Source organism: Nesterenkonia alba DSM 19423, assembly GCF_000421745.1.
Taxonomy (GTDB): domain Bacteria; phylum Actinomycetota; class Actinomycetes; order Actinomycetales; family Micrococcaceae; genus Nesterenkonia; species Nesterenkonia alba.
Genome location: NZ_ATXP01000010.1, coordinates 1 through 56,687, shown reverse-complemented (window position 1 = coordinate 56,687; position 56,687 = coordinate 1). Strand labels below are relative to the sequence as shown.

Sequence of the window (56,687 nt, the reverse complement as noted above, 5' to 3'; positions counted from 1 at the left end):
GCGTCGAGTACCCCGAGCTCAGCGTTGGCCTTGGCCGCAGCTTTCTTCACCCGGGCCAGCGCCTCAATGTGAGCCCGTTCCAGGGTCCGGCCGGAGATCGGGAAGTTCTCCACCGCACGCTGGGTTTGGGCACGGTAGAGGGCATGGGCAGGCACCTTTACCTCACCCATGGTGTCGCGCTCGATACGGTATTCGGTCTCAGCTGAAGTCTCAGTCATAGCCCTCATTCTATGAACAGGGTCACGTAGATGACAGACACGTGACGACGACGCCGATCCGGGACAGATCAGGGACGTTTCAGGGTTCGGTGCTCCCCTGAGGCCGATACCCTGGTGTCATGTCCGCCTTCCTGCAGCCGCCCGAGAGTCCCAACGACGACTGGCGCTCCATCAGCGGGGACTTGAAACGCACGTTTTGGCGGACATTCCTACCGGTGGTGATCCCGCTGGCGGCGATGTGGCTGGTGTTCATCCTCAACGGCCTGACCGGCAACTGGCTCAACGTGAACTTCGGGTTGCGTCCGCGCAGCCTCGATGGGCTCAGTGGGGTCCTCTTCATGCCGTTGCTGCACGGCGGGCTGGTGCACACACTGAGCTTCAGCCACATTGTGGGGAACACCTTCTCCTGGCTGGTCCTCGGGGGGATGGTTTCCCTGTTGACCCGGCGGTTCCCCTCCATCATGGTGATGATTTGGCTGCTCTCCGGGCTGATCCTGTGGATCATCGGCACCCCGTGGACCCTGCGACCGGACGGCACTGCCGGTGGGTTACACATCGGCGCCTCCGGGGTGATCTACGGTTTCGCCGCGTTCCTGGTGGTCTACGGCATCCTCTCGCGCCGGCTGCTGGCGATCGTCTTCGCCGTGTTCGTCACCTTCTTCTACGGGCTGTCCATGCTCTTTGGCATGCTGCCGGTGGGCAACAGTGGGGTCTCCTGGACCGGGCACCTCTCAGGGGCGGTGGCCGGCGTCGTCGTCGCCCTGTTTCATACCGGCCGGCTGGGCCGGCGCCGTCGCACCGACCCAGCCAACACCTAAACCGTCCTGTCCCGTGGCCTGTGGAGCTGTTCAGCCTTCTTCGAGCAGTTCGGTCACCAGGGCGGCGATCCGGCTGCGCTCCGAGCGGGTCAAGGTGATGTGCCCAAAGAGCGGGTTGCCCTTGAGGATCTCCACCACTGCGCCGACGCCGTCGTGCCGACCCACTCGTAGGTTGTCGCGTTGGGCCACATCGTGGGTGAGCACGATCTTCGAGTTCTGCCCCATCCGGGACATCACCGTCAGCAGCACGTTCTTCTCCAGGGATTGGGCTTCATCGACGATGACCCAGGCGTCATGCAGGGAACGGCCACGAATGTGGGTCAGTGGCAGCACCTCCAGCAGCCCGCGGGCCATGATCTCCTCGAGCACGTTCTCACTGACCAGTGCCCCGAGGGTGTCATAGACGGCCTGACCCCAGGGGTTCATCTTCTCCGCCTCCGTGCCAGGCAGATACCCCAAGTCCTGGCCGCCGACGGCGTAGAGGGGCCTAAAGACAATGATCTTCTTATGCTCGCGGCGCTCCAGGACTGCTTCCAGTCCGGCACACAGGGCCAGAGCGGACTTTCCGGTGCCGGCACGGCCTCCCATGGAGACAATGCCGATCTCCCGGTCCATGAGCATGTCGATGGCCAGGCGCTGTTCGGCCGAACGTCCGTGGAGACCGAAGACTTCCCGGTCACCGCGGACCACCTGAACGTATTTAGTACTCGTGGCGTCGATCTTCACCCGTCCGAGGGCCGAACCATGCCCGGAGGAGATCACCAGCCCGGTATTGGTGGGCAACGCCGCCACACTGGCCGGGGACAACAGTGAGGTCACTGGGCCAGCAGTGTGCCGGTCGTGATCGGCGGCGTCGAGCTCGATCCGTTCGCCGTCGTAGAGCTCGGCCACCTGCTCTTCAGTGGCGGCAACTTCAGCCATACCGGTCCACCCGGAGTCGGTGACCCACTCATTGCGGTACTCATCAGCGGCAAGCCCCATGGCGGAGGCTTTGACCCGCATCGGCAGGTCCTTCGAGACCACGGTCACTGCCCGGCCCTCATCGGCGAAACTTTTGGCCACGGCGAGAATCCGCGCGTCGTTGTCCTGGCCGCGGAACCCAGCGGGCAGGACCTGCTGGTCGATGTGGTTCAGTTCCACCAGCAGGTGCCCACCGTCGTCGTTCAACGGGATGGGCTGGTTCAGTGCACCGTAGCGGGTACGTAGTTCGTCGAGCAGACGCAGCGCGGATCGGGCGTAGTAGCCCAGTTCCGAGTCGTGGCGTTTCTTCTCCAGCTCGGAGATCACCACGATGGGGATGATGACCTCATGCTCAGCGAACCGCAGCACGGCTTTGGGATCAGACAACAGCACGGAGGTGTCGAGCACATAGGATTTCTGGTTGACCTCGGCGGCCAGAGTGGTGTCAAGGTCAGTGGTAACAGCGGGTGCGGAGTTGATGGCGGCCACAGTTTCTCCAGACCGGGGACTCAAAAGGCCCCGCAGCGCAGTAGTCCAGTGCGGCGTCGGCTTCGACATCTTCCCCAATATCGAAGTCGTCGACGTCGTCGGACTCCTCGGCTGCAGGACCCGGTGTGTTCCCGCATCGATGATCGGACGGTGGTCGGTTGGCCCTGTAGCTACGTGCCCAGGGACCGAACCGGCCCCTATAGCGGTGTGGCATGCGCTGGCTGGGCCTTCCGGTCAGTGAACTGACACTCCCAATGTAGGCCTCGGCGGGCAGCGGGCAGGCGTGACACACGGAACACAAGGTGACATCTGTGTGAACTTCATGTGACACGCAGCCTCACAGCGTGGCACCGGCGAGCCGGCTACGTGGTGCGGGTGCCTGTTGAGGCGGGGCTGGCCCCTGGGGGTCAGCTTCCGAATCGTCGTTGTCGGTTCGCGTAGTCCCGCAGTGCGCGTAAGAAGTCCACGCGCCGGAAGTCGGGCCACAGTGCCTCGGCGAAGTAGAACTCGGAGTAAGCCGACTGCCACATGAGGAACCCGGAGAGTCGCTGCTCCCCGGAGGTACGGGTGATGAGGTCCGGGTCGGGCTGCCCCCGGGTGTAGAGCCAACGGGAGATCGACCCGGGAGTCAGTTCCTCGGCCACATCGCTGAGACTGCGTCCGGCGGCTTCAGCATCACGCAGGAGCGCTTTGACTGCGTCAACGATCTCCTGGCGCCCCCCGTAACCGACGGCGACATTGACGTGGACACCCGGGGTCTCTGCCGGGGTACGGCCACTGACTTTCGCAGCGATGCGCCGGATCGAACCGGTAGCTGTGGACACGACGCCGTCAGAGGGGTCCTCGGCAGCCGATTCCGTCGACTCAGTGCCGGCATCGAGCGCCCGGAGTCGGGAGGCGAGGGACTCCGGGAGGAGCTCGGGCTGACCAACCGGGTGCACTCTCACGGGCCGGCCACCGGGGCGAGATTCAGCGAGGCGGTCGAGCGTATCGCCGATGATCTCCATGAGGGCATCAAGCTCCTCATCGGAACGGTTCATATTGTCGGTGGAGAGCATGTAAAGCGTCACCGTGGGGATCCCCAGGTCGGCACACCATCCGATGAATTCGACGATCTTGTGTGCGCCGGCGAGATGCCCATCGGCGGTTTGGGCACCGGCAAGTTTGGCCCAGCGGCGGTTTCCGTCCACGACGACGCCGATGTGTTCAGGGATCCGATCCGGTGGCAGGGCGCGCTGCAGCCGCCGCTGGTAAGCGGTGTAGGCGAGATCCTTCAGATTCACCTGACCTCCGTGTGCTGCCGGTGCGCGGGCCCGGGTGATGACCCGGCCCAACCCTACACAAGCCCTCCTGAAGGCTGCGGCACCCTCCGCAGGTTACCGACCGGTCACTTAAACTGGAGGGCATGAACGAGCACCACGATCAGCCAGTGCAGCAGCCGGTGACAGGTGTGGCTCCTGCGGAGCGGCTCGCCGATCCGGACCTGCCGTGGAAACCGAAGCTGCGGGGGTGGCTGCATGCCGGCATGGTTCCGGCCGCGCTCATCGCCGGTGTCGTGGTGATCCTCCTGGCTCCCACCGCCACCCTCCGAGTGGCCAGTGCGATCTACGCGGTGACCGGGGTGTTACTGTTCAGCGTCTCAGCGGTGTACCACCTGGGCCGCTGGTCCCCGGCGCGCAAGATGCTGCTCAAACGAGTCGACCACACCAACATCATGCTGTTGATCGCCGGCACCTATACCCCATTGACTCTGGCGCTGCTGCCAGATCCCCAGGCGACGATCCTGCTCTCCGGGGTCTGGGCCGGCGCACTGGGCGGGGTGATCTTCCGGCTGGTGTGGACCACCGCCCCACGGTGGCTTTCCACACTGGTGTATGTGGTCCTGGGGCTCTCCGCACTGGTGTTCATCGGGGACTTCTTCACCGCCGATGTGCTGGCAGCCGTGCTGATCTGCGCCGGCGGTGCCGCCTATGTCACCGGCGCGGTGTTCTACGCGTTGAAACGCCCCAACGTTTCGGTGGAATGGTTCGGTTTCCACGAACTCTTCCATGCCTGCACCCTGGTGGGTTTCGGACTGCACTATGCGGCGATCGTGCTCGGACTCCTGGCCCAGTGAACCGCCTGGGTTTTCAGGTCCGCGGACGGATGCTCTCCAAGGCCTCATCCGCGCTGCCCACCGGTGGCAGGCAGACCATGGCACCGACGCCGTTGAGGCACACTGAGACTCGCAGCGGCCGCAGGGCAGTCCCCTCCTCACCGTTGCCCTGCGGGCCGGGGCGGTGCTGCTCGGGACGGTGCTGCTCGGGTCGATGCTGATCGAGTCGGTGCTGGTCGGTGAGGTGCTGGTCGGTGAGGTGCTGGTCGGTGAGGTCGTCACCGGTTCGGTGCGGACTGGTCTCTTCGGTGAATGGTTCCACCGGGACCCCATGCAGCGCGGCAGCACGGCGGATCTGGGCGAGGTCTTCGGCTGAGGCGGTGAACACCCGCAATGCCGGGGATTTCCGGGCGATGCGGGCTGCGGCCACCAGGGAGGCTCCCGCAGCCTGGGGTGCTTTGGGAGCGACGACGGGCACATGCTTCAGCACAGCGGCAGCCCGCAAGGGTTCCCGCAGTGCGGTGTTCCCCTTCTGGCCGCTCTTGTGCGGCTCGGCACTGACCGGCTCTTCTTCCCCCCTGGGCACAGGCACCACCGGCGGGAGTGTCTCAGCGAGCTCGTAGGCTTCTGCGGTCTGCAGGGCCACGGCGAAAGCTGCGATCCCACTGGGTTCCGGACCGTCGAAGGGGCTGGCATGGGCGGGTCCGGCCTGGGCCGTGGTGAGTACCGGCGAATCCTCCAAACTGTCTTTGAGGGTCCAGGATCCCGCTGCAGAGCTGTGTCCAGTACCGTAGTCCACCGCCCGGTGGCAGGCGAAGCTGAGCACAGCACGACCCCGCTGCAGCCACCGCTGGTCCGCGCCGGCGGACACCAGGGCGAAGCAAGCGGAGGCGACCTCGGCGTGGTCGGCCAGGGTCCCGAGCCCCGCCCCGCGCTGCCCGTCATAGGAGGTTCGGTACACCCTGGCACCGAGGTCGTCGCTGACCACATGCACCTCCCAGAGGCGTTCGGCCAGCTGGAGAGCAAAATCGAGTGCCTCCGACTCGCTGCAGAGCATAGAGACCTCGGCCAGAGACCGGATGGCCTGGGCGTTCCAGGCGGCGACGACTTTCTCATCACGGGCCGGCTGGGGCCGGTGGGCACGACGACGCCGCAACTGAGGCACCACACGTTCCCACAGCTGACGCTCCTCTGGGCTGAAGAGGGCATCAAAGTGCAGGGTGCGCGGGGTAGCGGCGGTGATGTTCAGCGGGGCTCCGGAGGCGACGGCGTGTTCATCGGCCGGGACTCCTCGGTTGAGCCGGAGTAGCTGCTCGGCTTGGGCGCTGTCCAGGCCGGCGTCTCCGGCCGCGTGGAGCATCTCCTCATCGCTGAAGAGGTAGGTCCCGCCTTCGACGTGGGTGCCGTCGGGGTAGACGGTATCGGCGTCCAAGCTGGAGGCCAGCAGACCGGAGTCCAGCACCATGCGGCGCTGTAGCCAGTCGATCGTTGCGGTGGTCACCGCTGCCGCCTGGTCCCGTTGGGCCTGGTTGGCCGCCGGGTGCACGCAGAGGCGGGCGTAATGGCCCAGCAGTTGGGCGTTGTCATAGAGCATCTTCTCGAAGTGCGGCAGGCGCCAGTTGCGGTCCGTGGCGTACCGGGCGAAGCCGCCTTCGACGTGGTCGAACAGGGCCGAACGCGCCATGGTTTCCATGGTGCGTACGGCCAGTCCGCCTGCCGGGGAGTCTGGATTCCAGGCGGATTCTTCCAGCAGCCAGCCCAACAGCGGTGAGGGCGGAAATTTCGGGGCGGTGCCGAACCCGCCGCCGGCGGTGTCTTCTTGCTCCGCCAGGGTGGCCAATGTCTGCTCGGTGAGCTCGGCGTAGCTGGCGGCTGTGATCCCGACCTCGGCGGTGGCGTCGGTGGTGACCACAGTGGCCAGCTGGGACTGTTGGCGCCGTTGGGAGCCCAGGGCCTCGGCGACGCGCCCCGCCTGGTCTTCCACCTGGTCGCGGCGCTGCTGCCACGCCTCAGTCACCGCCTGCAATACCTCCGTGAAGGAGGGAACCTGCCCGGTGCGGCGCGGCGGGTAGTAGGTGCCGGCGTGGAAAACCCGCCCGTCAGGCAGAGTGAAGATACTCATCGGCCAGCCGCCGTGCCCGGTCATCGCTTGGACGGCGGCCATGTAGGTGTCATCGACGTCAGGGTGTTCCTCCCGGTCGACTTTCACGCTGACGAACTGCTCATTGAGCAACTCAGCGGTGGCGGCGTCGTCGAAGGACTCCCCGGCCATGACGTGACACCAGTGGCAGGCGGCGTAGCCAATGGAGATGAACACCGGCACATCGCGTCGACGGGCTTCCTCGAAGGGTTCTGGGCCCCAGGGCCACCAGTCCACAGGGTTATCAGCGTGCTGACGGAGGTAGGCCGACTGTGCGGAACGGAGACGTTCACCCATGTCACCACGGTAACGGCCCGGGCTGGGTACGCGCTCGGCTTAGGCTGGCCTTGTGAGCAATACCGCACAGCCGTGGCAGGGGTGGCCGCAGGCCCGCAACCGGTGGGAGGCCTCGCTACAGCAGACCGGGTCCACCCTGTTGCCCGGGTCCCCGGCACGCAAGGCCGCGGCCTCCTGTGTGCTGTGCGGCGGGCTCTTCGGTGGATTCCTCACCGTGGCGAGTTGGAGTGCGGCTCTGGTGGTGCAGTTCGGCTACCTGGTAGCCGCCGCTGCGCTTTTCGGAGTCGTAATGTTCTTGCTGTGGGCCCGCCCGCGGGCCGGGGTCCGCGTGAGCTGGCAGGGTGTGGAAGTCCCTTACGGTAGCGCCCGGAAACCACCGGTGCACCTGCCCTGGCCGGAGATCCACTGGGTGGAGTTGGCCACTGAAGAAGACTCCTCCACCAGTATTCGGTTGCATCTACAGCCGGGAGCCGCCCCACGGTTAGGCCTGCCACGCGGCACCGTGAAGGGCGCATCCGCCCAACACTCCGGCTGGGTGGAGCTACCGCAGGCGCTGCAGGGAGATCGCCGGCAGTTTGCCGCCTGGCTGCAGTCGGTACACCAGCGCAGCGCTTTACCGCCACCATTCGACTCACACCCCATACAAAGGTGACGCCGGATTCGGCTCAGGGCGTCTCAGGGGCGTTAAGGGTTAAGGGCGGGGTTCTGGCTCGTGATCGAGTGACTCGCCGGCGTCGTGGGTTTCCTCAGCGGGTCCGAAACGCGACTGGTAGGCGGCATCCCGGGCACGCTGCTGGGCCTCGGAGATACCGGCCGGGGTAATTTCCCCGGGGAACTCAGGCTCTTCGCCATTGAGCTCGGCTTCCACCTGGCTGCGGTACTTCATGCGCCGCACACGTTTGGCCAAATCCCGGACCACCAGAATAAGCAGCCCGACCATCAGCGCGGTGAAGAGGAACCCGGCAATACCGGGGGTGATGTCCGACTCGTCAAGGCCGGGCATGAGGTCGGGGGTTTCGCCGCCGCCTCCCCCGGGCCACCACTGGGTCATCACCGTGCTGAAAAAGTCCATGATGCGCCTATTCTACGCGGTCGTAGCATCGGATGCGGCATCGTCGACCTGCTCACGCACCCCGGCGAAAAGGTCGTACTCCGGCAGGCGGGTTTCCACCCTGGAGTGGGCGAGGACAAAGTCGTCATACGGCCAAATCTCCCGGAGGAAATCATTGGGTGTGGCGAAGAAGAACCCATCGGGTTCAACCTGGGTGCGGTGGGCGCGCAGGGCGGCATCCCGGGCTTCGAGGTACTCACCGATCGGCACCTGGGTGGTCACCTCATGGTCAGTCACCCAACTGGGGCGCTCGCCCTCGTCGTAGCGGGCCAGACGGTCGGCATAAGGGGACTCGAGCCCGCGGGCCACCAGTGCTTCGTGCAGAGCACGGAAACGGGCGGGGTTGAAGGCGCGATCATAGTAGAGCTTCTGCGGCTGCCACGGTTCACCGATGTCCGGGTAGCGGGCGGGATCGCCCGCGGCATGGTAGGCCTCCACGGTGATGCGGTGGGTCTGAATATGGTCGGGATGGGGATAACCCCCGGATTCGTCATAGCAGGTAACCACATGCGGGCGAAACCGCCGGATGAGCCTCACCAGCGGTGCAGCCGCATGATCGACCTCCAGGGTCGCGAAACTCCCAAAAGGCAGCGGCGGGGCGGGATCCCCTTCAGGCAGTCCGGAGTCAACGAACCCCAACCAGACGTGCTCGATCCCCAGCAGCTGCGCGGCCGTGGCCATCTCCATCCGACGCACTCCGGGCAGGTCCCGGTGACACTGGTGGATCTCTCCTGCTGCAGGGTTGAGCAGGTCCCCGGACTCGCCCCCGGTGGCCGTAGCCACCAGCACCTCAGCCCCGGCATCAGCATAGGCGGCCATCATCGCCGCACCTTTGGAGGATTCATCATCCGGGTGGGCGTGGACCGCCAACAACCGCAACCCGCGCGAGTCCGGCACCGAGGTGGGTACTGTGCGGGTGAGCATGGGGGCACCGAGTTGCCCGGATCCTGAGGCCGCCGGGGCTGAGGGAGCCTGCAGGGCAGGCCTGCCCTCAGAGGCAGGCTGGTGGGCGCGGGCCTGGGTATCCGCCGGGGCGGTATCGCCGGTGGAGTGCTGATCCTGGGAGGTCATAGAGCGGCGCATAGACATCTACAATAGTCGTGTGTCCGTGACAGAAACCCCACAGCTGACCGAGCGCTACGGTGCCCCGCCGCGCCGGATTCCCCGCCACCTCCAGCGGTGGGGTGTTGTGGGATTTCTCGCGGCTTCCTTCGCCGCGGCCGTGTGGTTCACCATCGGCATGGCACCCGGGCAATTGGAGTACCAGGACGTCGGATACACCATCCACTCTGACACCCGCGCCACTGTGGACTTCGAAGTCACCAAGGACTTCGACGCCACCGCCGAGTGCATGTTGCACGTGCTGGATGATTCCTACGCCATCGTGGGGGCGAAAATCGTCACCGTCGGTCCGCACGAAGGCTCCACCGCAGGTGAACGTAACCAATATCTGCGCTCGGACTTACTCACCGAATACCGGGGAGTCTCCGGCGTGGTGGACTCCTGCTGGTTGGTGGACTGAGTGGACATCGCCCTGTTCACGAGGAGCGGAACCCCGCGGCGTCATTGAGTTCTGGGGATTGTTGCCCCTAGCATGTATTTCAATGTTCGTACGCCCCGTCGGGAGCACCCGGCGGGGTCTTTAAGTTCCAAGGAGCACGCAGTGTCGACGAATACCCCCGAGATGGATGAGAACACCCAGTGGCTGAGCCAGGAGGCCTACGACCGCCTGTCCGCGGAGCTGGATCACCTCAAGGGCCCGGGGCGCCAGGAGATCGTTGACCGGATCGCCTCTGCCCGGGACGAGGGCGACCTCAAGGAGAACGGCGGCTACCACGCGGCCAAGGAGGAACAGGGCAAAGCCGAGGCGCGCATCCGCTACCTGGAGCAGTTGCTGGAGAACGCCTACGTCGGCGAAGCACCCAAGGGCGATGGCACCGTGCAGCCGGGCCAGTTGGTCAAGGCCAAAGTGGCCGGCCGCGAGCTGGAATTCCTCTTCGGAAACCGGGAGATCGCCGGGGATTCAGACCTCACTGTCTACTCCCCCACCTCGCCCATGGGTGAGGCGATCAGCGGGGCCAAACCGGGGGATAAGGTCAGCTACACCGCCCCGAACGGCCGCGACCTGGAGGTCGAGATCCTCTCCACCGAGCCCTACACCGGCTAGCTCCGCACCCGGCCCGGAGCTCCGCACAAAGGCTCAGTCTCCACTCGGCTAGTTCTCCCCTCCGCTAGTTCTCCACAATGGGTTCGTAGCCTTCGGCCCGCAGAGAGTTCAGCACCAGTGCGGAGTGCTCCTGGCCCTTGGTCTCCATGTTGATGACAATGGAGACATCCCCCATGGACAGCGACCCGCCGATGCGGGAGTGGTCCACACCGATGACATTGGCGTCGGTGTCGGCGATGATCTTGGAGATGATCGCCAACTCCCCGGGCCGGTCGGTGAGCATCAGCCGTACCGTGAGGAACCGGTCTGCGGCGGAGAGCCCGTGTTGGATGACCCGCAGCATAAGCATCGGGTCGATATTGCCGCCGCTGAGCACCGCAACGACGTTCTGACTCTTGATACCGAGTTCAGCGAGCTTGCCCTCCATCAGCGCGGCCACACCAACCGCACCGGCGGGTTCGACCACCAGCTTGGACCGTTCCAGGAGGAAAATGATGGCCCGTGCGATGGCGTCTTCACTGACGGTGACGACGTCGTCGACAAGTTCCTTGATGATCTCGAAAGGGATCTCCCCGGGACGCCCCACGGCGATACCATCAGCGATCGTCCGCGCTTCGGCTAAGGGCACGACGGCGTCAGCAGCCAGTGAGGGCGGATAAGCTGCGGCATTCTCCGCCTGGACCCCAATCAGCCGGATGCTGCGACCAGCCTCGGCAGCGCGCTGCTTCAACGCCACAGCGGCACCGGCGAGGAGGCCTCCCCCGCCGATGCCCATGATGACGGTGTCGACGTCGGGCTCCTGGTCGAAAATCTCCAGGCCGATGGTCCCCTGGCCGGCGACCACGTCGGTGTGGTTAAACGGGTGGATCAACACCGCCCCGGTCTCATCGGCGTAGCGCTGGGCTTCAGCCAGGGCCTCATCGACATTGGAGCCGTGGAGGATGACCTCGGCCCCGTGGTCCCGGGTTGCAGCAAGTTTGGGCAGGGCCGCCCCGCGGGGCATATAGATACGCGCGGTGATGCCGAGTTTCTTCGCCGCCAGCGCCACGCCCTGGGCATGGTTGCCGGCAGAGGCGGCCACGACCCCCCGAGCCTTCTCATCCTCAGAAAGCCGGGCCATACGGGTATAAGCACCGCGGACTTTGAAGGAACCGGCGCGTTGGAGGTTCTCCGCCTTCAGATGCACGGTGGCAGAGAGCATGCGCCCCAGGGCACGGGAGTGCTCCAAGGGGGTGGGGACGATCACGCCTTCGAGCAGCTGGGCGGCTTCCCGGATATCGCTCAGCTGGACGCTCAGCGCCTCACCGGGGATGGGCTGGGCACTCACGGGCGCGTTCGGCCTCCTGTCTCATCGGCGTCGTCGTTATCAGTGGTGGCCGGCTTGGGGGCCGGCACCTGTGGTCGCTCTGCGGAGTTTTCAGCTGCGCTGTCTGCGGGTTCGGAACTCTTCGGGGACTCCGCACTCTGCACAGACTCGGTCTGCGGTTCCGCTGCCTCATTTTTCGCCCCGGCGGAGGTCGCCTTGTCAGGGTTGAGCCCGGGCACCGTTTCCATGATCCGGCGTTTCAGCGTAGCCAGTGTGGCCTGTTCCTCGGCTTCGATGACTTCACGTTGCGCAGCCCGCCGCACGGCTTCCTCCTTCTGGAGCCGCTCCATCTCCAAGGCTTCCGGGTCGCCGCGCCACTCTTCCTTGCCCAGATACTGGGTCGCACGTTTGGCGAAGGCCAGCACCGGCACGGCGAACAGCGCCCCGATAATGCCCAGCAGAGAGGTACCGGCAGTCACGGCAATCACCACGGCCAGCGGGTGCAGTTTGACCGCCTTGCCCATGACGATGGGCTGGAGCACATTGGATTCGATCTGCTGGACCAGGATGACCACCCCGAGCATGATGAGCGCGGTGATGAACCCTTCGGCTACCAGGGCCAGCAGTACCGCCACCGCCCCGGTGACCACAGCCCCGACGACGGGAACGAACCCACCGAAGAAGACCAGCACGGCAATGGGCAGCGCCAGGGGTACGTTGAGCAGCCAGGCCCCGATCCCGATCCCGACGGCGTCAACGAACGCAACGAAGACCTGTACCCGCATGTAGGTGCCCACTGCGGTCCAGCCGCGGCGCCCGGCACCGTGAATGGCTGGGCGGTGCTTACCGGGGGTGAACATGACCATGAAGTCCCAGATCTTCCGCCCGTCGGCTAAGAAGAAGATGAGAGTGAACAGCACCAGGATCGCCCCGATGCTGAAGTTCGTGGCCGCCGATCCGACGCCGACCGCCCCGGACATAATGGCGTCCTGGTTTTCCTCCAACCAACTCTGGACCTCAGTGAGCATCTGGTTGAACTCATCGGCGGAGATCTCAAAGCCCAACTGTTGGGCGGTCTCATCGGCCCAGTTGATGAGCTCATAAATACCGGCCTCAACCTGCTCGGCCATCTCGGCGAACCCGGTGACGATCTCACTGCCCACCAGAAACAGGATCCCGAAGACGAAGGCGAGAAAAGTCAGGATCGTGGTCATCGCCGCCAGCACCCGGGGGAACTTCAGCTTGACGAAGACGTTGTGCAGCGGCCGCAGCAGTGTGGAGAGCAGGGCCGCCACCATCAGCGGGATGAGAATGAGCATCACGTGGCCCAAAAGCCAGATCCCCACCCCGGCGGCAGCCAGGATCAGCAGCACCCGCCAGGACCAGGCGGCGGCAATGCGCACCCCCCAGGGGATGTCTTCCTGGATGCGGTGTTCTTCGGCGGTGCGCGGAGTGGCGTACTCAGGTTCCGGGGGCTGCACCCCGGAGGTGTCACCGCTCGGCTGACCGGAAGCATAGGTGGTCGCTGAGCTGTGCGTGGCCTCCGCGGGCGCATTCTCCGGGGTCTGGGAGGAGCTCATGGGGTCTATCCTGCCACGTCGAAGCTGGGCAGCAGCGGAAAACGGCAGAGGGCCCGCCGGATGATCCGGCGAGCCCTCTTACCTGGAGGTTCGTGCAGTGCGTGTTCTGGGCAGCTGCCTTACTCGCTCATCGCGCGGAAGATCGCGATCAGCCGCAGAATCTCGATGTAGAGCCACACCAGGGAGACGGTCAGCCCGAAGGCAGCCGACCAGCCGTACTTCTGGGCCACACCGGCCTCAACACCCTCCTGCACGTTGGTGAAATCCAGCACCAGGGCGTAGCTAGCCAGGGCGATGGCGAACAGGCCGATCGCAGCACCCAGCAGCGGGCTGAACTCGGTGCGCAGCCCGAACATGGAGTCGGTCACACCGAAGAGCATCAGCCCCAGGTTCAGCAGGGAGAAGACGAAGTAGGCGGCAATGCCCACCAGGAACATCTTGTTCAGCTTGGGAGTGGCACGGACCCTGCCGGATTTAAACAGCACCAGGATCGTGGCGAAGACCGCGACGGTCCCCAGCACTGCCTGGATAACGATGCCGTCGAACTGACGCTCCAGCACCATGGAGATCCCGCCGAGGAAGAGCCCCTGCAGTGCACTGTAGGCCAGGATGAGACCGGGAACGGGTTCCCGCTTGAACGCGTTGACCAAGCCCAGCGCCAGACCGCCGAAGACACCCACGAGCATCAGCAGCGAGGCGACGCCCAGGTTGTTCCACCCGAGGGTCACCGTGGTTCCGGCACCCAGGAGCACAAAGGCGAAGCTGATGACCGTCTTGCGAATGACGTCGTCGTAGGTCATCGGGGCACCCTCGGCGCCAGCGGCATCGGGCAGGTTGTAGGCCTGCTCCAGCGGGTCGGCCCCGCGGGTACCAGCCTGCTGACCCGGCACGCCATACTGTTCGGCGTAGGTGCGCTGCTGGGCGGCCTGCCGGTCCTCGGTGACAGTGCCGGCGTCGGAGTTCATGTAGAAGCGGCGGCGTTCGCGCTTCTGCTCACTGAACTGGTCGGGGAACGCCCCGGTGTTGAAGATCGGGTTGGACATCGCGGTTCCGCTCTCCTTCTGACAAGGACTCGTCTAGGTATACGACTCCAGCGTTGGTTGCCACCTATCTTAACGGCTGACGGACCTGTTCTATGCCCCATGACGTCCCGAGACCACCGACGACGCCGCACCAGCACCTTTTAGAGGTTTTCTCCAATCGTCACGGCGGCACCTGGGGCATAAGCTCACCGCCATGGTGGAAACCCAACAAAAATCCAGTGTGTCGACTCCTCCGTCACGCCGCAGGCGCCGCCCGATGGGTACCTCGGCAGCCGCGGCGATTTCCCAGATGGCGGTCTTCGCTGCCCTGGTGGCCGTGCTCGGGCAGGTCGCTGCGATCCCCGTAGGGCCGGTCCCCATCACGCTGCAGACTCTCGGGGTGACGTTGGCCGGTGCGGTGCTGGGTCCCTGGCGGGGAGCCGGGGCCATGGTGCTGCTGAACCTGTTGGCGGCGGCGGGGCTGCCGCTGCTGTCCCAGGGCACCGGCGGTCTGGGCGTCTATGCCGGTCCCACCGCCGGTTTCGCCCTGGGGTGGATCCCAGCTGCCTTCGTCGTGGGGCTCATCGTGCAGTACCGGTGGCCGCTGCGCTGGTGGCGGACCACCCTGGGCACGGTCCTGGGCGGGATCGTGGTGCTCTACGCCTGCGGAGTGCCGTGGATGGCACTGAACCTGGGCCTGTCTCTGCATGAGGCGGCTGCGGCGAACCTCGTCTTCATTCCCGGGGACTTGGCCAAGACTGTCTTCGCGATCCTCATCACCCATTCGCTGGCTCGGGCATATCCGTCTCCCTTCAGCTACGCCCAGCGACGCCGCCGGTGATTCCCCTCTACCGCCCGGGACGCTCCCCCCTGCACCGAATCCCCGCTGGGGTCAAGCTGCTCGGCCTGTTGCTGCTGGGCATCATCGCAGCAGTCTTCGGGGCCACGGTCTGGGTTACCGCCGGGGCGTGGGTGGTCGTAGTGGCCGGATTCCTGTTGGCCCACCCGGGCACCACGGGATTATGTGCTCTGGCGGCCCGGCTGTGGACCCTGAAATGGCTGCTGGTCCTCATCGCCGTACCGCAGTTGGTTTTCCTGACCGTGGAGGAAGCAGTCGTCACCACAGCCCGGGTGGTGGCGATCATCCTGCTGGCCGGACTGGTCACCCTCACGACCCGGGTCTCCGATGTCATGGAGCTGATCCGGCGCGGTGTCACTCCCCTTGAACAGCTGGGACTGGCACGGCTGGGCGTCACCGCCGAACGCCTCTCCCTGGCGATGTCACTGACCATGCGCTCTGTGCCCGTGGTGTTCTCCTTCTACGATCAGATCCGTGAGGCCCGCCGCGCCCGCGGGGTGAAACCCGGTCTGGGCAGCACGGTGGGGGCCACCACCCCCTTGTTGGTGATGACACTGAAGCATGCCGATGAAACCTCAGAGGCACTGGTAGCCCGGGGGATGCGCTGATGACAGCCCACGACGACGCCCCCGCACCGCAAAGTGCGCACCCTCCTGTGGTGCGCGGCCGCACCGTGGACCATCAGACCCGGTGTGTGCACTACGCCACCGCCGCCGACGTCGTCGCTATCCTCTTCCACTGCTGCCGCCGCTGGTACCCCTGCCTGCGCTGCCACGATGAGGCCGAATCTCATCGGCGATCTGTCTGGCCCGGTGAGCACCACCATGTGCGCGCACTACTGTGCGGGGTGTGTGGGCATCAACTGAGTATCACCGAGTACCGTACGGCCTCTTGCTGTCCCGAGTGCGCAGCCGTGTTCAACCCCGGGTGCGCGGCTCACTGGGGAGAATACTTCGCTTAAGAGTGCCGCTCACCGGCGTCGTCATCGTGATCTTTGGAGGGGCGGACCAGCAGGTACATCACCGCCATGATGACCACACCCACACCGATCGCGGCGATGACGGCCCCCTCTTCGCCTACCAGATCGTCGAGGAAGGTTCGGGCCGGGGATTCCGGATCGGCAAGGGCGACGACGACGAAAGCGGCCACCACCACAGTGGCCAGGATGCGGCCTAGATGCTCCCACAGCCGAGAGGAGCCGATTTTCTCCAGGGACTCCCCCGCCTTGGCGACTTGCTTGGCCCGCAGAACCCGCAGGGCCCCCACACTGCGCAGCAGGCGGAGAATCTGCATGGGCCCAATGCTGAAGACCACGGCGATGATCGTCAGCACGGTCAGCCCGATGAGCCACCAATTCCGGCGCACCCATTCGACCTTCTTCGGGGAGACCAGAAACAGCACTGTGGTTTCGAAAACGAGAACCACACTGGTCGCCCACAGCCCGATGTGCCCGATCATCTCGAACGGTTCATCGAGCAGGGTGAGGAACACCGCAGGAACCGAGACGAACGCGGCGATGAGAACCGGCCAGGCCAGCCGGTTTTCCCACCGCTGTTCCAGTTCACTGGCGCGTTCCTCGGAGGCACGCCCCAGGGCGGTGTCCTGTAGCTGACGCGCATCGGAGCCGGCCTGCTTCATTTGCTGGCCGGTGTGGCTTTCGTCAGCACCGGATGGCCGTTGACTCATCATCACCCCAGGTTAAAACGATGCAGTGCCCCTGCCGGGATTCGAACCCGGACTGAGCGGATTTTAAGTCCGATGCCTCTACCGGTTGGGCTACAGGGGCGCCGAAGGGGTCGTCTGCACGCGACGACCCCTTCGCGCAGTGGACCGGCCAGCGGGCCGATCCACCACAGTGCTACGAGGAAGCTTCTTTCTTCTTTCCGCCTCCGGCAGCCTCCACGAAGGCGCCGCGGGGGTTCTCCAGGTCGCGGAGACCGGTGATGTCCCGGCCGAAGATGAGTTCGCCGACCCATCCACCGGCCACCCGGGCAGTGCGCTCCACGGTGGGGATCGCCATGCCGTGGTAGCCCCGGTGGGCCAGCCAGGCCAGCGGCCCAGCGAGCTTGAGGCCCATGGGGTTACCCACGCCCTTGTACAGCCCGAGCCCGGCGACTGCGCCGAGGGACTCATGCTTGTACTCAGCGATCTCGCCGCTGCCATAGCGGGTGGAGAACAGGTTCTTGGCCAGGACTTTGGCCTGGCGGGAGGCGTGCTGCGCGTTCGGTACGCAGAACCCGCCCGGGCCGGCACCGGTGAGGTCCGGAACGGCGGCGATATCACCGGCGGCCCAGGCACCCTCGATGACGTCGCCGTCTTCGTTGATGATCTGCAGGGTCGCAGAGCTGGTGATGCGTCCGCGTTCGTCCACGGGGAAGCTGGAAGACCGGGCGACGGCATTGGCGGCCACACCGGCGGTCCACACCAGAGTGTCGGCAGCGAACTTATCGACCTCGGATTTGTCCTGCATGGAGATCAGCGTCAGTTCACCGTCGACCGCAGAACCCAGGGAGGTGTTCAGCAGCACCTCGATCCCACGGCCGCGCAGGTGCTCCACAACCCCTTCCGCCTGGTCTTCGGACACCTCCGGCATGATCCGTCCCATGGCCTCGACCAGCACGATGCGGACATCGGACTGGGCCAGCCGCGGGTTAGCGTCAACTGCCGCGCGGATGATGTCTTCCATCTCCGCGATGCACTCAATACCGGCGAACCCGCCACCGACCACGGCGAAGCTCAATGCCCGGGACTTGGCCGCTTCATCCGTCATGGTGGAGGCCGCTTCCAGGCGTTCCAGAATGTGATTGCGCAGGCTGGCGGCCTCTTCGATGGTTTTCAGACCAATGCCGTTCTCGGCTAAGCCCTCGATGGGGAAAGTCCGTGTGGTGGCACCGGCGGCCATCACGATGTCCTGGTACGGCACCTCGATGCTCTCACCTTCATCGAGCCCAACCACAGCGGTTTTGGCCTCGTGGTCCACGCTGGTGACCTTGCCGTTGATGATCTCGGTCTGCCGCAGGTGCTTGCGGTGGGGCACCACGGCGTGACGGGGCTCGATGTGGCCACCGACCACCTCGGGCAGGAACGGCTGGTACGTCATATACGGCAGCGGGTCAACGAGGGTGACGACGCCGCCAGCGGCCTTGACCTTCTTCTGCAGCTGCTGCGCGACCGTCAGTCCGACGTAGCCACCGCCGACGATGAGGATGCGAGGTTTCTCCGAGAGCTTGATATGTGCCATGGGTTTCATCCTATAGCCATGACGGCTCCCGCCGTCAGCTGTTGCCGCGCCCGGACCGGGTGATGAGATGCACGGCGGCCACAGTCATCAGCAGCACCAGTAACAGTCCCCCGCCACCGAGGACGGCCGGGCCCGCCCAGTCCTGCACGGTGCGGGCCGCAGCGGCCTGGGGTGCCTCACGCGGCTCTCCTTCGGGCCCGGCCACCACCCCGGAGTCCTCAGGGATGTCTTCGTGGCCGTTGTCCTCGCTTTCGGCGCGGCGGTAGACCCGGATCCATTCGGCGAGAGTGTCGTAAGCGTCGGCGTCGAACTCGGGAACATCTCCGTCGACGGCCTCGGCCACGTTGAGCACTCCGTGCCCGTACTCGGGGTCGATGCCCTCAGAGCCGGCGGAGTCGGCACTGGTGAGCAGCCGGTGTTTGACCTCGACCGCGCTGAGGTCCGGATGGGCGGCCATCACCAGCGCTGCCGCTCCGGCGACGATCGGTGCAGCACCGGAGGTCCCATTCCACATTGCGTATTCCCCACCGGGCATGGCTCCGACCAGCGGTTCAGAGGCCGCGGCGATATCGATGGCGATGCCCTGGGACGAGGCATCCCGGCTGATATTGCGTTCCTCGTCCACTCCGGCCACGGTCAGCACGCCGGGGATCGTCGCCGGAGCGCCGACGCTGAAGTGCCCGGCGGCCCGGTTGCCGGCCGCGGCGATGACGAGCACATCGTTCTCTTCAGCGTGGAGGAAGGCATCGTCCCAGGATTCGGGCCATTCCTGTTGCCCGGAGCCGATGGAGAGATTGATGATGTCCGCACCTTCATCCACCGCCCAGACGACCGCCTCAGCGATCTGCTCCTCAGTACCCGGGCCGTAGGGGTTGGGATCCTCCAGCACCAGGGAGGCTGAGAGCAGGTCAGCCTCGGGGGCAACCCCGATGACCCCGGCGGTCTCCCCACCCTCGGGGGCCGGGGGGTCGACGTCGTCGTCCTCTTGAGCATCGTCAACGGGGAAGCGGCGGGTCTCGTAGAACTCTTCGATGAGGTCCATATCGACCTCTTCTTCCCAGTCCTCCCCGTAGGTCTCCTCGAGGTCGGCGATGATGTTCTCCTCGAACCACGCGTCCCACTCTTCATCGGTCATCTCATCGAAGATTTCCTCGTCGAATGGGTCCTCGATTTCTTCAGGTTCGGTGCCGCGCCCGGCGATGAGACTGGCCACCAGGGTGCCGTGCTCGGTGGCGGTCTGTTCCACCGGTCCCCCGGAGCCGTCGCCACCGCCGGAGAAGTCCTCCCCGCCGACCACGGCCCCGTTGAAGGTGGGGTGATCGGCGTCGATCCCGGTGTCGATGACCGCGATGGTGACCCCTTCACCCTGTGTGGTCTCCCAGGCTTCGGTCACCCCGTAGTCCTCAAGCCAGAACTGGGCGTTGCGCCAGGTTTCGGCCTGGGCCTGGGGTGCGGTAGTCACCGTGGAGGCGGTGAACACCGGGGCGAGGAGGGCCGCACCGGTCAGCAGGCCCAGTCCGCGGCGGATGGTGAAGCTCATGAGTCGTTCTCCTCGGTGTGCTGGCGCGCCACGGACATCGCGATCCCGTCGAGGATGTCGTGTTCGCTGGCGATGGCAGTGGTCACCTTGCCATCAGTGATCTTGTTCAAGTAGTCGAGGATGGTTCCCCAGATCAGCGCCCCGGCGCCGATGACGTCCACCCGGCCGGGGTGCATAAACGGCATAGCGGCCCGTTCGGCGCGGGTGGCGTGGACCAGTTGGTCCACTGAGTCGTGGATGGCAGAGAGGGGAAGTTCGGCACCGTGGATGAGTTCGGCGTCGTAGTCTTCAAGCTTCAGCGCATGGGCGGTCACTGTGGTGACGCTGCCGGCCACCCCGATGACCGTATCCGCCTCGTGCAGCGGCATGACCTGGGCGACGTCCTCCAAGAAGGAGAGCGTCTCGAACGTGGCCATGGAAGTCTCGGTCTCCGCCGGGGGGTCGGTACGCATGTGACGTTCGGTGAAACGCACGCACCCCATATCGGTGCTGATGGCGTGCTCGGCGCCGTCGCAGGTGCCCAGGACGAATTCAGTGGAGCCGCCGCCGACGTCGACCACCAACACCGTGCGGTCGGGATCCCGGTCCAGCAGACTGGCGGCCCCGGAAAAGGACAGCCCTGCCTCCTCGCTGCCGCGGATCACTTCGGGTTCGACACCTAAACGATCCACGACGCCGGCGACGAACTCCTCCCGGTTCTGCACGTCTCGAGAGGCGCTGGTCGCCACGAACCGTACCGCTTCGGCCTTATGCCGGCGGATGTCCTCAGCGTAGGCGTCCACGGCAGCGAAGGTGCGTTCCAGGGCCTCAGGGGCGAAGCTGCCGGTTTCATCCACGCCTTCACCGAGGCGGACCACGGTCATCTTGCGCACCACATCGGTGACCGCACCGGAACCGGGCAGCTCGACATCGGCGATGAGCAGTCGGATGGAGTTGGTCCCACAGTCAATGGCCGCTACGCGCATGCGCACACCTCCGGGGTCCACTCGTGCTGAATGAGGCGGAGGGTCTCATCCCCTAGTGGGTTGATGCCCGGGCCCACGGCCAGCGCGTGACCGACCAGGGCGTGCAGGCATTTGACCCGCTCCGGCATGCCACCGGCAGAGATTCCCTCGATCTCCTCAACCGGTTCCAGTCCGGCGGCCTGGCGAATCCGCTCGCGTTCGGTGAGGTAGTTCGCATGGGCTCGACGGTACTGCTGCGCCAGGTCGGCATCTTCGGTGAGACGCTCGTTCATCTGCTTCATCACCCCGTTGGCTTCCAGCCGGGAGACCGCCGTGGTGAGTGCCGGGTGAGTGAGATAGAAGGTAGTAGGGAACGGCGTTCCATTGGACAGCCGCGGTGCAGTGGTGGCGACCAATGGGCTACCGCAGCGGCACCGGGCGGGAATTTCGACGACGTCGCGCACCTCACGGCCCAGTTGTTGACTGAGCATGGTGAGGTCTTCTGCACTGGGCGCGGTCGTCGTCGGGTTCACAGCGTCCAAGCGTACCGGTAGCGGCGGGCGGGCCCCTATTCTTCCCCGGCGTTCCCTTCATCGGCGGATTCGCCCTCGGCGGCATCAACCACCGAGTCCCACAGCTGGCCGGTCCAGCCCTCCTCGGGCTCTTCCTGCTGCTCGGCTTCGACCTCGGCGGCTTCCTCGTGGAGATCACCGACCAGGTGGTAGCGGCTCTCGCCGGGCTGGACCAACTGCAGGCGCTGGCGGGCCTGCTGCTGAATGTACTCCGGATCCTCCCACCGGTTGAGTTCGCTGTAGAGCTCAGCCTGGCGCTGTTCCTCCTGCCGGATGTCGGCGGACAGCTCGGTGATCTCCGCTTGCTGCTGGATATACGAGCGCACCGTGGGGACCACAAAGGACAGCACCACCAGGGCCACAATCGTCAGCAGAATCGTCCGGCCGGAGAAGGTCCGCTCCGGCACCAGCGCCGAGGCTGAGACCGGGGCCTTCGCCGAGGCGGGGTGCCGCGGCTGGTTGGGACGGTCTGCCCGGCGGGCTCGCTTGGCGGTGATATCCGCTGGGGTGTGGATCTCCCCGGAGATGCGGTCACGTTCGGCGAGCCGGCGGGCCCGCTCTTCGGCCGCACGGGCCTCACTGCGACGAGCCCGCGAGGTGGAGGGTTTGCTGCGCAGCGAGCCGAGGTCCTCGTCTCGGCGTGCGTGTCGCGCCACGGCGCACCCCCTTGCTGGACGGCGATGGGAAGGAATCCGACCAGCCTTAAGCGTAAGGGTGGCGGAGTATAGACCGACCCTCTGACACGCCGCCTGTCCTCACCCCGGCGACTTTTCATCACCTGATGCACGGTCACCATGCGGTCACCGGGGGAAATTCACATCAGGTGATGAAAAGTCAGGGCGGTGCTGCCACCTGAGTTAGGCGGTGAAGCGCGGGAACGCCGATGCCCCGGCGTAGCGGGCGGCGTCGCCGAGTTCCTCCTCGATGCGCAGCAACTGGTTGTACTTCGCCACACGCTCGGAGCGGGCTGGGGCGCCGGTCTTGATCTGACCGGCATTGGAGGCCACCGCGATATCGGCGATGGTGACGTCCTCGGTCTCCCCGGAGCGGTGGGAGATCATCGTGGTGTAAGTGGAACGCTGGGCCAGGGAGATCGCCTCGAGGGTCTCGGTCAGCGAACCGATCTGGTTGACCTTGACCAGCAGCGAGTTGGCCGCACCGGTGCTGATGCCCTTCTGCAACCGGTCGGGGTTGGTGACGAAGAGGTCGTCACCGACCAACTGGACAGTGGCGCCGATGTTCTCGGTGAGGGTCTTCCACCCCTCCCAGTCGTCTTCGTCGAGTGGGTCCTCGATGGAGACCAGCGGGTAGTCGGCGACGAGTTCACCGTAGTAGGCACTCATCTGCTCTGGGGTCTTCTTCTCCCCTTCGAAGGTGTAAGCACCGTCGGCGTAGAACTCCGTGGCGGCCACATCCAGCGCCAGGGCAATGTCGGTACCGGGGGTGTAACCGGCGTTGCTGATCGCCTCGGTAATGAGGTCCAGGGCGGCTCGGTTGCTCGGCAGGTCTGGGGCGAATCCGCCTTCGTCTCCGAGTCCGGTGGAGAGCCCCTTGGACTTCAGCAGGGCCTTGAGCGCGTGGTAAACCTCCACCCCGGCGCGCAGTGCCTCGGAGAACGTCGCCTGCCCGATGGGCGCGATCATGAACTCCTGGATGTCCACATTGGAGTCCGCGTGGGAACCGCCGTTGAGGATATTCATCATCGGCACCGGCAGCAGGTGGGCGTTGGGGCCGCCGAGGTACTTGTACAGCGGCAGGTCGGAGGCGTCGGCGGCAGCTTTGGCCACAGCCAGGGAGACCCCGAGGATGGCATTGGCCCCCAGGGAGCCTTTGTTCTCGGTGCCGTCGAGATCCAGCAGCACCTGGTCGATAACCCGTTGTTCAGTGGCGTCGAGGCTTTCCAGCGCAGGGGCGATGACCTCGTTGACGGCTTTGACGGCTTCTCGAACCCCTTTGCCGAGGTAACGGGATTTCTCCCCGTCGCGCCGTTCGACGGCTTCGAAGGCGCCGGTGGAAGCACCGGAGGGCACTGCTGCCTGGCCGAAGCTGCCGTCGTCGAGCAGGACGTCGACTTCCACAGTGGGGTTACCGCGGGAGTCGAGGATTTCACGGCCGTAGACACTGGCGATGAGGGACATGGATTGCTGCTCCTTCATAAGGGTGATGGGGTCAGATGAGCAGTCGACGGTGACTTCATCCACACTCTATCGACTTCAGGCACCGGGGGCTTATGCTCCGGTGTTTTTCTCCTCGGCTTTGACTCGCTGCCAGGCCGCTTCGATCTCCGGGATCGACGCCGCCTTCGGGTCCAGGGTGCCATCGGGTGCGTAGACGTGGGGGTTGCGTCGGATGAGTTTGGCACTGATCGCCTCGGCTACGCCGTCCAGATCGAACTCGCCTCGTTCGGAGGCTAGCTGGGCGTGGAGGACCACTTGGAGCAGAACATCCCCGAGTTCCTGACGCAATGGCTCACCGGTGACCCCAGCGCTGATCTCCTCAGCGACCTCCTGGGCTTCTTCGGTCAGGTACTCGGTGAGGGATTCGTGGGTCAACTGTGCTGTCCAGGGGCAGTGCTGACGCAGTTCAGCAATGATCTGCTGCAACCGCTGCATATTCGCCAGGTTGTTCTCCGCCACAGTCGCTGCCTCCCTGTGCGGTTACTGCCAGGCTTCCAGCAGTACGGCCGTGAGGGTTTCTCGTTCCTCGTACCCGAGGAAACTCGATTCCAGGGCGTTGACCTGGAAGTCGGCGAGTTCGGCGAGGCTGTAGTCGAAGGCATCAGCCAGGGCAGCCAGTTCACCGGAGAGCGTCACGCCAGAGACCAACCGGTTATCGGTATTCACACCCACGTTGAAACCCAGCTGGTAGAGCATGTCGAAGGGGTGGTCAACCAGGGTGGGGGTGGGTGTTCCTTCAGCAAAGGTCGCAATGGCCCCGGTCTGAAGATTGGAGGTGGGGCTGATCTCCAGGTGGATCTGCCGGTCACGGACCCACCGGGCGATATGCCCCAATTCGACTTCGACGAGCTGCTCTTCACCCTCACCGGTCTTGGAGCGGGAGTCGTCCCCGGTGGTGACGGTGATGTCCTCGGCGATGCGAACCCCGTGGCCGAGGCGCTGAGCCCGCCCAGAGACGAGCGCATCACGAATGGAATCGATGCCTGCAGCCTCTCCGGCGTGCACTGTGGTGGGGAACATCGCCTCCGCCAGGATGGTGAATGCCGGGGCGAAGTTCACCGGAGGAAACCCCTGCTCGGGGCCGGCGATGTCGAAACCGACGACGCCGGCGTCGCGGTGCCGTAGGGCAAGTTCGGCGATCTCGGGGGCACGGTCGTGCTGTCGCATGGCGGAGAGGATCTGCCCGATCACGATGACCCCATCGGCTTCAGCGACGGACTCGGCACCTTCGTTCAGCCCGGCCTGGACGGCTTCGACGGCGTCATCGAGGCTCAGTCCCCCGGTGAGGTGCTGTTCGGGAGCCCACCGGACCTCAGCGTAGAGGACGCCGTCGGCGGCCAGATCCTCCACGTATTCGCGAGCGATGCGACGCAGGTTCTCGGCGGTTTGCATCACCGCAGTGGTGTGCTCGAAGGCCTGAAGGTACTGGACCAAGTCACCGGAGGCGGCATTGCGGCGAAAGACCCGCTGCAGCTCCTCAGGGTCTTCAGCAGGAAGGGCGTGTCCGATCGTGCCCGCGAGCTCGATGAGGGTCGTTGCCCGCAGCGATCCGTCGAGGTGATCGTGCAGGGAGACTTTCGGAAGAGGACGAATCTGTTCTTCGAGCTGGGCAACGGGCGTGCTGGAGGCAGCATCAGTGAATGTCACACGGCCACTCTACCGGCGCTGCTGCTGAAGGTGACCGGAGTCGTTCTGGAGCCGGTCACCCGTACCGGCGGCGGTAAGCGGTCGGTGTGACGCCGAAGTGCTCTTTGAAGACTCGACGAAAAGCGTTGACGTGGGTATACCCGACTCGGTGTGCCACCGCGTCGACGGCCGCACCGGAACGCAACAGCACTGCGGCTGCTTCCACCCGGTTGCGGATCCTCCACTCCCGTAATGTGCTTCCGGTCTCGGCGACAAACGCCCGCTCCAGGGTCCGCTCCGAGACGTGCACGGAGGCTGCCAGCTCAGCCACGCACCGAGTGTCACCCGGGTTGAACCGTAGGGCTTCGGCCACTCGCCGCGCCTGTGCTCCGGTCGGCATGGGTAGCGATTCCGAGGCGATCGGACTCTGCTCGATCAGCGCCAGCACTTGGCGGGTGATATTCACTGCCGGCCTGATCTGACTACTCGAGGAGACCATATGGGCCAGTAACAGAGAGTGCAGATCGTGCCCCACCGTCACCGTGGTCGACTCCTGCACTGTGGTGGCAATCAGCTCTCGCGGGAAGAACAACGGCACCACCACGGAGTCCTCCCGGACGGTGAAACCATGCCGGAGACCAGCGGGAATCCATCGGGCAGTTCCAGCAGTGAGTTCATACGACTGCCCTTCAACCATCAGGTCGGTGCATCCGCGCACCTGCCAGAGGAGCACGTGGATGTCATCCTCCACTCGTTCGCTCAGCACCGCCGAAGGAATCCACACAGAAGACCGCGTTGCCGTGATGGTCACCACTGCACTCGTCCTTTCGGGCTTGGCGTGTCGGCTGTCGGAATGTGTTCATCCTCTGACGGGATCGGCGAACCGAATAAGAATAGGTTCGCCTAACCTAATCAGGCAAGCGGTGTCTGTGTGCCCGCTGATGTCACCACCCTGATGAGAAAGGCCTATCCATGACCGTGCCCTCCTCCCCCTGGGCAAAGCCCACCGCCCTGCTGGTCGGAACCCTCCTGCTATTGACCGCCTGCGCCGGAACGGAGGACAGCGAGGACAACGACGACGACGGCGACACCTCAGACTCCCAGACCGGCGAGGGTCTGGTGCCGGAGGCTGAGGGGAACGTGGAGTATCCCCTGAGTATCGATACCGTCCACGGCGAGATTGAGCTTCAACAGCGGCCCGAACGGATCGCGGTCGTGGGCTGGAATCCCAACCACGACGCGGCGGCCTCTCTTGGCGTGACCCCGGTCTACGCCTCCTCCCGCAGCTTCGAGTACGGCTGGATGGATGACCAGTGGCTTGAGAACATCGAGACACTGGAAGAGCGTGAGGACGCCGATCTCAACGTGGAGGGCATCGCCGCCTCCGACCCTGATCTGATCTTCGTACCCAACACCGCCGAGTGGTTCGAGGATGAGGAGATCGAGCGGCTCTCTGAGATCGCACCTGTGCTGGAGCACGACGAGATCGTCCCTGGTGACCAGGTGGACTGGCGGGATGCCCCTGAGCTCCTCGGGCAGGCCCTGGACCTCTCCGAGGCGGCCGCGGAGGTCATCGCCGAGGCGGAGCAGTCCATCGAAGACACTGCCGCCGACCACCCGGAGTTTGAAGGCACCAGCCTCACCCTGGCCACCGACTACGGCGAGGAATACGGCATCGAGTATTACAACACCCCCGGCGGCACCGCCGAGGAGATCGTCAATATGCTGGGCTTTGAAACTCCGTCTGGTGCCGAGGCCTACGCTGAAGACGCCAGCGTCTCCGAAGAGAACCAGGCCGACCTCGACGCCGACATCCTCATCATGTTCTACGCCGAGGAGTCCATCCAGGAGGGCCGCGAGTCCTCCGAGCTGTTCCAACAGATCCCGGCGGTCCAGGAGGGCCGGTATGTCCCGGTGCTGGCCACTGAGGACGAGCGCGCTGAGGCCGGTGCCATATGGGTCCTCCGCCGCGGTGCCAGCGCAAAGAGCCTCCCGTGGATGTTAGACGCCCTGGCTGACTGGGCCAACGAAGCCGGGCTTGAGGGATAGCCCCCATCGCATGCCGGTAGACACGCAGGTGCCTGCCGGGCAGAAGATGGCTGCCCCGCCCTCTGCCCGGCAGGCACTGACACGGCGTAGGACCCTTGGACTGTTCACCCTCCTGGCTGCCCTGGGACTGCTGCTGTTGACCAGCCTGGCCCACGGGTCTAACTCGTTGAGTTACTCGCAGGTGTGGACCGGTCTGTGGGTCCGGGACACCACTGAGGCTTCGCTCATCGTCTGGGAGTTACGCATCCCCCGGACTGTGGTGGGGGTGATCGTCGGCGCCTGCTTCGGAGTGGCCGGCGCCCTCATTCAGGCGCTGACCCGCAACCCGCTGGCCGACCCCGGGATCCTCGGGGTCAACGCCGGGGCAGGATTCGCTGTCACCCTCGGCGTCGGTTTCTTCGGGTTGACCGGCATTACCGGCTACATCTGGTTCGCCTTCTTGGGAGCTGCGGCAGCGACGCTGCTGGTCTATGTGATCGGTTCTGCAGGCCGCGGCATCATCTCTCCGGTCACGCTGGTCCTGGCTGGGGTCGCCCTGGGCGCGGTGCTGAACGGGTTCAGCACGTTCCTGACTCTCATCGACCCGGACACCTTCCGCTCCATCCGCAATTGGGGCTTAGGCTCGATCGCCCGCACCGACCTCGCAGACACCCTCTCGGTCCTCCCTCTGCTGTTGACCGGCCTGGCGATCGCCGTATGCCTTTCCGGCTCACTGAACTCCGTGACCCTGGGCGATGATCTCGCCGCCTCACTGGGGACCAAGATCATGCGCACCCGGGTCCTGGGGATCATCGCGGTGACCCTGCTGGCCGGCGGGGCCACGGCACTCACCGGCGGCATCGCGTTCGTCGGGCTGATGGTCCCGCACATTGTCCGGTGGTTCGTCGGACCGGACCAACGCTGGATCATCCTCTGTTCAGCGCTGGCGGCCCCTGTGCTGGTCCTTGCCGCGGACATTCTTGGCCGGGTGATCGCCCGGCCTGGAGAAGTAGAGGTCGGCATCCTGACTGCCATCGTCGGGGCCCCGGTTCTGATTGCCCTCGTGCGGCACCGAAAGGCCAGCGGACTATGAGCACCAGGACCGCTCCTCGACCGGGATGTGACGTCGACTTCGGGTATTCGGTACTCCGCCCTCGCACGCCCTGGTGGTCGGCCAGGATCCCAGTACGGCTGGTGTGCCTCGCCCTGCTGCTCGGCGCAGCCGCGGTACTGATGGGCCTGCTGGCGATCACCCTGGGGGACTACCCCCTCACCCTCGGTGAGGTCTTCACCACGCTCACGGGCGCCGGGGAAGACTTCCACCGGATGATCGTGCTGGACTGGCGAGCCCCGGTGGCTGCAGCCGCCGTGGTCTTCGGCGCACTGCTGGGCATCGGCGGAGCCATCTTCCAGTCACTGACCCGCAATCCGCTGGGATCTCCGGACATCATCGGGTTCGACGCCGGAGCCTACTTCGCCGTGGTCATCACCATCTTGGTCCTCGGCTCGGGCGGATACTGGTCAGTGGCCACTGCCGCACTGGCCGGAGGGCTACTGACCGCTTGCGCCGTCTACCTGCTGGCCTATCGGCGCGGCATCCAGGGGTTCCGACTGATCGTTGTGGGCATCGGGGTGTCCGCCATGCTCGGCTCGGCCAACGCCTACCTGATAACCCGGGCTGAGATCGACGACGCTATGACCGTGGGGTTCTGGGGTGCAGGGACCATCACCAGAGTCACCTGGACCGGCATGGTCCCTGCGGCAGCGCTGGGGTGCGCGATCATCCTTGCAGCGACGGCACTCGCCAGATCCCTTCGTCAGCTGGAGCTGGGCGACGACGCCGCCACGACACAAGGCATCGCAGTCAACTCCGCCAGACTGGGGCTCATCGTCACCGGTGTGGCCACGACCGCCCTGGTCACCGCCGCAGCAGGCCCGATCGGCTTCATCGCACTGGTGGCACCCCAACTGGCCCGCCGGATCACCCGATCGGCCGGAGTGAGCATGTTCTCTGCAGCAATGATGGGAGCGCTGCTGCTGACCGCAGCTCACCTGCTGTCCCTGGCGGTCGCCCAGGTCTATCGCCCCGTCCCGGTGGGGCTGATCACAGTCTGCCTCGGCGGGATCTATCTGATCTGGCTGCTGATGCGCGAGGCACGTCGACACAACGGAGTCATGCCATGAGGCTCAGCGCTGAGAGCATCACCATCGGCTATGACAGAAAGATCATCTCCGAAGACCTCAGCGTAGAGGTCCCGGAGGATTCCTTCACCGCCATCATCGGACCCAACGGCTGCGGGAAGTCCACCTTGCTGCGTGCCCTGGCCCGTGTGCTCACCCCCAGCGCCGGAGAGGTGCTTCTAGACGGCAAAGCTGTCCAGCAGTACCGCAGCAAGGAGCTCGCTCAGCGTCTGGGGCTACTGCCGCAAAGCTCGCTGGCCCCCGACGGCATCCGTGTGGCGGACCTGGTCTCAAGGGGACGGGCGCCGCACCAGGGGCTTTTCCAGCAGTGGCAGGCCTCCGACGAGGAGGCGGTCAACGCTGCCCTGCAGGCCACGAAGCTCACCGAGCTCTCCGGCCGGCTGGTCGATGAGCTCTCCGGGGGTCAACGCCAGCGCGTCTGGGTGGCGATGCTGCTGGCCCAGCAGACTTCGATCATGTTGCTCGACGAGCCCACCACGTTCTTAGACATCGCTCACCAGTACGAGCTGATGGAGCTCTTCCGCGGGTTCCACGAGCAGGGCAAGACCGTGGTCACAGTGCTGCATGACCTCAACCAGGCCGCTCGTTACGCCGACCATCTCATCGTCATGCGGGACGGCCGTGTGATCGCCACCGGCCATCCTCAGGACGTCATCACCGGCGAAATGGTCGAAGAGGTCTTCGGCCTGCGCAGCCTGGTGGTTCCTGATCCTGTGACGGGCACCCCCTCGGTGGTGCCTCTCGACCCCAGGACGGCGACCGCCACCGAAGCGAGCTGAGCCAGGAAGCCCTGGCTGGCTCGAGCGCTCAACCGGAAGGGTGGGAACGCTCCGGATCTGCGCCGTCTTCGTCGTCGGGGTCGCAGTGACCGCCAGTGGCGTCGTCGTCGTGGTGGTCTTCACGGTGCCGGGAGTGACCGTGGTGCTCACCACGGCGGCCGGGCAGGTGCAACGGAAGCTCCACTTCGATGGTGGAGGTGTCCTGATAGCCCTCCGGGTCGATCTGCACGCCACGGGAATCCAGCCATGCGGTCAGGCGCGCGAACGCCCGTTCGAAGATCCACCCGACAACGATCGCGACTCCGATCCCCACCACCATCGCGATGAACATATTGCCGAAAAGTGCTGTACCCACCACCCCGAGCCCGGTCAGCCACCCCGCCCACATCAGCGAAGCTGCCGCGTCGATGAGCAAGAACCGCCGCAGGGAGAAAGCAGTGGACCCGGCCACGAAGTTGATGGCGACCCGCGCTCCGGGGATGAACCGTCCGACGAAGATGACCAGCACTCCGCGTTTGTCGAGCTCGTGACGAGCCCACAGCAGAGTCCGCTGCATGGCGGGTTTACGCATCCACCGGAACCGCTCGGTGCCAATGGCGCGTCCCATATGCCAGGCGATGAAATCCCCGGTGACGGCTCCGGCTGCGGCTACCAGGGTGATCCACAGCCAGAAGGGCGTGCCGGGCTCCCCCTGCACGGAGGCCAGTCCGATGACGATGGTGTCCGACGGCAGGACGGGGAAGAACCCGTCACCCACGCAGAAGGCGAACAGGCCCAGGAGGGTCCACCACCCGGAGGCGGCGTCGAGCACGAGCTCCTGGGCGCGGTCGATGATCTCGCTGAGTCCCACGGCGGCTCCGGTTACAGGGCCTCGGCGGTGATGCGGTCGTGGATAAGCGGCGGGAGCTTAAGCTCCGTCTCCTGGCACGCCACCTGGTAAGCGCCTTCGAGGGCTTGTTCTGCCCGGGCGATGCGACTCGGATCATCGGTGTGCAGCGTCAGCAGTGGCGCTCCCGCGGTGACGGTGTCCCCCGGTTTGGCGCACAGGTTCACCCCGGCGACGGACGAGACCGGGTCCTCTTTACGGGCACGACCGGCTCCCAACCGCCAGGCGGCGATGCCGACCGCGTAGGCGTCCAGGTGGGTGAGGACACCACTGTCCGGCGCGGGGATGGTGTGCTGGTGTTTGGCTTGCGGCAGGGGTGCTTCCGGGTCGCCCCCCTGGGCCCGGATCATCGCCCGCCAGGTGTCCATGGCCCGACCGTTGCGCAGGTGTTCGGCGGGGTCGGCATCCACTCCAGCGGAGGCGAGCATTTCAGCGGCCAGTGCGCAGGTGAGCTCGACGACGTCGTCAGGCCCGCCTCCGGCGAGTACCTCCATGGCCTCGGCGACCTCCACGGCGTTGCCGGCACTACGCCCCAAAGGAGTGCCCATTTCCGTGATGAGCGCAGTCGTGCGTACTCCGGCGTCGGTGCCGAGGGCGACCATGGTCCGTGCTAACTCCGCGGCGTCCTCGGAGGTCTTCATAAAGGCTCCGCTACCGGTTTTGACATCGAGCACCAGGGACTCGGCACCTTCGGCGATTTTCTTCGACATGATGGAACTGGCCACCAGGGGGATGGACTCCACGGTTCCGGTGACATCCCGCAGGGCGTAAAGCTTCCGGTCCGCCGGGACCAGCCCTTCCCCCGCGGCGGCGACCACCGCGCCGACCTGACGTAGTTGGTTCAGCATCTGACGGGTACTCACCTCAGCCTGCCAGCCGGGGATCGATTCGAGCTTATCCAGGGTGCCACCGGTGTGGCCCAGGCCCCGCCCGGAGACTTGCGGTACGGCCACCCCGTAGCTGGCCACCAACGGCGCCAGGGGCAGGGTGATCTTGTCCCCCACTCCTCCGGTGGAGTGTTTATCAACTGTGGGGAGTCGGGTGCCGGCGTCGTCGGTGAGTCCACTGAAATTCATCCGCTCACCGGTGGCAATCATCGCCTCAGTCCATGCGGCGGTCTCGGCCCGGGTCATCCCATTGAGCAACACGGCCATGGCCAGTGCACTCATTTGCTCATCGGCGACGACGCCGGCCGTGTAGGCCTGCATCAACCAGCGGCTCTGCGCCGGGGTCAGTTCGCCGCGGTCACGCTTACACCGGATGAGGTCCACCGCGTCAAAGGCTTCAGGGTCAAAAGCCTCGGGGTTGAAAGCCTCATGGTCGAACGCTGCGGTGGCACCATCAGTGCCGTTGACAGCTGAGCGGCGCTGGGGGTTCATCGGTTCTCCGCGGTGAGGTCGGCCGGGCCGAAGGCCTCTGGCAGCAGGGCCTGCAGGGTGGTCACACCCGCGGCGGTTTTGATCCACAGTGTTTCGGCGGCGAATTCGGCCAACAGTTGCCGGCACCGTCCGCACGGGGTGATCGTCTCCCCTGCACTGTTGACACAGGTGAAAGCACGCAACCGCCCGCCGCCGGTGAGTCGCAGTTGGCCGATCAGTGTGCATTCAGCGCACAACCCCAGCCCGTAGGAGGCATTCTCCACATTGCAGCCGGTGATGATCCGGCCGTCCTCGGTGAGTGCCGCCGCCCCAACCGGGTAGTCCGAATAGGGGGCGTAGGCAGCATGCATGGCTTCGGTGGCAGCTGTGGTCAGCGCCTCGAAGTCGACTGCCTGGGCGGCTGTCACGGCCGCGCCTCGCTGATACAGGTCTCAGCCACCGCGGTCATCACTTTGACCCCCACGGCGATAGCGCGCTCATCGGGGATGTAGTCGCCGCGGTGGAGATCGTAGTCCTCCCCGTCTGGGGTCTTAGTGCCCAGGCGGAACATGGACCCGGGAACCTCCTGGGTCATCCAGCCGAAGTCCTCCCCGCCCATGGACTGCTCAGCCAGGGTGAGGTTCCTCCGGCCCAGGACCCGCTTGGCGGCCTCATCGACAATCGCTGTCTCAGCCGAGGTGTTGCTCACCGGTGGGACCCCGCGCACATGGTCGAGGGCGACGTCGACCCCGTAGGGTGCTGCCGCCTCCTGGACGATGGCGCTGAGATAACCACCGGCTTCTTTCCAGGCGTCGATGTCCAGCACGCGCATCGTTCCGTGAAGAGTTCCCACTGAGGGAATCGCGTTGGCGGCGTTGCCGGCTTCGATGTGCCCCCAGACCAGGGAGACCCCACTGCGGACATCGATTCTGCGGGCCAGTACGGCCGGCACCATGGTGGCGATATGTCCTAGAGCCCCGACGACGTCCTCGGTCAGGTGTGGACGGGAGGTGTGCCCACCGCGGCCAGTCACCTCGACCCGGACCAGATCGCCGGCGGAGGTGATCGGCCCGATCCGGGTGCCGATGGCTCCCACGGTGAGTTTGGGATCGCAGTGCAGTGCGAAGATCCGCGGCACCGGTTGCAACAGGCCCTGCCGGACGGCTTCCTTGGCTCCGCCGGGGAACTGTTCTTCGGCCGGTTGGAAGATGATGCGCACCCGGGCGCCCAGCCCGGCGGTGTGGCCGGCGGCAATGCGCTGGGTGTGCAGCTGATGCAGGGCGCGTGCCAGGCCAAGCATCACAGTGGTGTGGATGTCGTGGCCGCAAGAGTGGGCCACCCCCTCGTTCTGCGAGGCGTACTCCAACCCGGTGGTCTCTACGATGGGCAAGGCGTCAATGTCCCCGCGGAATGCCGCCGCGTAGGGGGCTTGGTCGTCTTCGGGCCCGACGTCGACCCACACGCCGGTCGTCTCCGGGAAACGCTGGGGTTGTAATCCCACGGCTTCCAGTTCAGCGATGATCCGCTCCGTGGTGCGTTCTTCTTTCCAGGACAGCTCCGGGTGGGCGTGAATGTCTCGCCGGAAGGTGATGAGGTCACCTTCGAGTTCGGAGATGAGAGCCCCCGCGTCGACCTGGTCGCCGGCGGCACCGGACACCTCGGCGTCGACTCTGGCGGTGGTCTCTGGGGCCTCGGCCTCAGAGGACATCGTTGTCTCCCTTCTCCTTGAGTGCTTCGACGGCTTTTTTCACGTTTTGCGCGTGATCTGTGGTGGTGACCAGCAGGGCGTCCTCAGTATCGACAACTACGATGTTCTCCACTCCGATCAGCGCCACCACCCGGTTGGTGTCAGCGACCACGACCCCGGTGGCGTCCTCGGAGTAGACCCGGGCTTTACGCTCCCCCAGGACCGTCATGCCCTCCTGGGCATGGGCCGGATTCAACCGAGCGATGGCAGCGAAGTCTCCCACATCATCCCAGGTGAACTCCCCCGGAATCACTGCCACATCCCCGGCAGCCGCAGCCGGCTCCGCCACGGCATAATCAATCGCGGTCTTCGGCAGCTCAGGCCACACCTTCATCAGAACGTCCTGACGATCCTCGGTGTCCCAGGCCGCAGCGATCTGACTCAACCCGGTATACAGCTGAGGTTGGGCAGCCTGCAGGTGATCCAACAACAGTTTCACCGGGGCCACGAACATCCCTGCATTCCACAGGTAATCCCCACTGGCCAGATACTGTGCAGCCACCGCGGCCTGAGGTTTCTCCACGAACTCGATCACATGATGGGCCCGCGGCGCACCAGCAACCTCTAACCGCTCCCCCTGCCGGATATACCCAAATGCGGTTGAAGCATGCGAGGGTCGAATTCCAATGGTGACGATCTTGCCTGCGGCGGCAGTGGCCACCGCCTCAGCGACCGCCTGCTGGAAAGGAGCCACCGGGTGGATGACCTGATCGGCGGCGAAGGAGCCCATAATTGTCTCTGGATCCCGGGCGTGCAGAATCGCGGCAGCCAGCCCAATCGCAGCAGCCGAATCCTTCGGTTCTGGCTCCAACACCAGGTCATCGGGGGCTAACTCTGGGATCTGAGCTGTCACCGCAACAGAATGCTTCTGCCCGGTGACCACCATCACCCGATGCTGGGCCAACGGCAACAGCCGCTCATAGGTCGAGCGGATCAAGGTGGTGCCTGACCCGGTCAGATCGTGCAAAAACTTCGGCGCATCCGCCCGGGACAACGGCCACAGCCGCGTCCCCACACCACCAGCAGGAATCACCACATGAAAACGCCGCAGCAGATCGTCACTCGTCACCTGAGACAGCCTAATGCGAGGGCCGCTCAGTCGCGGCATTGAGGGAATCATCCGACGTCACACTTTTCTACAAGCTGTAGAAGAAATTTTCGGTTCATATAGCAGTTAACGGCTAGGATGTCGGGGATGAAGCTTCGCGCCATGCGACGATGCAGGGAGGTTCACCACCGGTGACGCAGACAGAATCTGAGACGAAGAGTGCTTCGGGAGGCCGCGGCACTCTCTATAAGGGACGCGAGGGGATGTGGTCCTGGGTCGGGCACCGCATCACCGGCGTCGGTATCTTCTTTTTCCTTTTGGTTCACGTGCTTGACACCTCACTGGTGAGGGTCAGCCCGGAGGCCTACAACGCGGTGATCGGTGCTTATAAGCACCCGATCATGATTATCGGCGAGATCGGCCTGGTCGGCGGGATCGTCTTCCACGCCTTCAACGGAATCCGCATCATCCTGGTGGATTTCTGGAAGAAGGGCACCCGGTACCACCGTCAGATGCTCTGGGGCGTGCTCATTGTCTGGGCCGTGACGATGATCGGATTCACCGTCCGGCACCTGATGCTGTTCCTCGAAGGCTGGGAGGGGTTCTAAACCATGGCGACACAGGCAAATCCTGAAGCTGTTCTGCCCGCCCAGGGCATTGAGGCACCCCGCTCGGGCCGCATCGACCCGAAGTACCTGCGCTCCCGCACCTCGCGTAGCAACTTCGAAATGATGGCCTGGGTCTTCATGCGCGTCTCCGGCGCGGCCCTGGTGGTGCTGATCTTCGTCCACCTCTGGGTCAACCTGATGGTCGGCGACGGTATCCACCAGATCGACTTCAGCTTCGTGGCCGGCAAATGGGCTAACCCCGTCTGGCAGTTCTGGGATCTGACCATGCTGTGGCTGGCGATGCTGCACGGCACCAACGGCATGCGCACCATCATCAACGACTACGCGGAGAAGGACTCCACCCGTGCCTGGCTGAAGGCGATCCTGTACCTCTCGGCAGCAGTGATCATCATCCTGGGCACCATGGTCATCTTCACCTTCGAGCCCTGCCTGACCGATGAGGCCGGCAACCTGCTCGAAGGCGTGGCCCCTGAGTTCTGCCACGGCGTGTGACCGCCGAGTAGTCCGCATCCGCTTCCGCACCCACTCACGAGAAGAGAGCCGAACACACTGATGCAGGTTCACAAATACGACGTCGTCATCGTCGGCGCAGGCGGCGCCGGGATGCGCGCCGCCATCGAATCCGGTCAGCGGGCACGCACCGCCGTGCTGACCAAGCTGTACCCCACCCGCTCCCACACCGGCGCCGCACAGGGTGGTATGTGCGCCGCCCTGGCCAATGTCGAAGAGGACAACTGGGAGTGGCACACTTTCGACACCGTCAAAGGTGGCGATTACCTGGTGGACCAGGATGCCGCGGAGGTCATGGCCAAAGAAGCCATCGACGCCGTCCTGGACCTGGAGAAGATGGGGCTGCCGTTCAACCGGACCCCCGAAGGCAAGATCGACCAGCGCCGCTTCGGTGGGCACACCCGCGATCACGGTAAAGCCGCTGTGCGCCGGGCCTGTTATGCCGCCGACCGCACCGGTCACATGATCTTGCAGACGCTCTACCAGAACTGCGTGAAGCACAACGTCGAGTTCTTCAACGAGTACTACGTGCTCGACCTCATCACCGTGGAAGAGGACGCCACCAAAGAGGACGGCACACCGTACAAGCAGAAGCGGGTCGCCGGGGTGGTCTCCTATGACCTGGCCTCCGGGGAGATCCACATTTTCCAGGCCAAGTCGGTGGTCTTTGCCTCCGGCGGTCTGGGCAAGATCTTCAAGACGACCTCGAATGCCCACACGCTGACCGGTGATGGGATGGCGATCGCCTACCGGGCGGGTATCCCCCTGGAGGACATGGAGTTCGTCCAATTCCACCCCACCGGGCTGGCCGGTTTGGGTATCCTGCTCTCCGAGGCGGCCCGCGGTGAAGGCGGGATCCTCCGCAACAGCGAGGGTGAACGGTTCATGGAACGCTACGCGCCGACCATTAAGGACCTCGCCCCGCGTGACATTGTGGCCCGGTCCATGGCCAATGAGGTGCGTGAAGGCCGGGGTTGCGGCCCGAATAAGGACTATGTGCTGCTGGATCTGACTCACCTGGAGCCGGAGCACATCGATGCCAAACTCCCGGATATCACCGAGTTCGCCCGCACCTACCTGGGTGTGGAGCCCTACACCGAGCCGGTGCCGGTGTTCCCCACCTGCCACTACGCCATGGGTGGCATCCCCACTAACATCAAGGCCGAAGTCCTCCAGGACAACGAGACTGTGGTCCCGGGCCTCTACGCCGCTGGTGAGGTGGCCTGTGTGTCCGTACACGGCTCCAACCGTCTGGGCACCAACTCCCTGCTGGACATCAACGTCTTCGGCAAGCGTGCCGGGATCTACGCCGCCGAGTACGCACAGGGTGCTGAATTCGTCGAGCTCCCCGAGGCGCCGGAAACCTTCGTGGTGGACCAACTGCAGATGTTGCGCGATGCCACCGGCTCCGAACGGGTCGGGGCGATCCGCGCCGAACTGCAGGAGACCATGGATGCCAATATGCAGGTGTTCCGCTCCGAGGAGACCATCAAGGAGGCCCTGGCCAAGATCGGGGAACTCAAGGAGCGCTACACCCAGATCACCGTGCAGGATAAGGGTCGCCGCTTCAATCTCGACCTGCTCGAAGCCGTGGAGCTGGGCTTCCTGCTGGATATGGCTGAGGTCATGACCGTCTCGGCCCTGCACCGTCAGGAGTCCCGCGGTGGGCACTACCGTGAAGACTTCCCCGACCGTGACGATGAGAACTTCATGCTGCACTCGATGCTCTACAAAGACCCCGAGGCTGAGACCGAGGGTATCCAGGGCATCCGCTTCGACACCAAACCGGTGGTCTTCACCCGTTACGAGCCGATGGAGCGTAAGTACTGATGAGCACAGCCACTGTTGAGAACGAGCCCGCCTCCACTGTGGACCTCGGTGAGTCCGGCGACGGCGCCGGCGCCATTGAGAGCTTCGAGGTCACTCTGAAGGTCCGCCGCTACGACCCCGAACGGGCCGAGGACGCCTGGTGGGACGAGTGGACCCTGACGATGTACGGCACCGACCGGGTGCTCGATGCTCTGCACAAGGTCAAGTGGGAGATTGACGGGTCGTTGACCTTCCGCCGCTCCTGCGCCCACGGGATCTGCGGTTCCGATGCGATGCGTATCAACGGCCGCAACCGTTTAGCCTGCAAGACCCTGCTGAAGGATCTGGATACCTCCAAGCCCATTACTGTCGAGGCGATCAAGGGTCTACCCATCGAGAAAGATCTCATCGTGGACATGGAACCGTTCTTCCAGTCCTACCGGGAGATCATGCCCTTCCTCATCAACAACTCCCCGGCTCCCACTGCGGAGCGACTGCAGTCTCCAGAGGATCGGGAGCGGTTCGATGACACCACCAAGTGCATCCTGTGTGCAGCCTGCACCAGCTCGTGCCCGGTGTTCTGGACCGATGGGCAGTATTTTGGACCCGCGGCGATCGTCAACGCCCACCGGTTCATCTTCGACTCCCGCGACGACGCCGGCGATATGCGCCTGGAAGTCCTCAACGACAAAGAAGGCGTGTGGCGGTGCCGCACCACCTTCAACTGCACCGACGCCTGCCCGCGCGGCATCGAAGTGACCAAGGCGATTCAGGAAGTCAAAACCGCGATCATCACCCGGTCGCTGTAAGCACGCTCGTGTAGACCGTTGCAGAGAAGGGGCCCCGCACCTGGCGGGGCCCCTTCTCTGCAGAGGGTGACTTGTCGGCGGAGTCACCGGATCCTTTAGCCGTAGAGCAGTTCCTGGAACTCCTCTTCGGTGAGGATGGTGCCCTCTTCGCCGTCCAGATCGGGAACATCAGTGTCGTTCCAGTCGGTGAAGCTCATCTGGGTCAGTGTCTCGTCACCTGTCTCCAGAACTGCCAGTTCATCGAGGTACCAGTCGCCGTCGTGCTCGACGAAGATGAACTCTTCCTCGGTCACCGGGTGGTAGAACCGGACCTGGCCCTCTTCCTCTTCCACTTCGGCTTCATCCTCGACCCCTGCGGCGAGGGCGGAGATCTCGTTGTGGATGTTGTCGATCATGAAGGCCAACAGCGGGCCGTCAGACATCGGATGGGTCTGCTCGACCCAGACGTCTTCGAGTTCAGCCTCCAGTTCGTCGAGCTCGTCCTCGGTGAACTCGTCTTCGAAGTGGACCAGGGCGGAGGTGCCCTGCACCAGCATCTCGCCGTCGTCACGGTGGTAGGTGATGAACTCCCGGTCACCGACAGTGTTGTCCTCCTGGACAAGCCCGTCGATTTCCCCCCAGATGACGTAGCGCTGGTCCTCAGCGTCGACATCGAGGTCCTCTGTCTCGCCGTACTGGGAGAGGGCATCGCCTTCAATCTCCAGGGTCACGGTCTCAGCGTCCTGCATATTGGCGAAGGCTTCATCGAGGAGCTCACTGAATTCGCCAGCTTCGGGGGTGTCGGTGTCGGTGTCCTCGTCGAGGTCGGCGTCGGTGTCCTCCGCGTCGTCGTCGGTGTCGTCGGCCTCGTCCAGTGGCGGGGCGTCTTCCTCGCCGGTGTCCTCATCACCGTTGTCGTCTCCGCCGCAGGCGGCCAGGGCCAGCATGGCGGCCATACCGAGGCCGGTCACCTTCATCCAGGCGGGTGTCTCAGGGGTATGCGTTGCAGCCATCATCGCTCCTTGAGTTGTTTCCCGTTCCCCGCACCGTCTCCAGTGCGGCTTGCACGTCACCTTAGTAACTTCACCGTGCTTCGCCACCCTGAGAAGGGGATTTCCAGAGAACTCTCAGAAACCTCTCACGAGCCAACCAGATCTAGAGTGATATGACTCACATTTATGAAGGTGTCAGACTCCCGCGTCGTGGAGAACGCGGCGGATATTGCCGCTGGTGAGTTTGCCGAGATCTTCAGCTGACCATCCCCGGTGGGCCAGGGCCTGCAGCAACTGGGGGTACCCGTCGACCCGTTCGAGCCCGGCAGGGGTGGCCGGCACACCGTCATAGTCACCACCTAGACCAATGTGGTCCACCCCGGCGACCTGACGGGCGTGCTCCAGGTGGGCGACGACGTCGTCGATTCCGGCATTCTGCCCATCAGCAGTGATGAACTTCGGCACGAAGGTGACCATCTGGACCCCGCCGTTGTCCCGCAGGCGCGTAAGAATCTCATCGGGCACATTGCGTGGGTGGTCGTGCACCGCCCGGCAGGAGGAGTGCGAGAAGATCACTGGAACTGTGGAGACCTCGAGGGCGTCGCGCATGGTGTTCTGGTGGACGTGGGAGAGGTCGACGAGCATGCCGATCCGGTTCATCTCCTTGACAACCTCCCTGCCGAAAACCGTCAGCCCGTAATTCACCGGCTCTCCGGTGGCTGAGGCCGCCCAGCTGGTGTTGTCATTGTGGGTCAGGGTCATATAGGTACACCCCAACCGGCGCATCATCCGCAGTACTGCCAAGGACTCGGCGATCGAGTGTCCGCCTTCCATCCCGAGCAGGGAGGCGATCTTCCCGCCGGCCAGAGCGGCTTCGGTCTCGGCGGCGCTGGTGGCGATCTGCAGGTCATCACCGAAAGCCTCGGCCAGCCGGTAGACGCAGTCGATCTGCTCCAGGGTGGCGGCTACCGCCTCCGGTTCAGAGAGCGAGGAGGGCACATACACTGACCAGAACTGGGCGCCTACTCCCCCGCGCCGCAGCGAGGGCAGATCAGTATGTAGCTCTTGGTTGCCCGTGCTCAGCCGGGCTGAGGCGATGTCATAGTCGTAGCGTTGCCGCAACGCCCACGGCAGATCGTTGTGGCCGTCGAAGACGGGTGAATGCTTCAACACCTCCGCGACATCGGCGGTCTGCGGCGTAGCGTTCATCGTGGCCTCCCGGGCTGGTGGTCGACGGCTGGTGGGTGATGTGGCCACCCTATCGGCCGGGAAGCCTTACCGGTGCTGGTGATCTGCCGCGGCCACCGCACCCCAGCTGGCGGCCACCAGGTACACCAAGCCGAAGAGGTAGAAGTAGAAGAACAGTGCCAGCACCGATCCGAAGGTGTAGATGACCGGGTTGGGGGAATCGGCAATGCTGTGGAGTACTTCCGCTGAGGCCAGCCGCAGCAGGGAGGCGCCGACGCCGGCGATCAAGGCTGATTGCCACAGTGCCGAGATCGGCATCACCAGGCGGGAGGCGACCCGCATCAGCAACACGGCCACGATCATGTCGAGTCCGAAGGCTATGGCCAGAGAGGCCAGTCGGGTCAGCCGATGGGCCAGCCCGTCAGCGTCCCAGCCGAGAACATCGAAGATTTCGTCGATGAAACCGTGACTGATGACACCCAGGGCTGCTGAGGTCAGTGCTACGGCCCCGAGCACGATGAGCACGCCGAAGTCGCGGATCTTCACCAGCACCACGAACTCGGCCATCAGGGGACGTTCCCAGATGCTGCGAATACCGGAACGCAGGCCGTGTACCCAGCTCAGTGAGGTGACCAGGGCAATGCCCAGGGTGACAATCAGCGTGGTGTTCAGCGTTTCGGCGTCGAACACCTCCCAGGGGTCCTCCACGAGCCCACCGGGGCCCAGTACGCCCGGCAGGGCGTTGTTCACGGCCCGTTCGATGAATTCTTGGTACTCCCGGTTCTCCCCGATCACGATCCCAGCCACGGAGAACCCGGCGAAGAGAATCGCCGCCACGGAGAAGAACATCATGTAGGCGGCTCCAGCCGCCATCACTGTGCCGTAGTGGAAGAAGAACAGATTGACCGAGCGCATGAACCGGGTGCGGCTGAACCGGGCGAAACCCCAACCCAGCAGTGTGGTGGCCCGTTTAAGGGCCGAGGACCCCTCACGGCGGGCCCGGCCATAGGCTAGCCGGGCGGCCAGTTCCTCCCGCTTGAGTGCCTCGATGTCTAAAGGATTGGTGGCGGGGGTGGCTTCCCGGTGCTCGTCGAGTTTGGAAACCTTCGCATAGGCGGTGGCCAGGATGTTCCCGGTGGTGCTGGCGTCGTCGGGCTTCTCACGGTGGGGGCGCAGCCGGGAGGAAAAGCCCATGGGAATCAGGCCGTAGGGGCGGCAGCGGGCAGGAAACCGACCTTCTCGTAGGCGGTCTGCAGGGTCTCGGCGGCGACTTCGCGGGCCTTAGCCGCGCCCTTGGCCAGTAACGCGTCAAGTTCAGCGGGGTCAGCGAGCAGTTCCGCGGCCCGATCCCGTACTGGTCCGATCGCGGCGACGACCACCTCGGCTAGATCGACTTTGAGGTGGCCGTACATCTTGCCTTCGTACTCGGCTTCCAATTCCGGCACGGTCTTACCGGTCACCGCTGAGTAGATGCTCAGCAGGTTGGAGACCCCGGGTTTGTTTTCCCGGTCAAAACGGATCTCTGTGCCATCGTCAGTTACCGCGGATTTGATCTTCTTAGCGATCTGTTTGTCGGTGTCATTGAGGTTGATGAGCCCATTGGGTGAGGATGCCGACTTTGACATCTTCGTGGTGGGGTCTTGCAGGTCATAGATCCGCGCACCCACCGGGGGGATGAACGGTTCCGGTACCCGGAAGGTCTCCCCAAACCGGTGGTTGAATCGCTGGGCCAAGTTCCGGGTTAACTCCACGTGCTGTTTCTGGTCATCGCCTACCGGGACCCCATGCGGCTGGTAGAGCAGGATATCTGCGGCCATGAGCATCGGGTAGCTCAGCAGTCCCACGGAGGCAGACTCGGTACCCTCCTTGGCGGATTTGTCCTTGAACTGGGTCATCCGCTGGGCCTCACCGAGCCCGGTGATGCAGGTCAGCACCCAGGCCAGTTGGGCGTGTTCGGGCACATGGGACTGCACGAACAGGGTGGAGCGTTCCGGGTCGATCCCTCCGGCAATGAACTGCGCGGCGGTGTTGCGGGTTCGTTCGCGCAGGAAGGCCGGGTCGTGGGGGACGGTGATGCCGTGCAGGTCGGGGATGAAGAAGAAGGCGTCGTACTGCTGCTGGGTTTTGACCCAGTTGACCAGCGCGCCGACGTAGTTACCCAGGTGCAGGGAATCCCCAGAGGGCTGCATCCCGGAGAGCACACGTGCGCCGGTTTGCGGCGCGCCAGTTTCGGTCACGGCGGTTCCTCACAGTCTCGGGGCAGAATCCAGCCCAGTGTAAGCTCATCCCCGGTTTCAGTTCGAGTACGCCGAGGCGAGGACCTGCTCCACCGGCAGCACCTCGGCGCCCAGGGCCTCGGCGACCGGACCGTGGGTGATACGCCCGTTATAGGTGTTCAGCCCGGCCGCGAGGTGTGGGTCGTCCCGCATGGCTTGTTTCCACCCTTTGTCTGCCAGGTCGAATACGTAGCGCAAAGTGGAGTTGGTCAATGCGGCAGTGGAGATGTGCGGCACAGCTCCAGGCATATTCGCCACGCAGTAGTAGATCTGCTCTCCCAGGGTGAAGGTCGGTTCCGCGTGAGTGGTTGGTCGGGAGCCTTCAAAACACCCGCCCTGGTCGATGGCGATATCGACCAGCACCGAGCGTGGCCGCATCCGCGCCACCATGTCGCGGGTCACCAGTTTCGGTGCCGCAGCCCCGGGGACCAGCACCGAACCGATCACCAGGTCCGCGGAGGCGACTTCCTCCGCGATGGTCAGGGTATTGGAGGCGAGGGTCCGCAATCCACGGGCCGAGAGCGCAGACAGCTCCCGCAGCCGCTCGATATTCAGGTCGATGACCGTGACCTCGGCCCCCATACCCAGCGCGGTGATGGCAGCCTGTTCCCCGGCTTTGCCACCGCCGATGACGACCACCTTCGCCGGACGGGACCCGGGGACCCCGCCGATGAGGATCCCCGGGCCCCCTTGGGAATGCATCAGATGGTAGGCCCCCACTTGGGCGGCCAAACGTCCGGCAACCTCACTCATCGGTGCCAGCAGCGGTAACCCCTTGGGACCGGTGACAGTCTCATAGGCGATGGCGATGACTCCGCGCTCTTGCAGGGCCGCAGCGCACTCGGCTTCGGCGGCCAAGTGCAGGTAGGTGAACAGCACCTGGCCTTCGCGCATCCGGTCGAATTCCTCAGGCTGGGGTTCTTTGACCTTCAACACCAGTTCGGCGGTGTCCCATACGTCCTCAGCCGTGGGGACGATCCGAGCCCCGGCGGCGGCGTAGGCGTCGTCGTCGAACCCCGATCCGACTCCGGCACCGGCCTGGATCAGCACCTGGTGGCCACGGCGGTCCAAGTCGATGGATCCGGCGGGTGTCAGTGCCACGCGGAATTCATTGTTCTTCACTTCGGCTGGTACACCGATGAGCATCGTGAGGTTTCCTTTTCTCGCTTCTGTGACTCCGTTGTCACACTCGCAGGACAATTTTCTCAAAGCCGGATCGACCGGGCCAGAGCTGCTCCATCCCCCACCTCTGCAGGGTCTCCACACAGCGCCGGGCTGAACCTACACGGCGGCAGTGGGGAGCGGCGACCTCATACCCTCATGGTCGCGGCAGGGCGCTGTGACGGAGCACCGGGTAGACATCGCAGTCCACGACGACGCCGGCACTCCGCCACAGCCTCCCCTGACAGTGGGTGCCCGGGTGCCTTATTCGGCGGGCCGGACGTTGTAGAAGATGTCACCGGAAAGGGCGACGTATTCGTAGCCAGCCACCCAGTCCTGCATACCGGTGACGGTGTACTTATCTCCGAATTTCACCATGGGCAGGTAGTCGTAGAAGGCCTGCTGGAGGTCTTCGGCGGCTTCGAGGGCTTGCTCCTCTCCTTCGGCGGTGCTGATCGCGTCCAGGGCCGCGGCAATGTCCTCGGAGTCGGTCCAACCCGGCCAGTTGTCGTAGAGGAACACGTAGGTCACCGGCACTGTGACCGGGGCGAATCCTGTGATGAAGATGTCGTAGGCCTCCGGGTCGGTGCGGTCCTGGAGCACAGTCGCCCAGTCGGTGACGTTGAGTTCGACGTTCATGCCCGCGTTTTCCAACTGCTGCTGCAGGGGCACTGCGGCGTTGTAGTGATCGTCGTACTCCCGAGTGGTGAGGATGGTGATGGTTTCGCCGTCGTATCCGGCTTCTTCCAACAGTTCCTCGGCCACGGCGGGGTCGTCATTGTGGAACAGCTCCTGTCCGGCGTCGGAGTACCAGTCAGAGTCTTCGGGCATCAGTGCGCCGTTGGTGTTGTAGAACTCCTCAGAGACAAAGGCAGACTGCTGCAGTTCCTCGGCGTCCACGGCAGCCAGGACTGCCTGACGCATCGTCACATCGGCCATCAGGCCTTCTTGCTTGTTGAACACCGCCCCGTTGAAGCCCTGCTCCCCGGAGACCAGCTCGATGTCCTCGTTGCTCTCCAGCATGTCGACGTTATCCAGTGGAAGCGCGTTGGCGGCGTCGTATTCTCCCGACTGCAGCCCGGAGACCCTCGTGGAGGAGTCGGTGACGATGTGGTAGTAGATCGTGTCGTAGTAGGGGTCCTTCTCCCCGGCGGTGCCGTGGGTCTCGCCCTCAGGGGATTCGTACTCCTCGAACCGGTCGAGCTGGATGTACTGGTCAGTGCTCCACTCGGTGAGTTCATAAGGCCCGGTTCCGACGTACTCTTCGACTCCTTCCTCGGGTGCTTCTTCGATGATCTCAGCGGGCATAATGACCGGCAGCTGAGATTGGTCGGCCAGTAGCTCCACGGCGATGTACATCGGCTCCGGCAGGGTGACAGTCACGGTGTCTGCATCCTCGGAGGAGACCTCCGCCTCGGAGAAGAAGGTCTGCCCGGCCCCGGACCGTTCGATCCAACCTTCCAGGGAAGCGACGACGTCGTCTGCTTCCATCGTGGAGCCATCGTGGAACTGGACTCCTTCCCGCAGAGTGAAGGTGATCTCCAGTCCGTCGTCAGAGACCTCGTAGTCTTCAGCGAGCACCGTTTGGACCTCACCGTCGGCGTCAATGGTGATAAGCGGTTCAAAGAAGTTCCGGGAGATGTCCCGCGTGGCGGTGGAGGTAGTCACCAAGGGGTCCAGAGTGGGTGGTTGGGCGTTCCACGCGATGTTGAACTCCCCGCCGCCTTCCTGCTGACCGGCGCCGTTGGCCCCGTTGGCGCCGTCGGGGGTGCCGTCTCCCCCGCAGGCGCTGAGCATCAGGGCCCCGATGGCTCCTGTTGCAAATGCGGTGTACTTTCTCATGGTGTTCCTTTCCTTGGGTCCCTTACCGGGTGTGGGTGGACGCGGTCGTGTACACGGGTTCTCCGGGGCGATGCTCGGGCTGCAGGGCCCCGTGGCTGACCACCGGGGTTCCGGCGACCAGGACGTGATCGACGCCGGCGCTGGGGGTCACCGGCACAAAACTGGTGTTCGGACGTAGGGCGTTGAGATCGAAGACGACGACGTCGGCGTCGGCCCCTGGCCCCAGGTGGCCTTTGTCTCGCATCGGCGGGACGGCATCGGCCAGGATGCGCGCCGGGATCGCAGTGGAACGCTCGATGACGTCGCTGAGGCTCAGCGTGGCGGTGTCTCGGTGCAGCCACGCGATGGCGCGGACAAAGCAGGAGGTGGTGCGCGGATGCACGGTGAGTCCGTGGTCGGGCAGCGGCCACTGGGTCACATCGGCGGGTGCGCCGTTGGTGTTCTCGGCAAGCTGTTGGACCACCATCGCATCGGAGGCGAAGGCGGCTCCAGGCAGGGAGAGCGCCTGGGTGAGATCATCGAGCTGGTCGGGTTCGGCTTCGTCGTAGTACCGGATGACGCATAGCCCACCGGGGTCAGCGGCGCGCAATTCGGCCAACCGCTGGTAACTGCTGATGTTCTCTCCGGTTTTCAGGTAGGTGACGATATGCGCCGGAGCTCCGGCGGCTTCCAGGGACTCCGGAGCCAGGAACTCTGCACCGATGACAGTGGAGGCCAGACCAAAGGGGTAGGACTCGGTAGTCACCGGGAGGCCTTCATCCTGGGCAGCCAGCAGGGCGCGGGAGGAGGCCTCCACGGTGGAGGCGTTGGAGCTGGCGAAATGGCAGATGTGCACCCGGGCCCCGGTCTGCCGGCTCAGTGCGATGAGCTCTTCGATCGCCTCCACGGGAGTGTGGCCGGGGACTCGGGCTCCCCACCGGATGTGGACGAAAAGCGGGACTGATCGCCGGGTGGCGAGTTCTCCCAGAGCGCGGAGTTCTTCGGGCTCGGTACGCGGCGCGTAGCCGAGCAGCACGCCGATGCCGAGTGCACCGGCGTCGAGTTGAGCCTCCACCAGGTCGATGATGCGGGGCAGTTCTTCGGCGGTGGCCGGTTCGGCCCAGGCGGTTCCCTGCTGCAGGGCGGAGAAGGCTTCCAGCGGAAGGGAGGGCAGCGCGGCGATGGCGGCGTCGTCGAGCTGTTCTTTGATGATCGCCCGGGCGTAGAGCCATCCGGCGGAGTACCCGTAGTGCAGTGGCCGGCCTTCGGACTGTGACCAGGCGTAGGAGGCTGCCACTGGGGTGGCTCCGCCTTCGAGCTCCAGGGAGGTGGTGACTCCATCGAGGGCCTGCAGCCGGTGGCCAGCGAGGTCCTGGGCGTGGCTGTGCAGGTCAATGAACCCAGGAGCGACGATCTTGCCTGTGGCATCGATGACCGTCTGTGCGGTGGGCAGCTCCGTACCGACGTAGGCGATACGCCCAGCGGCGATGCCGATGTTCAGTGCGGCGTCGCGGTGGTTCTGCGGGTCAACGACCCGGCCGTGGGCGATCAGCAGATCAAGTGGTTCCAACGTGGTGGCGTCCCTTCTGTGGTGGCGACCGGCGTCCCGCCGGATGGATGGGTGAAGTCAGACCTGGTCGGCGTTCTCAGGCAGCCGATCCCGCTGCTGCCGCTGCCGGGGGTGCTGAATGGGCACCGAGGCCAGCAGCTTCTGGGTGTAGGGGTGCTGCGGTGCGGTGTAGAGGCCTTCGGAGGTGTTCTCTTCGACGAGTTCGCCCTGGTACATCACCCCGATTCGGTCCGCGAGGTATCGCACCACGGACATGTCGTGGCTGATGAACAGGTACGTCAGTCCGCGTTCCCGCTGGAGTTGGCGCAGCAGGTTGAGCACCTGGGCCTGGATGGAGACATCGAGGGCGGAGACCGGTTCGTCACAGATGAGGACCTTGGGCTCTACCATCAGTGCGCGGGCGATCCCAATGCGTTGGCGCTGCCCACCAGAGAACTCGTGGGGAAACCGTTCGGCGTGCTCTTGGCTAAAGCCCACTGCCTCCAAGGAGTCCTTGACGCGGGCTCGGATGATCGAGCGGTCCCGCTGCCCGACGATCCGCAGGGCTTCTTCGAGGATGTGACGGACCCGGCGGCGCGGATTGAGCGAGGAGTGTGGGTCTTGGAAGATCATCTGGATGTCCCGGCGAAGCGGCCGGGATTCTTTGGATCGGGCGTCGAGCACCTGGCCGGCCAGTCGGATCTCCCCGGAAGTGGGGGTGAGCAGTCCTTGCAGCAGCCGTCCTGTGGTGGATTTTCCGGACCCGGATTCACCGACCAGTGCGTAGGTCTGCCTCGGGTAGATCTCCAGGTTTAGGTCCTTGACTGCGGTGACTGCTCCTTTGCGAAATCCCAGGGGTGAGCGGGAGACGAACTCCTTGGTCAGTCCACGGGCGGTCAGCAGCGGTTCGGTGCTCTGGGGTGGTTCTGCCGAGGCGGGGGTGGTCTCAGTCATCGGTGTCCTCCTGCTCATCGCCGGTGCTGAGTAGGTCAGGGATTTCCTCAGCCCGAATACAGCGGACCAGGTGGTCACCAGCTGCTGTGTGGCTGCCGGGTCTCTGGTGGGGACGCAGCTCGGGGGTGGCCCGGGTGCACTCATCAATGGCGAAGGGGCAGCGGGCAGCGAACCGGCACCCGTCAGGAACCTGGGTCAGGGTGGGCACTGCCCCAGGGATGATCGGTAAGTCCTTGGAGTTATCGGTCTCCAGAGAAGGGGTGGAGGCCAGCAGTCCGCGAGTGTAGGGATGTGCCGGTTCGTCGAAGAGGGTATGCACGTCGGTGTCTTCGATGACTTGTCCCAGGTACATCACGATGACTCGGTCGCAGATTTCGGCGACGACGCCGAGATCGTGGGTAATGAACATCGTGCCGGTGTCGTAGTTGCAACGTAGGTCGTCGATCAGCCGGAGGATCTGTGCCTGAGTGGTGACATCCAGGGCTGTGGTCGGTTCATCGGCGATGAGCAAGTCGGGTTCGCAGCACATCGCCATGGCGATGACCACCCGCTGCCGCTGCCCACCGGAGAGTTGGTGCGGGTATTGCCGCAACCGTAGTTCCGGCTCAGGGATCCCGGTGATCTGCAGCATCTGCAGGGCTTTGTCCGCAGCCTGCTGTTTGGTGAGACGGGTGTGGGTCCGGATGGCTTCGATGAGCTGATTACCGATGGTGTAGACCGGGTTCAGCGAGGACATGGGGTCTTGGAAGATCATCCCTAGTCGGCTGCCGCGGTAGGGACGCATCTGGTCCTCCGTCAGTTCCAGCAACTCTGTGGTCCCGTCGAAGGTGACAGAGCCGTCGTAGTCGGTGGTGTCCTCATCGAGCAGACGCATGACCGATTCGGCGGTGACCGACTTGCCGCAGCCGGATTCGCCGACGATCCCGAGGATCTCACCCCGGGCGACGTGGAAAGAAACCCCGTCCACTGCGGTGACCAGGCCGTCTTCGGTGGCGAAGCTGGTCCGCAGGTCGCGGACCCGCAGAACATCAGGTGAGCCGGCGTCGTCGTGGTTCTCGGCGTGGGTGGTCGTCATGAGCTCTCCCCCTCTCGGGTAGTGGGGCGGCTGGCGGTGGACTGGTGGGCTGCAGTTTGCCGTGCGGCCGCTCGCGCGGCCTTGCGGGCTTTGCGTTTGCGTCCGGAGGTTTTGGACCGGTAGGTGGGGTCGAGCAGGTCGCGCAGGCCGTCGCCGAGTAGGTTGATCGCCAGGATGGTGGACATGATGAACACCCCCGGGAACACGGTCATCCACCAGGCGGTGTAGATGAGGTTTTTCCCATCCAGCAGCATGTTTCCCCAGGAGGGAGCCGGGGGTGGAACCCCCGCTCCTAGGAAGCTGAGGGCGGCTTCAGTGATGATGCTGTCAGCGAAGACGAAGGTCGCCTGAACGATAAGGGGCGAAACCACGTTCGGGGCGATATTGATCCAGATGATCCGAGTTCGGGAAGCACCTTGGGCTTTGAGCGCCTCGACGAAAGTCTGTTCCCTGACCACCAGCGCGGAGGATCGCACAATGCGTGCCACATAGGGGGTGAAGACGATCGTTAAGGCGATGATGACGTTTGAGGTCTGCTGCCCCAGCGCGGCCATGATGGCGATGGCCAGCAGGATCGCGGGGAAGGCCATGAGCCCGTCGCTGATGCGCATCAGGATCATGTCCGCGACCCGGTTGTATGCCGCGTAGAGGCCCACTGCACACCCCAGCACCGCAGTGCAGACCGCGGTGAAAGCTCCCACGAACAGAGAGACTCTGGCGCCTTCGGCCACGCGGGCCAAGACGTCGCGGCCGTAGTTGTCGGTACCGAAGGGGTGCTCCAGCGAGGGCGGCTGAAGTCGATTGGCCCCGGCGACGTCGAAGGGTGAAGGGGTAAGCATGGGTCCGAAGATCGCCACGAGTGTGACGATGACGAGGATGCTGCCTCCGGTGAACGCTAGTTTGTGGGCGGCGAACCGGCGCAGGAACTTGGAACGGCGGGAGCGGGTTTTGTCGATCCGGTTGAGGGAACCGACGGTAATGTCCGGCCGGGCGCTGTGGGGCGTCGTCGTACTGTGTGTCATATCAGCTGTCGCCTCCGGCGAAGCGCACTCGCGGATCGAGCACGCTGTAGAGAATGTCGACGAAGAAATTAATGAGCACGTAGGCCACGGCGATCAGCAGCACCACTCCCTGGATGACCACCAGATCTCGGCGTTCGACACTGTTGACCACGAGCTGGCCGATGCCGGGGATGTTGAAGACGGTTTCCACCACAGCGGCTCCGGCTATCAGTGTGCCGAGGGTCTGTCCGATGGTGGTGATGATCGGCAGCGCAGCGTTACGCAGGGCATGTTTGTACAGCGAGACCCGGGCCCGGACACCCTTGGCCTTGGCGGTCTTCATGTAGTTCTTGGAGAAGGTGTCCAGCATGGCGGTGCGTGTCATACGGGCGATGAGCGCAGCCTGCATAGATCCCAGGGCCACCGCCGGCAGTGCGAGGTAGCGCAACGCATCAGCCAAGCCGTCTTCTGGAGGGACGTAACCGGCCACCGGGAGCCAGCCCAACCAGACCCCGAAGATGAGCATAAGGAACAGCCCCAGCAGGAAGGAGGGCACTGAGATACCCATCAAGGCTCCAGCCATGACCGCCTGATCGGCACCGGTACCCTGCCGTTTGGCCGCCAGGATCCCGGCGGGCACGCCGATGAGGATCGCCAGCACCTGTGCCAGTAACGCAAGGTTGATGGTGGGTCCCAACGCGGCGAAGAGCACCTCGGTCACCGGTAATCCGATAAAGAACGAAGTGCCCAGATCTCCAGTGAGGGCGGAACCGACCCAGGAGAAGAACTGCACGATGAGCGGCTCATTCAGCCCCAGGGATTCCCGCAGTGCCTCGACCTGTTCCTCTGAGGCGTCGGGGCCGAGCATCACTGCGGCGGCGTCTCCCGGCATCATGTGCATCAGCCCGAAGGTCACCACCGCTACGACGCAGAGCACTGGCACCAAAGCCAGCACGCGTCGCATCAGATATCCAGCCATGTTTCCTCCGTGTTAACCGAGTGTGACAAGCACTCTTCGATTCAGTGCGTGAAAGTCTGTTGTTCCTCGAGGGTCCCGTCAACTGTCACACTGGTAATGTAGAAATCAGACAAATTGATGGCTGCTCTTGTCAGGATGGGAGACGTCGGTGTCGCAATCTCTCACCGAGCTGGATGCCAAGATCGTCGAGGCGTTACTTATTGATGGGCGCGCGTCGTGGCAGCGTATCGCTCACACCCTGGGGGTTAACGAGCGCACAGTAGCCCGTCGGGGCAATGAATTACTGGATTCCGGGGATGTGTGGGTCGGGGCGATCAAAGTGCCGATGCCTGGTTTTGTCGTCGCCCTGCGCTGCGGGCAGGGGCAATCTCGAATGACATCGACTGCACTGAGTCAGCATCACGCCAGCAGCTGGGTGCACGTCACTGCAGGGGACTACGACGTCGTGGCGGAAATCAACATCCCAAACGATAATGAGTCCAATTTTCTTCTCGAGGAGCTGCCTGCATTCGCTGGTGTCCGGGAGATCAACAGCTACCCGGTGGTTGAGTACCTGCGTCAGGCGCGGATTTGGAATCTGGGCATCCTCACTGAGCAGGAGCGCCGTGCGATGTGGGAGGCGGCTCCGAATAGCCGGCACAACTATGTGGGCACTGAGGATCCGCTCTCTGCCCGAGATGCGGCCTTGTTGACGGCGCTGCGCAGTGATGGTCGGTTGCCCTATGAGGAGTTGGGCCGCCGGGCAGGGGTCTCTGATGTCACGGCCAAGCGGCGGGTGGATGCACTCCGCCGCAATGGCACGATTGCCATCCGGACCTTTTTTAACCCGAAGGCGCTGGGGTTGACCACTGAGGCACTGATGTGGCTAGAGGTCCCGCCCCGGCACATCCCAGAGGTGGTCGAAGGCGTCCGGCGCGCTGAGCACATCAAGTATGCCGCCCGGCTGACCGGCCCGTGGGCGTTCATGTTGATGACCAATATTCCCGGGCGCATGGCCCTGGATGACGTGTTACCGGATGAGCCGTGGGTGGAACACATCAGCCGGTACAACGTCTCGATCGCACTACGGACCGACAAACTCAGCACGGTCCGCACCCAGCCGGATTCGGTTCCCTCTCCCACCGCCGCCGGCAGTCGCTAACCGGTGACGCCAGGCGTTTTACGGCAGGTGGTAGTCGATGACCAGCGGGGCGTGGTCGGACCAGCGCAACGAGTAGTCAGCCGCGCGGTCGACCTTCGCGTTGGAGGCCAGCTCCGCCAGCTGCGGGGTAGCCATGTGGTAATCGATCCGCCAGCCGGTGTCATTATCGAAAGCCTTGCCACGATATGACCACCACGTGTACGGCCCCTCCACCTCACCGGCCAGGGAGCGTGCGACGTCGACATACCCGGCTTCCCCGAAGTAGCGATCGAAATAGGCCCGCTCCTCCGGCAGGAACCCGGAGTTCTTCCGGTTGCCCTTCCAATTCTTAATGTCCAGCTCGGTATGCCCCACATTGAGGTCCCCGGTCACCAGCACATGATCGGACCGTTTAGCCAACTGCGGCAAGTACTCCAGCATGTACTGCAGGAACCGCATCTTGTGCTCCTGACGGACAGTACCAACCTCCCCGGAGTGAACGTAGACGCTCACCACGGTCAGAATGCTGCCATCGCCCAGCTCGAAGTCGGCCTCCAACCAGCGGCCATCGTCCTCGGGGTGCCCTTCCCCAATACCCGCCCGGGTCGCCACCGGTGGCTTCCGGGAGATAATCGCCACCCCGGCCCGCCCCTTATCCGCGGCCTCATGCTCATGCAAATACCAGGCTGACTCCGGATCCTGTTCCCCAGCGGCTTCAGACATCTGACGGATAATCTTGGTGACAGTGGCCCCGTCAGCGCGCACCTCCTGCAACGTGAGGATGTCGAGTTCACGATCAGCCAGCCACTCCCCCATCCCCTTGCGGTGAGCAGCACGAATGCCGTTGACATTGACCGTCCCAATCCGGGTGATGCCGGCAGGCTTAGGGTCAACGATCCGGTGGGGGCTGGTCATCGGACAATGTCTCCTTCAATCGTTTCGCCGGCGTCGTCGTCGTTCACAGTTCCCTTGCCGCGGGTGTCTTCACCACCGGAGTTCTTCGGCGTGCGACCGGTGACCTCAGCGAGCATGTCCCGGCCATTATGAGCGGTGATTTCAATGGTCTCCAGTGCGCGGTCAACCATCTCCGTGTCGGCCTCGGACCCCTTGGCCAGTTCCTCGGCAATCACACGCTTTTGCACCTGGACGATCTTAAAAGAGTGATCCAGCTTCAGGTTTCGCGAATGAGTGTCCTCATCGACCACCACGGTCCCACCGGAACTCTCCGCATTGCGGGCAGCCACATCAGCCCGAGCCGAATCCACCGCGTCACCAAACTTCTTAGCCCCTTTACGGAAGGTGGCGACCACGATCGCTGCCAGCAGCAGCCACCCCCCGGCGATCACCGCGATAATCCACCCGATGACGTCATTCTCATTAGCCGCGAAGACCAAGGCCACCAACAGGACCGTGATCATCACCGCGAAGACAATGCCGGTGCCGCGGCGGGAGGCATTCCGAGCGGCTTCCTGAGCGCGGGCGGCGGGAGGCAGATGGCTGGCAGAACTCATACGGGTGATTATCGCCCGTGGTGCACCCACGGAGCGAATCCTCAACACGGCGTGCGCGAGCGGCGAACTGCCCACCCATTGCTCCGTGAGACAGCAGCCCTCACTATGATGGCAACGACGGCGCCACTTGACGCCGTTACTGACGCCGGATGTGAGGAGCGAAACGTCATGACTGAGCTGCCCGAGGGTATCCACCCCGACACCACGGAAAACCGCACCACATGGATGCGGCGCTACACCCTCGATCCCCAACTGGCCGAAGAGTTCGTGCAATTCCTCACCACCAAAGTCATTCCCGCCCGGGAAAGTCGCGGATTCACCATCGAATCCATCTGGCTGGCCAAGGACCACTCCGAACTGACCTGGTTCGTCTCCCGGCCGGGTAGCGCCGAGGACTTCGCCGCAGCCGAGCGGGAGTGGGAAGAGTCCCAGCAGCGGGCCGAGATCTTCGCCGACGCTCCGAAGTACGTGCTGAGCAAAGACCTCAGAGAAGTCACTCGGTTGCGCTGAACCGCTCGCGCCGAGACAGCGCCGGGCTGAGGCCCGGTTTCCTCAGGCTGGCTTAACGGGAGGCCCGCCGGGCGGCGATCAGTGCTGCCACGGCGGCTGCAACCATGAGCCCGGTAATAAGCAGCGCCGCAGCGAACATCCCATCGGCATGGTCGGCTCCAGCGGAAACCGCGTAATAGATCCCGGTAACTCCCGCCATCCCCGTGGCGGTCACGATGCGCTGAGCCGTCTGGGTCACACCACCGGAAGCTCCCGCCATGTGCTCAGGCACCTCCTGCATGGACAGGGTCTGAGCAGAGGGAATGATGAGGGTCTGGGCAGCCCCATTGATGGTCATCCCGGCCACCACCCACCACAGAGAGGCCGGAACCCCATTGGTGACCAGCGCGGAGACCGCAAGCACCACCGAAGAGAGGACGGCCGTCGTCGTACCCACCACCAGCATCCGCGGACCCAGGCGATGGACCCGTTTTCCCACCTGCGCAGAGAAGGCCACCACCAAAATAGCTGCGGGTACCGTGACCAGCCCGGCGATCAGTGCCCCATGACCCAGTCCCTGCTGCACATAGACGGCGACGACGGCGCCCATAGCCGGCATACCGGCGAAGTAGAGGATGAGCACCAGGGAGTTCCACGTGAAGCTCGGCACCGTGAACAGCCGCAGATCCACCATCGGCGCGCCCGGGTCCCGCTGACCCAAGCGCCGCTCCCACAGCACCCACACCGCCAGCAGCACCACGCCGGCGCCGCCGAGCACCGCACCGAGGGCGGACTGGAACTGGATGAACGGCAGCATGATGAGCACCACCGCCGCAGCAAGCAGGACCGCACCGACCGGGTCCAGACGTCCCAGCCCTCCCGGTGAGGTGGCGTCGTCGTCCTGTGGCTTGGGCAGCCACAGTGCGGCGAAGATCAAGGCGAGCACAACCACCGGCACATTGATGGCCAGCACCAGCCGCCACCCGATGTTCTCCGGTGCCAGGTCGATGAGCAACCCTCCGATGAGCGGTCCCAACGCCAAGCCCAGCCCCACAACGGTACTCATCAGCCCGTAGGCGTTACCGCGGGTCGGCCCCGTGAACAACCGCTGAATCATGCCGATGATCTGCGGAACCAACAGGGAGGAACCGACTCCCATGGCGAAACGCATCAGGTTGAGCACCAGCGGGGTGGGTGCCAGCGCGGCGGCCAGGGAGGTCAGCCCGAAGACCGCAACCCCGGCCAGAAACATCCTCCGGCGACCCCACAGGTCACCGGCGCGCCCGGCTGTGCCTGTCGCGCGTCAGACTTAGTGGCAGGGCCGTTATGTAGGTCCTGAAGGAGAGTCAGTCATGGGTAGACCACCCTCGATTCCGGCGGAGAAGAAGACCCGGATAGTGCTGAGCGTGCTGGCCGGCGAGATGTCCATCGCCGAAGTGGCACGCAAGGAGAAAGTCAGTGAGCAGTCCATCGGACGGTGGAAGGCCGAGTTCCTGGAAGCCGGCAAGACCGCCCTGGTGGCCGGCAGGTCCGGACCATCCTCCCGAGAGGAACAGCTGGAGGCCGAGGTCGCCGAGCTGACCCAGGCCTTGGGCGAGGCACACCTGGAAGCCAGGGTGTGGAAG

General features: G+C 64.5%; 56 protein-coding genes, 1 tRNA gene and 1 pseudogene (1 of these 58 running past the window's edge). 19 read left to right on the top strand and 39 right to left on the bottom strand.

The window, feature by feature from the left end; translation table 11 throughout:
- Positions 1-218 carry the start of a class II fumarate hydratase gene (locus tag H578_RS0108530; protein ID WP_022873277.1) on the bottom strand. The gene continues 1,204 nt to the left of window position 1, outside the view, so 218 of the gene's 1,422 nt are visible here — the first part of the coding sequence; the start codon lies at positions 216-218; its stop codon lies beyond the left edge, outside the window.
- A 119-nt stretch (positions 219-337) separates the two neighbouring features.
- Between H578_RS0108530 and H578_RS0108525 the strand changes: the two genes are divergently transcribed.
- The gene (locus H578_RS0108525; RefSeq protein WP_022873276.1) at positions 338-1,036 is read left to right on the top strand and encodes a rhomboid family intramembrane serine protease; all 699 of its coding nucleotides are present in this window, start codon (positions 338-340) and stop codon (positions 1,034-1,036) included.
- Positions 1,037-1,066: 30 nt separating this feature from the next.
- On the opposite strand, the gene phoH2 is transcribed toward H578_RS0108525, so the two are convergent.
- Complete coding sequence (gene phoH2, locus H578_RS0108520; protein WP_084710114.1) at positions 1,067-2,554, bottom strand: RNA 5'-3' helicase PhoH2; 1,488 nt, start codon at positions 2,552-2,554, stop codon at positions 1,067-1,069.
- 338 nt (positions 2,555-2,892) lie between these two features.
- Positions 2,893-3,768: a polyprenyl diphosphate synthase gene (gene uppS / locus H578_RS0108515; protein ID WP_028464101.1), complete on the bottom strand. Its 876-nt coding sequence runs from the start codon at positions 3,766-3,768 to the stop codon at positions 2,893-2,895.
- Between the two features lie 122 nt (positions 3,769-3,890).
- Here uppS and trhA point away from each other — a divergent pair, with 122 nt between their 5' ends.
- Positions 3,891-4,601, top strand: coding sequence for a PAQR family membrane homeostasis protein TrhA (gene trhA / locus H578_RS0108510; protein ID WP_022873273.1), 711 nt, complete (start codon positions 3,891-3,893; stop codon positions 4,599-4,601).
- A gap of 13 nt (positions 4,602-4,614) precedes the next feature.
- Here trhA and H578_RS14280 read toward each other — a convergent pair whose 3' ends face one another.
- Positions 4,615-7,017, bottom strand: coding sequence for a thioredoxin domain-containing protein (locus H578_RS14280; protein WP_022873272.1), 2,403 nt, complete (start codon positions 7,015-7,017; stop codon positions 4,615-4,617).
- Positions 7,018-7,069: 52 nt separating this feature from the next.
- Here H578_RS14280 and H578_RS0108500 point away from each other — a divergent pair, with 52 nt between their 5' ends.
- Entirely contained in the window at positions 7,070-7,669 is a 600-nt protein-coding gene (locus H578_RS0108500) for a hypothetical protein (RefSeq protein WP_022873271.1), read from the top strand.
- A gap of 39 nt (positions 7,670-7,708) precedes the next feature.
- Here H578_RS0108500 and H578_RS14275 read toward each other — a convergent pair whose 3' ends face one another.
- Positions 7,709-8,089: a hypothetical protein gene (locus H578_RS14275; protein WP_022873270.1), complete on the bottom strand. Its 381-nt coding sequence runs from the start codon at positions 8,087-8,089 to the stop codon at positions 7,709-7,711.
- Positions 8,090-8,101: 12 nt separating this feature from the next.
- On the bottom strand, positions 8,102-9,052 hold the full coding sequence (mca, locus tag H578_RS14270) for a mycothiol conjugate amidase Mca (protein WP_051130843.1): 951 nt from the start codon (positions 9,050-9,052) through the stop codon (positions 8,102-8,104).
- Positions 9,053-9,230: 178 nt separating this feature from the next.
- On the opposite strand from mca, the gene H578_RS0108485 reads away from it, so the two are divergent.
- Positions 9,231-9,650: a DUF4307 domain-containing protein gene (locus H578_RS0108485; protein ID WP_022873268.1), complete on the top strand. Its 420-nt coding sequence runs from the start codon at positions 9,231-9,233 to the stop codon at positions 9,648-9,650.
- 162 nt (positions 9,651-9,812) lie between these two features.
- The gene (greA, locus tag H578_RS0108480; protein ID WP_022873267.1) at positions 9,813-10,295 is read left to right on the top strand and encodes a transcription elongation factor GreA; all 483 of its coding nucleotides are present in this window, start codon (positions 9,813-9,815) and stop codon (positions 10,293-10,295) included.
- 64 nt (positions 10,296-10,359) lie between these two features.
- Here greA and ilvA read toward each other — a convergent pair whose 3' ends face one another.
- The 3 genes from ilvA to H578_RS0108465 all read right to left on the bottom strand — a co-directional run bounded on the left by ilvA (position 10,360) and on the right by H578_RS0108465 (position 14,224).
- The gene (gene ilvA, locus H578_RS0108475; protein ID WP_022873266.1) at positions 10,360-11,622 is read right to left on the bottom strand and encodes a threonine ammonia-lyase; all 1,263 of its coding nucleotides are present in this window, start codon (positions 11,620-11,622) and stop codon (positions 10,360-10,362) included.
- A complete protein-coding gene (locus tag H578_RS14265; RefSeq protein WP_022873265.1) occupies positions 11,619-13,181 on the bottom strand; it encodes an AI-2E family transporter in 1,563 nt (520 codons plus the stop codon). Before H578_RS14265 ends, ilvA begins: the two co-directional genes overlap by 4 nt.
- A gap of 119 nt (positions 13,182-13,300) precedes the next feature.
- Positions 13,301-14,224 (bottom strand): Bax inhibitor-1/YccA family protein, encoded by a 924-nt coding sequence (locus H578_RS0108465; RefSeq protein WP_022873264.1) that lies wholly within the window; start codon positions 14,222-14,224, stop codon positions 13,301-13,303.
- A 256-nt stretch (positions 14,225-14,480) separates the two neighbouring features.
- On the opposite strand from H578_RS0108465, the gene H578_RS0108460 reads away from it, so the two are divergent.
- From H578_RS0108460 to H578_RS15935, 3 genes are read left to right on the top strand one after another with little or no spacing between them, the layout of a single operon-like run.
- A complete protein-coding gene (locus H578_RS0108460) occupies positions 14,481-15,044 on the top strand; it encodes a biotin transporter BioY (RefSeq protein ID WP_022873263.1) in 564 nt (187 codons plus the stop codon).
- A complete protein-coding gene (locus tag H578_RS0108455; RefSeq protein WP_022873262.1) occupies positions 15,041-15,670 on the top strand; it encodes an energy-coupling factor transporter transmembrane component T family protein in 630 nt (209 codons plus the stop codon). The genes H578_RS0108460 and H578_RS0108455 overlap by 4 nt, the downstream gene beginning before the upstream one ends.
- Entirely contained in the window at positions 15,670-16,023 is a 354-nt protein-coding gene (locus H578_RS15935; protein ID WP_084710108.1) for a CHY zinc finger protein, read from the top strand. Before H578_RS0108455 ends, H578_RS15935 begins: the two co-directional genes overlap by 1 nt.
- Here the strand turns inward: H578_RS15935 and H578_RS0108450 are convergent.
- The 11 genes from H578_RS0108450 to H578_RS0108400 form a co-directional block, all read right to left on the bottom strand.
- The gene (locus H578_RS0108450; protein WP_156837273.1) at positions 16,020-16,748 is read right to left on the bottom strand and encodes a hypothetical protein; all 729 of its coding nucleotides are present in this window, start codon (positions 16,746-16,748) and stop codon (positions 16,020-16,022) included. The two genes, H578_RS15935 and H578_RS0108450, sit on opposite strands and share 4 nt — an antisense overlap.
- A 26-nt stretch (positions 16,749-16,774) precedes the next feature.
- Positions 16,775-16,848: transfer RNA gene (locus H578_RS0108445), tRNA-Leu, on the bottom strand.
- A 72-nt stretch (positions 16,849-16,920) separates the two neighbouring features.
- On the bottom strand, positions 16,921-18,303 hold the full coding sequence (locus tag H578_RS0108440; RefSeq protein ID WP_022873260.1) for an NAD(P)/FAD-dependent oxidoreductase: 1,383 nt from the start codon (positions 18,301-18,303) through the stop codon (positions 16,921-16,923).
- 34 nt (positions 18,304-18,337) lie between these two features.
- Positions 18,338-19,843, bottom strand: coding sequence for a S8 family peptidase (locus tag H578_RS14260; RefSeq protein ID WP_022873259.1), 1,506 nt, complete (start codon positions 19,841-19,843; stop codon positions 18,338-18,340).
- Positions 19,840-20,808: a Ppx/GppA phosphatase family protein gene (locus tag H578_RS0108430; protein WP_028464096.1), complete on the bottom strand. Its 969-nt coding sequence runs from the start codon at positions 20,806-20,808 to the stop codon at positions 19,840-19,842. Before H578_RS0108430 ends, H578_RS14260 begins: the two co-directional genes overlap by 4 nt.
- Positions 20,799-21,320: a DUF501 domain-containing protein gene (locus H578_RS0108425; protein WP_028464095.1), complete on the bottom strand. Its 522-nt coding sequence runs from the start codon at positions 21,318-21,320 to the stop codon at positions 20,799-20,801. Before H578_RS0108425 ends, H578_RS0108430 begins: the two co-directional genes overlap by 10 nt.
- Positions 21,321-21,355: 35 nt before the next feature.
- Positions 21,356-22,015, bottom strand: a complete 660-nt coding sequence (locus H578_RS15635; RefSeq protein WP_022873258.1) for an FtsB family cell division protein — start codon at positions 22,013-22,015, stop codon at positions 21,356-21,358.
- A 201-nt stretch (positions 22,016-22,216) separates the two neighbouring features.
- Positions 22,217-23,497 carry a phosphopyruvate hydratase gene (gene eno, locus H578_RS0108415; RefSeq protein WP_028464094.1) on the bottom strand — a complete coding sequence of 427 codons (1,281 nt, stop codon included), beginning with the start codon at positions 23,495-23,497 and terminating at the stop codon, positions 22,217-22,219.
- A gap of 90 nt (positions 23,498-23,587) precedes the next feature.
- The gene (locus H578_RS14250; RefSeq protein ID WP_022873256.1) at positions 23,588-23,995 is read right to left on the bottom strand and encodes a MazG nucleotide pyrophosphohydrolase domain-containing protein; all 408 of its coding nucleotides are present in this window, start codon (positions 23,993-23,995) and stop codon (positions 23,588-23,590) included.
- Positions 23,996-24,016: 21 nt separating this feature from the next.
- Complete coding sequence (locus H578_RS0108405) at positions 24,017-25,183, bottom strand: adenosine deaminase (RefSeq protein WP_022873255.1); 1,167 nt, start codon at positions 25,181-25,183, stop codon at positions 24,017-24,019.
- Positions 25,184-25,238: 55 nt separating this feature from the next.
- Complete coding sequence (locus H578_RS0108400) at positions 25,239-25,973, bottom strand: AraC family transcriptional regulator (RefSeq protein WP_211215193.1); 735 nt, start codon at positions 25,971-25,973, stop codon at positions 25,239-25,241.
- A 161-nt stretch (positions 25,974-26,134) separates the two neighbouring features.
- On the opposite strand from H578_RS0108400, the gene H578_RS0108395 reads away from it, so the two are divergent.
- The 4 genes from H578_RS0108395 to H578_RS0108380 are packed head-to-tail and all read left to right on the top strand — an operon-like array spanning position 26,135 to position 30,171.
- Entirely contained in the window at positions 26,135-27,211 is a 1,077-nt protein-coding gene (locus H578_RS0108395; RefSeq protein WP_022873253.1) for an ABC transporter substrate-binding protein, read from the top strand.
- Between the two features lie 10 nt (positions 27,212-27,221).
- Positions 27,222-28,283, top strand: a complete 1,062-nt coding sequence (locus H578_RS0108390) for a FecCD family ABC transporter permease (protein ID WP_022873252.1) — start codon at positions 27,222-27,224, stop codon at positions 28,281-28,283.
- Complete coding sequence (locus H578_RS0108385; RefSeq protein ID WP_022873251.1) at positions 28,280-29,374, top strand: FecCD family ABC transporter permease; 1,095 nt, start codon at positions 28,280-28,282, stop codon at positions 29,372-29,374. Before H578_RS0108390 ends, H578_RS0108385 begins: the two co-directional genes overlap by 4 nt.
- The gene (locus tag H578_RS0108380; RefSeq protein WP_022873250.1) at positions 29,371-30,171 is read left to right on the top strand and encodes an ABC transporter ATP-binding protein; all 801 of its coding nucleotides are present in this window, start codon (positions 29,371-29,373) and stop codon (positions 30,169-30,171) included. The genes H578_RS0108385 and H578_RS0108380 overlap by 4 nt, the downstream gene beginning before the upstream one ends.
- A 28-nt stretch (positions 30,172-30,199) precedes the next feature.
- Here H578_RS0108380 and H578_RS14245 read toward each other — a convergent pair whose 3' ends face one another.
- The 5 genes from H578_RS14245 to H578_RS0108355 are packed head-to-tail and all read right to left on the bottom strand — an operon-like array spanning position 30,200 to position 35,270.
- Complete coding sequence (locus tag H578_RS14245; RefSeq protein ID WP_022873249.1) at positions 30,200-31,021, bottom strand: DedA family protein; 822 nt, start codon at positions 31,019-31,021, stop codon at positions 30,200-30,202.
- 11 nt (positions 31,022-31,032) lie between these two features.
- On the bottom strand, positions 31,033-32,436 hold the full coding sequence (locus tag H578_RS0108370) for a thymidine phosphorylase (protein WP_022873248.1): 1,404 nt from the start codon (positions 32,434-32,436) through the stop codon (positions 31,033-31,035).
- Positions 32,433-32,843: a cytidine deaminase gene (locus H578_RS0108365; protein ID WP_022873247.1), complete on the bottom strand. Its 411-nt coding sequence runs from the start codon at positions 32,841-32,843 to the stop codon at positions 32,433-32,435. Before H578_RS0108365 ends, H578_RS0108370 begins: the two co-directional genes overlap by 4 nt.
- Complete coding sequence (locus H578_RS0108360; protein ID WP_022873246.1) at positions 32,840-34,123, bottom strand: amidohydrolase; 1,284 nt, start codon at positions 34,121-34,123, stop codon at positions 32,840-32,842. The genes H578_RS0108365 and H578_RS0108360 overlap by 4 nt, the downstream gene beginning before the upstream one ends.
- A complete protein-coding gene (locus H578_RS0108355) occupies positions 34,113-35,270 on the bottom strand; it encodes a mannose-1-phosphate guanylyltransferase (protein WP_051130840.1) in 1,158 nt (385 codons plus the stop codon). The genes H578_RS0108360 and H578_RS0108355 overlap by 11 nt, the downstream gene beginning before the upstream one ends.
- A 110-nt stretch (positions 35,271-35,380) precedes the next feature.
- Here H578_RS0108355 and sdhC point away from each other — a divergent pair, with 110 nt between their 5' ends.
- The 4 genes from sdhC to H578_RS0108335 are packed head-to-tail and all read left to right on the top strand — an operon-like array spanning position 35,381 to position 38,967.
- Entirely contained in the window at positions 35,381-35,818 is a 438-nt protein-coding gene (gene sdhC / locus H578_RS0108350) for a succinate dehydrogenase, cytochrome b556 subunit (protein ID WP_084710102.1), read from the top strand.
- A gap of 3 nt (positions 35,819-35,821) precedes the next feature.
- On the top strand, positions 35,822-36,331 hold the full coding sequence (locus H578_RS0108345) for a succinate dehydrogenase hydrophobic membrane anchor subunit (RefSeq protein WP_022873243.1): 510 nt from the start codon (positions 35,822-35,824) through the stop codon (positions 36,329-36,331).
- 60 nt (positions 36,332-36,391) lie between these two features.
- Positions 36,392-38,179 carry a succinate dehydrogenase flavoprotein subunit gene (sdhA, locus tag H578_RS0108340; protein ID WP_022873242.1) on the top strand — a complete coding sequence of 596 codons (1,788 nt, stop codon included), beginning with the start codon at positions 36,392-36,394 and terminating at the stop codon, positions 38,177-38,179.
- Positions 38,179-38,967 carry a succinate dehydrogenase iron-sulfur subunit gene (locus H578_RS0108335; protein ID WP_022873241.1) on the top strand — a complete coding sequence of 263 codons (789 nt, stop codon included), beginning with the start codon at positions 38,179-38,181 and terminating at the stop codon, positions 38,965-38,967. The genes sdhA and H578_RS0108335 overlap by 1 nt, the downstream gene beginning before the upstream one ends.
- Positions 38,968-39,062: 95 nt before the next feature.
- Here the strand turns inward: H578_RS0108335 and H578_RS0108330 are convergent, their stop codons facing one another.
- The 11 genes from H578_RS0108330 to H578_RS0108280 form a co-directional block, all read right to left on the bottom strand.
- Positions 39,063-39,959 carry a hypothetical protein gene (locus H578_RS0108330; RefSeq protein ID WP_156837272.1) on the bottom strand — a complete coding sequence of 299 codons (897 nt, stop codon included), beginning with the start codon at positions 39,957-39,959 and terminating at the stop codon, positions 39,063-39,065.
- A 174-nt stretch (positions 39,960-40,133) separates the two neighbouring features.
- Positions 40,134-41,147 carry a dipeptidase gene (locus H578_RS14240; protein WP_022873239.1) on the bottom strand — a complete coding sequence of 338 codons (1,014 nt, stop codon included), beginning with the start codon at positions 41,145-41,147 and terminating at the stop codon, positions 40,134-40,136.
- Between the two features lie 66 nt (positions 41,148-41,213).
- Positions 41,214-42,320, bottom strand: coding sequence for a YihY/virulence factor BrkB family protein (locus H578_RS0108320; protein ID WP_022873238.1), 1,107 nt, complete (start codon positions 42,318-42,320; stop codon positions 41,214-41,216).
- A gap of 5 nt (positions 42,321-42,325) precedes the next feature.
- Positions 42,326-43,363 (bottom strand): tryptophan--tRNA ligase, encoded by a 1,038-nt coding sequence (gene trpS / locus H578_RS14235; protein WP_022873237.1) that lies wholly within the window; start codon positions 43,361-43,363, stop codon positions 42,326-42,328.
- Between the two features lie 57 nt (positions 43,364-43,420).
- Entirely contained in the window at positions 43,421-44,548 is a 1,128-nt protein-coding gene (gene ald / locus H578_RS0108310) for an alanine dehydrogenase (RefSeq protein ID WP_022873236.1), read from the bottom strand.
- Between the two features lie 279 nt (positions 44,549-44,827).
- Positions 44,828-46,405, bottom strand: a complete 1,578-nt coding sequence (locus H578_RS14230) for an ABC transporter substrate-binding protein (RefSeq protein ID WP_033420477.1) — start codon at positions 46,403-46,405, stop codon at positions 44,828-44,830.
- Between the two features lie 22 nt (positions 46,406-46,427).
- Positions 46,428-47,954: an amidohydrolase family protein gene (locus tag H578_RS0108300; protein ID WP_022873234.1), complete on the bottom strand. Its 1,527-nt coding sequence runs from the start codon at positions 47,952-47,954 to the stop codon at positions 46,428-46,430.
- 57 nt (positions 47,955-48,011) lie between these two features.
- A complete protein-coding gene (locus tag H578_RS14225) occupies positions 48,012-48,887 on the bottom strand; it encodes an ATP-binding cassette domain-containing protein (RefSeq protein WP_022873233.1) in 876 nt (291 codons plus the stop codon).
- Positions 48,880-49,962, bottom strand: a complete 1,083-nt coding sequence (locus H578_RS14220; protein ID WP_022873232.1) for an ABC transporter ATP-binding protein — start codon at positions 49,960-49,962, stop codon at positions 48,880-48,882. The genes H578_RS14225 and H578_RS14220 overlap by 8 nt, the downstream gene beginning before the upstream one ends.
- Complete coding sequence (locus H578_RS14215) at positions 49,959-50,984, bottom strand: ABC transporter permease (protein ID WP_022873231.1); 1,026 nt, start codon at positions 50,982-50,984, stop codon at positions 49,959-49,961. The genes H578_RS14220 and H578_RS14215 overlap by 4 nt, the downstream gene beginning before the upstream one ends.
- A 1-nt stretch (position 50,985) precedes the next feature.
- Positions 50,986-51,942, bottom strand: a complete 957-nt coding sequence (locus H578_RS0108280; RefSeq protein WP_022873230.1) for an ABC transporter permease — start codon at positions 51,940-51,942, stop codon at positions 50,986-50,988.
- 148 nt (positions 51,943-52,090) lie between these two features.
- On the opposite strand from H578_RS0108280, the gene H578_RS0108275 reads away from it, so the two are divergent.
- Entirely contained in the window at positions 52,091-53,083 is a 993-nt protein-coding gene (locus H578_RS0108275; RefSeq protein WP_022873229.1) for an Lrp/AsnC family transcriptional regulator, read from the top strand.
- 18 nt (positions 53,084-53,101) lie between these two features.
- Here the strand turns inward: H578_RS0108275 and H578_RS0108270 are convergent, their stop codons facing one another.
- Together H578_RS0108270 and H578_RS14210 are read right to left on the bottom strand one after the other, a co-directional pair.
- Positions 53,102-53,977, bottom strand: a complete 876-nt coding sequence (locus tag H578_RS0108270) for an exodeoxyribonuclease III (protein WP_022873228.1) — start codon at positions 53,975-53,977, stop codon at positions 53,102-53,104.
- A complete protein-coding gene (locus H578_RS14210) occupies positions 53,974-54,573 on the bottom strand; it encodes a phage holin family protein (protein ID WP_022873227.1) in 600 nt (199 codons plus the stop codon). The genes H578_RS0108270 and H578_RS14210 overlap by 4 nt, the downstream gene beginning before the upstream one ends.
- Positions 54,574-54,741: 168 nt before the next feature.
- Between H578_RS14210 and H578_RS15630 the strand changes: the two genes are divergently transcribed.
- The gene (locus tag H578_RS15630; protein ID WP_022873226.1) at positions 54,742-55,083 is read left to right on the top strand and encodes a hypothetical protein; all 342 of its coding nucleotides are present in this window, start codon (positions 54,742-54,744) and stop codon (positions 55,081-55,083) included.
- A 52-nt stretch (positions 55,084-55,135) separates the two neighbouring features.
- On the opposite strand, the pseudogene H578_RS14200 reads toward H578_RS15630, so the two are convergent.
- Positions 55,136-56,338 (bottom strand): annotated as a pseudogene (locus H578_RS14200) (MFS transporter); the annotation flags it as partial.
- Between the two features lie 76 nt (positions 56,339-56,414).
- On the opposite strand from H578_RS14200, the gene H578_RS0108250 reads away from it, so the two are divergent.
- Positions 56,415-56,687 (top strand): transposase (locus H578_RS0108250; protein ID WP_028464107.1); only part of this gene is annotated, 273 nt, incomplete at its 3' end.

Coding starts and splice junctions, on each gene's coding strand:
- H578_RS14265 (WP_022873265.1), bottom strand. CDS start 13,181: ATGAGCTCCTCCCAGACCCCGGAGAATGCGCCCGCGGAGGCCACGCAC.
- H578_RS0108465 (WP_022873264.1), bottom strand. CDS start 14,224: ATGTCCAACCCGATCTTCAACACCGGGGCGTTCCCCGACCAGTTCAGT.
- H578_RS15935 (WP_084710108.1), top strand. CDS start 15,670: ATGACAGCCCACGACGACGCCCCCGCACCGCAAAGTGCGCACCCTCCT.
- H578_RS14210 (WP_022873227.1), bottom strand. CDS start 54,573: ATGAGTTCTGCCAGCCATCTGCCTCCCGCCGCCCGCGCTCAGGAAGCC.
- H578_RS0108355 (WP_051130840.1), bottom strand. CDS start 35,270: ATGCCGCGACTGAGCGGCCCTCGCATTAGGCTGTCTCAGGTGACGAGT.
- greA (WP_022873267.1), top strand. CDS start 9,813: ATGGATGAGAACACCCAGTGGCTGAGCCAGGAGGCCTACGACCGCCTG.
- H578_RS0108280 (WP_022873230.1), bottom strand. CDS start 51,942: ATGGCTGGATATCTGATGCGACGCGTGCTGGCTTTGGTGCCAGTGCTC.
- H578_RS0108345 (WP_022873243.1), top strand. CDS start 35,822: ATGGCGACACAGGCAAATCCTGAAGCTGTTCTGCCCGCCCAGGGCATT.
- H578_RS15630 (WP_022873226.1), top strand. CDS start 54,742: ATGACTGAGCTGCCCGAGGGTATCCACCCCGACACCACGGAAAACCGC.
- H578_RS14220 (WP_022873232.1), bottom strand. CDS start 49,962: ATGACGACCACCCACGCCGAGAACCACGACGACGCCGGCTCACCTGAT.
- H578_RS0108335 (WP_022873241.1), top strand. CDS start 38,179: ATGAGCACAGCCACTGTTGAGAACGAGCCCGCCTCCACTGTGGACCTC.
- H578_RS0108395 (WP_022873253.1), top strand. CDS start 26,135: ATGACCGTGCCCTCCTCCCCCTGGGCAAAGCCCACCGCCCTGCTGGTC.
- phoH2 (WP_084710114.1), bottom strand. CDS start 2,554: ATGTCGAAGCCGACGCCGCACTGGACTACTGCGCTGCGGGGCCTTTTG.
- H578_RS14260 (WP_022873259.1), bottom strand. CDS start 19,843: ATGAGCTTCACCATCCGCCGCGGACTGGGCCTGCTGACCGGTGCGGCC.
- H578_RS0108370 (WP_022873248.1), bottom strand. CDS start 32,436: ATGAACCCCCAGCGCCGCTCAGCTGTCAACGGCACTGATGGTGCCACC.
- H578_RS14275 (WP_022873270.1), bottom strand. CDS start 8,089: ATGGACTTTTTCAGCACGGTGATGACCCAGTGGTGGCCCGGGGGAGGC.
- H578_RS14215 (WP_022873231.1), bottom strand. CDS start 50,984: ATGACACACAGTACGACGACGCCCCACAGCGCCCGGCCGGACATTACC.
- H578_RS0108270 (WP_022873228.1), bottom strand. CDS start 53,977: ATGACCAGCCCCCACCGGATCGTTGACCCTAAGCCTGCCGGCATCACC.
- trhA (WP_022873273.1), top strand. CDS start 3,891: ATGAACGAGCACCACGATCAGCCAGTGCAGCAGCCGGTGACAGGTGTG.
- H578_RS0108320 (WP_022873238.1), bottom strand. CDS start 42,320: ATGGGCTTTTCCTCCCGGCTGCGCCCCCACCGTGAGAAGCCCGACGAC.
- H578_RS0108360 (WP_022873246.1), bottom strand. CDS start 34,123: ATGTCCTCTGAGGCCGAGGCCCCAGAGACCACCGCCAGAGTCGACGCC.
- eno (WP_028464094.1), bottom strand. CDS start 23,497: ATGTCCCTCATCGCCAGTGTCTACGGCCGTGAAATCCTCGACTCCCGC.
- H578_RS0108390 (WP_022873252.1), top strand. CDS start 27,222: ATGCCGGTAGACACGCAGGTGCCTGCCGGGCAGAAGATGGCTGCCCCG.
- mca (WP_051130843.1), bottom strand. CDS start 9,052: ATGCTCACCCGCACAGTACCCACCTCGGTGCCGGACTCGCGCGGGTTG.
- sdhA (WP_022873242.1), top strand. CDS start 36,392: ATGCAGGTTCACAAATACGACGTCGTCATCGTCGGCGCAGGCGGCGCC.
- H578_RS14280 (WP_022873272.1), bottom strand. CDS start 7,017: ATGGGTGAACGTCTCCGTTCCGCACAGTCGGCCTACCTCCGTCAGCAC.
- H578_RS0108525 (WP_022873276.1), top strand. CDS start 338: ATGTCCGCCTTCCTGCAGCCGCCCGAGAGTCCCAACGACGACTGGCGC.
- ald (WP_022873236.1), bottom strand. CDS start 44,548: ATGCTCATCGGTGTACCAGCCGAAGTGAAGAACAATGAATTCCGCGTG.
- H578_RS14240 (WP_022873239.1), bottom strand. CDS start 41,147: ATGAACGCTACGCCGCAGACCGCCGATGTCGCGGAGGTGTTGAAGCAT.
- H578_RS0108440 (WP_022873260.1), bottom strand. CDS start 18,303: ATGGCACATATCAAGCTCTCGGAGAAACCTCGCATCCTCATCGTCGGC.
- H578_RS0108450 (WP_156837273.1), bottom strand. CDS start 16,748: ATGAGTCAACGGCCATCCGGTGCTGACGAAAGCCACACCGGCCAGCAA.
- H578_RS14225 (WP_022873233.1), bottom strand. CDS start 48,887: ATGACTGAGACCACCCCCGCCTCGGCAGAACCACCCCAGAGCACCGAA.
- sdhC (WP_084710102.1), top strand. CDS start 35,381: ATGCAGGGAGGTTCACCACCGGTGACGCAGACAGAATCTGAGACGAAG.
- H578_RS0108430 (WP_028464096.1), bottom strand. CDS start 20,808: ATGCGCGTAGCGGCCATTGACTGTGGGACCAACTCCATCCGACTGCTC.
- H578_RS0108385 (WP_022873251.1), top strand. CDS start 28,280: ATGAGCACCAGGACCGCTCCTCGACCGGGATGTGACGTCGACTTCGGG.
- H578_RS0108380 (WP_022873250.1), top strand. CDS start 29,371: ATGAGGCTCAGCGCTGAGAGCATCACCATCGGCTATGACAGAAAGATC.
- H578_RS0108460 (WP_022873263.1), top strand. CDS start 14,481: ATGGGTACCTCGGCAGCCGCGGCGATTTCCCAGATGGCGGTCTTCGCT.
- H578_RS14230 (WP_033420477.1), bottom strand. CDS start 46,405: ATGAGAAAGTACACCGCATTTGCAACAGGAGCCATCGGGGCCCTGATG.
- H578_RS0108330 (WP_156837272.1), bottom strand. CDS start 39,959: ATGGCTGCAACGCATACCCCTGAGACACCCGCCTGGATGAAGGTGACC.